Genomic DNA, 42,877 nt, shown 5'->3' on the forward strand with positions numbered 1-42,877 from the left:
CTGTCGTCGCCCGGCCCCGAGGCGGAGACGCTGGCGGCGGAGGGCCGCGCGGCCGCGCGCGGCGCCAGCGCGGCGGAGTCGCTCGCGCACGCGGATTTCCGCCATCTCAACCAGCCCGACGCGCTGTTCGCCATCGACGACGCGATCCGGCGCTTCGCGCAGCGGCTGCGCGGCGTGCAGACGCGGCGCGAGCGCAGCGCGGCGTCGGGCCGCATGATCGACATGGCCGCCACCATCCGGCGCAGCGTGTCGCGCGGCGGCCTGCCGCTGGAGCTGGCGTGGCGGCAGCGCCGGCGGCAACGCCCGCGCATCGTGCTGCTGCTGGACGTGAGCCGCTCGATGAGCCTGTACAGCTTTTTCTTCCTGCGCCTGGCGCGCGTGCTGAGCGCGCGGCTGGCCGACGTGCATTGCTTCATCTTCCACACCGCGCTGGCGAACGTGGGGCAGGCGCTGCGCGACCCCGACCCGTGGCGCTCGCAGGAGCGCCTGGCGCTGCTGTCGGCGGGCTGGGCCGGCGGCACGCGCATCGGCGAAAGCCTGGAGGCGTTCAACCGCCGCCACGGCGCGGCGCTGCTGCATTCGCGCACGGCGGTGGTGATCGTCAGCGACGGCTACGACGCGGGCGAGCCCGGCCTGCTGCAGGAAGCCCTGCGCAAGATGCGGCGGCGCTGCCGCCGGCTGGTCTGGCTCAACCCGCTGATGGGCCAGCCCGGCTTCACGCCGGCCAGCGCCGGCATGTCGGCGGCGCTGCCGTATCTCGACCTGCTGGCCGGCGCGCGCGACCTGGCGAGCCTGCGGCAGGTGCTGCCGCAAGTCCTGTCGGTATTGCAGTAAACGACGTTCCGGACCCTGCCATGAACCACGCCACCATAGACCCCGCCACAGACCCCGCCACGGACGCCATCGACGGCGAAGCGCTGCTGCTGCGCGAGCAGCGGCTGATCGACGCGCTGCGCCCGTTCGCGGTGATCACCGTGATCCGCGCGCAGCCGCCCACCTCGGCCTGGGTGGGCGCGCAGGCGCTGCTGGAAGAGGACGGCGCGCTGCACGGCTGGGTCGGCGGCGGCTGTTCGCGCGCCATCGTGATCCAGGCCGCGCTGGAGGCGATCCGCACCGGCGCCCCCAAGCTGCTGCGCATCAGCAACGCGCCCGCGGCGGCGGAGGCCGGCATCGAGATGCACGCCATGCCGTGCGCGAGCAACGGCACGCTGGAGCTGTTCATCCAGCCGACCCTGCCGCCGCCGGTGGCGCTGGTGCTGGGCGCCACGCCGACCGCGCTGGAAGCCTGCGTGCTGGCGCAGCGCATGGGCTTCGCCGTGGTGGCCGCGGCCGGCATGACGGTGCCGCTGGCGGCGCTGGGCCTGCGCCAGGTGGTGGCGGGCTACGACCCGGCCGCGCTCGCCGCGCTGGCGCCGCGGCTGGTGCTGGTGGCCACCCAGGGCGACGGCGACGAGGACGCGCTGGAAGCGGCGCTGCGCGGCCCGGCCGCGGCGGTGCTGCTGGTGGCGAGCCAGCGCAAGGCGCAGACGCTGCGCGAGGCCATGCAGCGGCGCGGCATCGCGCCGCAGCGGCTGGCCGCGCTGCATGCGCCGGCCGGCCCGCACATCCACGCGCGCACGCCGCAGGAGATCGCGCTCGGCGCGGTAGCCGGGCTGGTGGCGCTGCGCCGGCAGATGGAGGAAGAACAGGCCGCGCAGGCGCCCGCGCAGAGCGGCGAGGCGCTGCCGGCGATGCTGCCGTGCGAATCGATGGCGCCGGCTCCCGCCGCCACCGCCGCGCGCTACGTCAATCCGGTGTGCGGCATGGCGGTCGACATCGCGTCGGCCAGGCACGTGGTCGAGCATGGCGGGCAGCGCGTGTATTTCTGCTGCGACGGCTGCAAGGTGGAGTTCGAGCGCGACCCGGACAAATACCTGCCGGCCGCGCGCGGCGCGCGCAAGGCCACATGAGCGCGCCGGCGGACGCGGCGTTGCCGGCCTTCTCGGCGGTGGTGCTGGCCGCGGGCATGTCGTCGCGCATGGGCGGGCCGCACAAGCTGCTGCTGCCGCTGGACGGCGAGCCGGCGGTGCGGCGCACGGTGCGCGCGCTGCTGGCGGCGCGGCCGCGGGAGATCGTGGTGGTGACGGGGTACAAGGGCCGCGAGGTGATCGGCGCGCTCGACGGCCTGCCGGTCGCTTTCCAGCCGAACCCGCGCTACGAGGAGGGGCAGATGACTTCGGTGGCCGCCGGCGTGGCGGCGCTGCGCATGCCGTGCAGCGTGGTGCTGGTGTGCCTGGCCGATCAGGTCCTGCTGGAGGCGGCCGACTACCTGGAGCTGGTGCGCGCGTTCGCGGCGATGCCGCGCGGCGCGATCGTGGTGCCCATGTACGCGGGGCAGCGCGGCAACCCGGTGGCGTTCTCGGCGAGCTACGCCGCGGAGGTCGTGGCCGGGCACGTGAATCCGGGCTGCCGCAGGCTGATCGCCGAGCACCCGGACGAGGTCTTCGTCCACGAGGCCGGCCACGACCGCTTCACCACCGACATGGATACGCCGGAAGACTACGCGCGCATCGCCGCGCGCGTGGCGCGGCTCACTTCAGCATCTGCACCGAGCCGTTCACCGTCACCGTGACCTGGGCCTTGCCGCCCTCGACCGGCACTGGCGCCGCGTCCGACATCATGGCCTTGGCCGCGTACATGCGCGGCATCGGCTGCACCGCGCCGATCTCGCTGACCTGCACTTCGCGGATCGCGTAGCTGCTGTAGCCGAACAGCTTGGTGGTGGTGTCGGCCTTGGCGCGGAACGAGGCCACGGCCTGCTCGGCCAGCCTGGCCTCGGTGGCCTGGCGCGTTTCGCGCGAGAGCGAGAAGGCGATGTTCTGCACCTGCATCTGGCTGGCAAGCTGGCCGGCGAGCTTCGAGACCGCGGCGAAGTCGCGCGATTGCAGGATCACCTCGGCGCGTCCGCGCCAGGTGCTGATGCGGCCGTTGCGGTCGGTGGACGGGTTGATCGTGAAGCCGCCCGATTCCGCCTGCACGCCGGCCGTGCGCCGGGCCTGCGCGATGACCTGCTGCGCCTTGGCGGACAGCGCGGACGAGATCGCGCCGGGCTCGGCGCCTTCCTGCTCGGCGGCCAGGGTCAGGTGGACCACGTCGGTGGGCACGTCGGTGGCGGCCTGGGCCGACAGCGACAGCACGCCGGCGGGCGCGGGATCGCGGGCCGGGGCGCCGCCCTGGGCCGAGGCGATCATGGCGGTGGTGCCGAGCAGCGTGGCGGCAAGCAGTTTTTTCATGGTGTTCTCCCGTTTCTGGCAATGCGTATTCTGACGCACCCGCGGCGCGATCGTTCCACGATGCGGGATCGACCTTGTATCCACTTGTATCCGCCCGCTAGAGCGCCTGGAGCGCGAACGCGTGCCACGCCTTCCACAGCATGTAGGCCGACAGGCAGAACAGCAGGCAGGCGAAGACCTTCTTCAGTTGCGCCACGTCCAGGCGGTGCGCGGTGCGCGCGCCCAGCGGCGCGGTCAGCACGCTGGCCAGCGCGATCACCGCCAGCGCGGGCAGGTAGATGTAGCCGAGCGAGCCGGCCGGCAGTCCCGCCACGCCGAAGCCGCTCCACACGTAGCCGATCACGCTGGCCACCGCGATCGGGAAGCCGAGCGCGGCCGAGGTGGCCACGGCGTTGTGGATCGGCACGTTGCACCAGGTCATGAACGGCACCGAGACGAAGCCGCCGCCGGCGCCCACCAGGCTGGACAGGAAGCCGATCACGCCGCCCGCGCCGAGCATGCCCGGCGTGGCCGGCAGCTGGCGGTGCGGCGCGGGCTTGCGGTTGCGCAGCATCTGCCAGGCCGAGAAGCCGACGAACACCGAGAACAGCAGCGACAGCCAGCCGGTCTTGAGCGCGGCGAAGACCTTGCCGCCGCCGAGCAGGCCGCCGGCCAGGATGCCGGGCGCCAGCGCGAGCACCAGCTTCCAGCGCACCATGCCGTGCAGGTGGTGGGCGCGCACCGAGGACAGCGAGGTAAACAGGATGGTCGCCATCGAGGTGGCGATCGCCATGTGGACGATGGCCTCGTGCGGGAAATCCAGGTAGGTGAACAGCAGCGTGAGGAAGGGCACCATCAGCATGCCGCCGCCCACGCCGAGCAGGCCGGCGCAGAAGCCGGTAAAGGCGCCGAGCAGCAACAGCCCGGGAATCAGGGAGACATGCATGGAACGAGGCCGGCCTTGTGGATGTCGTTGGCGCCGATGCGCCGGGAAGGGCGGGCGCGCCGCGCGCCGCGCGGGGCAGCCGACCGGCCGATCAGCCGGTCAGCCGGTCAGCCGATCAAGCGGTCAGCCCATCAGCCGCGTGGTGATGAAGCGCCATTCGGCCGGCGTCACCGGCGTGATGGACAGGCGGTTGCCCCGCCGCAGCACCACCATGTCGGCCAGTTCCGCGTGCGCGCGCAGATCGGCCAGCGAGATCAGCGGGCCCTTGCCGACGTAGCGCACGTCGACCAGCACCCAGCGCGGCGCGTCGGGCCTGGAGGCGTCGTCGTAATACTCGCTCTCGGGATCGAACTGGGTGGGATCGGGGTAGGGCTGCGAGCCGACCTCGGCCAGGCCGGCGATGCCGGGCTGCGGGCACGACGAGTGATAGAACAGCACGCCGTCGCCGATGCGCATGGCGTCGCGCATGAAGTTGCGCGCCTGGTAGTTGCGCACGCCGGTCCAGGGCAGCGTGCCGCGCCTGGCGAGGTCGTCGATGCTGGCCTCGTTCGGCTCCGATTTCATCAGCCAGTACTGGCGGGCCCGGTCGGCGGCATTGGCTTGCGAGGAGCGGCTCATTGGCGGATTGGCTCACGGCGGAGTGGCGTTGGCGACAGCGCTATGGTGCAGCAAGCCCGGCCAAAAGAAAACCGTGTATGCCATCGTGCGGCAGTCGCGCAGCAGCCGTGCGCCAGCCGTGCGCGGCTCGCGCGGCCGGGTGCGCCGCGCGGGCGCGAAGCGTGAAAAATGCGAAAAACGCGAGGAAATGCGGGGAGGCGCGAGGAACCGGCAGGCATCGCCAGGGCCGCGCAAAAAGGGGCCGCGCAAAAAAACGAGCGCAAAAAAACGAGCGCAAAAAAAAGGCGGTGGTTTCAAACCACCGCCTTCTCTCGTTGGGGTCCCCGCCTCGGCCGCTGGATCGGCATCCTGAACCCAAGTGAGGTTCAGAGTGGCTGCGGAAGCCGCATTTTGGGTACATCACTGACTCAGGGAGTCCCGACTGCGAACTTTGAATCAAGCGACGCGCTCGCCCACACGGCATTGTCCCGCACCAACAAATGCTTATCGGTTCAAGGAATATGATCCTGACGAACCAGGCAGGGAAACTGTCAAACGTCTGACTTTGTTGCCGCAGGACCAATCGCTTCCGCAGGCTGTCAGACGTTTGCCGTTTCTAACTTGGATGGGATGAAAACGGCGGTCAGGCACGATAACCCGACCTTTGGTGTCGCGACTATGTGGCTTGGCGCGACTTGGCTCCACTATACACCGCCGGGCATTTCATACCAAGCCCGCCGTGCCGGGCCGTTACATTTTGCCGACGCGCGCGGCACCTCGGGCACATCGCGGTCATCGCGGCGTCACAACTGTGCCGTGCGGGGCACCGCGCCGCGGCCGGCCGCGCCCGGCCCCGTTCAGCCGCGGGAAATGGGCGCGCCGGTGCCGACGTGGGCGTACTGGCGCAGCGCCTCGTCGGCGCGCTCGTTGAGCTCGCGGATGCGCGCGCGCACGGCGTCCACCGGAATCGCGCCGTCTTCCTGCTGCTTGCGCTTGAGCGAGAGCAGGTCCGAGGCGATGCTGATGGCCGCCATCACCGCCACGCGCTCCACGCCCTTGGCGGAGACGCCGCTCTTGAGGCGGGTCATCTGGTCGTCTACCAGGGCCACCGCTTCCAGCAGCGCGGCTTCGTTGTCCGGCGCGATGGCGAAGCGGTAGGACTGGCCGGCGATGCTGACTTCGACTTGCTTGTTGCTCATGCGTTTTCTCCGGGTGCCTTGGTGAGGGCGCTGTCCGCGGCCTGCGCGGCGCCGTCGCCGAGCAGGTCGAGCTGGCGGGCGTCGCTGGCGGTGGGGAGCTTGTCGAGGATCGACTGGATGCGCAACTGCGCTTCCTCGATCTTGATATTGAGCAGCTCCCGGTCGGCGGCCATCGCCTCGCGGTCGCCGCGCAGCTGGCTGGCCTCGGCCTGCAGGCGTTCGATCTCCTCGCGCAGGCGCTGGTTCTCCGCTGCCAGGGTGTCGGCGTGATGCAGCACGCGCCCGATCTTGGCGGCGAGTTGTTCGAGTTCGGTGAGCATAGAGCCTGTCATATCCGGGTTTCGGGTTCTGGGATTCTAGCCCAAGCGCTCCGCGCGCAGCCGTGGAAAGCAGCCCGGTGTGACCGGGCCAGCGCGCCGAAGTTGCATGCAACGTCGCCCAACGGGCGCCGCGGCGGCATTTCCTGGCTGCTTCCATGCGTTTTCGCGCGGCCCGGGGCGGTGCGCGGGGCGTCATTGACGCTCGCGGTGAAACTGCCTACACTCGCGCACGTTCCAGGTGCTCGCAATCCTGTTCACTACAGGGTTGCAGTTCAACGGGAAACAGGGAGCCAGCCGCCGCCGCCAGGGCGCGTGCCGGGCCAACCTGTGCTGCCCCCGCAACGGTAAGCGACCGCGATCGGAAATATCGCAAGGCCGACCCATCAGCCACTGAACCGCAAGGTCCGGGAAGGCGGTCGGACTGGTGTCGCCAGCCCGGATACCGGCCTGAACGAGAGTGCGCCGCCTTCCGCAGGATGCGTGGCGCGCTTCGTCGCCAGACGGTCCGCGGGGGAACGGACCAGGCTGCTCTCTCCCTCTTCGCACCATGCGTTCATCGTCTTCCCGGCACCGCCGGCCGGCATCGCCGGCGCTTCGCCAGTCTGTTCCCGTTCTCGTTGCCGCGCGCGCGCGCCGGCCCCTGTCGGCCGGCCTGCTTGCCGTGCTCGCCGCCGGCGCGCACGGCCTGGCCCAGGCCCAGCCGGCGCCCGACAGCGAACCCGCGCCGCAGCCGGCCGCACAGCCTGTCGTCGCGCAACCGGTCGCACAACCCGCCGCGCAATCTGCCACGCAACCGGCCACGCAACCCGCCGCCACGCCGCTGGCCCCGGTGGTGGTGACGGCCACGCGCACCGCGCAGGCGCTGACCGAGGCGCTGCCGCACACCACCGTGGTCACGCAGCAGGACATCGTCAACTCGCAGGCGCCCGACCTGCGCACGCTGCTGCGCTCGCAGGCCGGCGTGGAATTCGCCGCCAACGGCGGCATGGGCGCCAACACCACGCTGTTCATGCGCGGCGCCAACGGCAACCAGACCCTGATCCTGATCGACGGCGTGCGCGTGTCGTCGGCCAGCAGCGGCACGGCGCAGCTGGCCAACATCCTGCCCGACCAGATCGACCACATCGAGGTGGTGCGCGGCAACGTGTCGGCGCTGTACGGCTCGGACGCCATCGGCGGCGTGGTGCAGATCTTCACCAAGACCGGCGCGGGCAAGCCGCCCGCGGCCAACGCGCAGATCGAGTACGGCAGCAACAACACGCGCCAGGCCACGGTGGGCTACGGCGGCCAGGTCGGCGACACCTCGTTCAACCTCACCGGCTCGATCTTCAAGACCGACGGCTTCTCCGCCGTCAACCCGCAGCAGCAGCCCAAGGCCAATCCCAACGACAACCCCTACGACAACAAGAGCGTGTCGGGCCAGGTCAAGCACCGCTTCACCAGCGACTGGGACGCGGGCGTCACGGCCTACTACTCCAAGAGCAAGCTGTCCTACGACAGCACCTCGGGCAAGCCCACCGACGTCTGGTGGATGGACAGCGAGCTCTACACCGTATCGGGTTTCGTCAACGGCAAGCTGGGCCGGGACTGGAGCACGCATTTCAAGGTGGCGCAGAGCGAGGACCGCAGCACCACGACCAGGAACGGCCTGTTCGACAGCCGCTTCAACACGCGCAACCGCCAGTACACCTGGCAGAACGAATACGCGCTGGCGCCCACGCACACGCTGCTGTTCGGCGCCGAGTACGCGCAGCAGGAGCTCGATTCGAGCTCCTACGCCACGCCGGTGCGCAATATCGCCTCGGTGTTCGCCGGCTACGACGGCCGCCTGGGCAAGCACCAGCTGCAGCTCAACGTGCGCAACGACCACTACTCGGACTTCGGCAGCCAGGCCAGCTACTTCGCCGGCTACGGCTACAACCTGACCGAGGCCTTCAAGCTGATCGCCAACGCCAGCAACGCCTTCCGCGCTCCCACCTTCAACGAGCTGTACTACCCCGGCTACGGCCAGCCCGGCATCCAGCCCGAGCGCGCCCGCTCGGTCGAGCTCGGCGCGCAGTACAGCACCGACGGCGCCGGCCTGCTGCGCGTGACCGCGTTCGAGACCCGCTACGACAACCTGATCGTCTCGGCGCTGCAGCCCAATGGCCTGTACCTGGCGCAGAATGTCGCCGAAGCCAAGGTGCAGGGCGTCGAGGCCTCGTGGCGCGCGCGCCTGCTGGGCACCGACGTGGGCGCCAGCGTGACCTTCCAGAACCCGCTCGACGAGCAGAACAACACCCAGCTGCTGCGCCGCGCGCGCCGCCACGCCGCCTTCGACGTGGGCCGCCAGTTCGGCGACTTCCGCCTCGGCGGCGAGTGGGTCATTTCGTCGGCGCGCCTGGACAGCGGCTCGCGCACGCTGGGCGGATACGGTATCGTCAACCTCAACGCCCGCTACAACATCGACAAGCAATGGTTCATCGCCGCCCGCGTGGAAAACCTGTTCGACAAGAACTACCAGCTCGCCTATCCCTACAACACGCAGGGGCGCGCCGGCTTTGTCACGCTGGGCTGGCGCCAGCGTTGACGGCGGCCTGAGATGCGCCGCGCGCTGGCCGTCTGGCTGATGCTCGCCGCCGCCGGCGCGGCGGTGTTCGTGCTGTCGCTGGCGGTGGGCAGCGTGCCGCTGAGCGCGGCGCAGGTGTGGCACGCGCTGGCCGGCGGCGGCGCCGACACCGCCGACACCGCCAGCGCCATCGTGCGCGAGCTGCGCCTGCCGCGCGCGGCCGCGGCCTTCGCCTGCGGCGGCCTGCTGGCGCTGACCGGCGCGCTGATGCAGGTGCTGCTGCGCAACCCGCTGGCCGAGCCCTACGTGCTGGGCGTCTCGGGCGGCGCGGCCACCGGCGCGCTCGGCGCCATGCTGATGATGTGGCCGCTGTGGACTGTGCAGGCCGGCGCCGCCGGCGGCGCGCTGTTCTCGATGCTGCTGGTGGCCACGCTGGCGCGGCGCGACCTGCTGCATCCGCAGGTGCAGGGCGGCCACCACGAGGCCGGCTCGCGCCTGCTGCTGACCGGCGTGATCCTGGCCGCGGGCTGGGGCGCGCTGATCACGCTGATTCTGAGCGTGGCGCCCGAGGCGCGCCTGCGCGGCATGCTGTTCTGGCTGACCGGCGACCTCGGCGGCACCGCCAGCTACGGTCTCGCGCTCGGCGCGCTGGCGCTGGCCGTGCTGCTGGCCATGCCGCTGGCGCGCGCGCTCAACGCCATGCTGATGGGCGAGACCGTGGCGCAGGCGCTCGGCGTGCGCGTGGGCGCGGTGCGCATGTCGGTGTTCGTGCTGGCCTCGGTGGCGATCGCGGTGGCCATCACCTCGGCCGGCTCGATCGGCTTCGTCGGGCTGGTGGTGCCGCACCTGGTGCGGCTGGCGTGGGGCAACGACCAGCGCCTGCTGCTGCCGGCCTCGGCGCTGCTGGGCGGCGCGCTGCTGATGGCGGCCGACCTGGTGGCGCGCACCGTGATCGCGCCGGCGCAGTTGCCGGTGGGCGTCATCACCGCGCTGCTGGGCGTGCCGACCTTCCTCTTCCTGTTGCTGCGCAGGCCGCGCTGATGCCGATGCCAAGCTGGAACGAACCCGTCTCGAACTGTCCCGTGCTGGCGTTGCGGGCCCTGCAGTTGCGCGCCGGCGCGCGCGTGCTGCTCGACGGTCTGAGTTTGTCGGTGCGGGCCGGCGAGCTGTGGTGCGTGGTTGGCCCCAACGGCGTGGGCAAGTCCACGCTGATGTCGGTGCTGGCCGGGCTGCGCAAGCCGGACGGCGGCGCGGTGCTGCTCGACGGCCGCGCGCCGCTGGAGATCGCGCCGGCCGCGCTCGCGTTGCAGCGCGCGTATCTGCCGCAGGCGGTGAGCGACACCTTCTCGATGCGCGTGCGCGACGCGGTGGCGGTCGGCCGCCATCCGCACCTGTCGGGCTGGGGCTGGGCGCGCCGCGAGGACGATGCCGTCGTCGCCGCGGTGATGCGCGAGCTCGATCTCGACGCGCTCGCCGCGCGCGACGTGCTGACCCTGTCCGGCGGCGAGCGCCAGCGCGTCTCGCTGGCCGCCACGCTGGCGCAGCAGGCGCCGCTGCTGCTGCTCGACGAACCCGCCGCGCATCTCGACCTGCGCCACCAGATCATGGTGCTGGACACGATGGCGGGCCTCGCGCGCGCCGGCCGCCATGCCGTGATCGTGATCCTGCACGACCTCAACCTCGCGCGCCGCTACGCCACCCACGCGCTGCTGCTGGCCGAGGACGGCCTGTGCCTGCACGGCGCGGCCGCCGACGTCCTCACGCCGGCGCACTGCTCGCACGCGCTGCGCACGCCGATCGTCAGCGTCAGCGACGGCCGGCATACCGCGCTGATCGCGCACGGCGCCTTCCACCCGCATCCGGGCGGGCCAGACGAACAAGACGGAATTTCATCATGACCGAACCCAACGCCAACGCCAACGCCAACGCCAATACCACCCCCACGCCGGAAGACGCCGCGCGCGACGAGCGCCACAACGCGCGCATGGCGCGCAAGAAGGACGTGGTCGACGCCAAGATCGCCGCCGCGCAGGACGAGCGCGGCGTGATCGTCATCACCACCGGCAACGGCAAGGGCAAGTCCAGCTCCGGCTTCGGCATGGTGGTGCGCGCGCTCGGCCACGGCATGCAGGCCGCCGTGGTGCAGTTCATCAAGGGCGCGATCCCGAGCGGCGAGGAAATGTTCCTGCGCCGCTTCCCGGACCAGTGCGCGTTCCACGTGATGGGCGAGGGCTACACCTGGGAGACCCAGGACCGCGCGCGCGACGTGGCCAAGGCCGAAGCCGCGTGGGAAGTCGCGCGCGGCCTGCTGCGCGACCCGGCCATCGGCCTGGTGCTGCTGGACGAGCTCAACATCGCGCTCAAGCTGCACTACCTCGACGTGGACACCGTGATCGCCGACCTGCGCGCGCGCCCGCCGATGCAGCACGTGGTGATCACCGGCCGCGGCGCGCCGCAGGCACTGATCGACGCGGCCGACACGGTGACGGAGATGACGCCGGTCAAGCACGCGTTCAAGCAAGGCATCAAGGCCCAGCGCGGCATCGAGATGTAAGCTCGCGCTACGCGATTCCAGAACGACTACGAGTATTCGAACATCATGCAGTTTCCCGCCATCGTCCCGCTCGATGCTTCTCTCCGCCCGGCGCTGCAGGCCGCCATCGACGCCAAGACCAAGCCGCTCGGCGCGCTGGGCCGGCTCGAATCGCTGGCCCTGCGGATCGGCCTGATCACCGGCAGCACCGCGCCCGAGCTCCGGCGCCCGGCGGTGATCGTGTTCGCCGCCGACCACGGCATCGCCGATGCCGGCGTGAGCGCCTATCCGGCCGAGGTGACGGCGCAGATGGTGCTCAACTTCCTCGGCGGCGGCGCCGCCATCAACGTGTTCGCGCGCCAGCACGGGCTGGCGCTGGAGGTGGTGGACGCCGGCGTGCGCGCGCCGCTGCCGGCCGCGCCGGGGCTGGTCAACTGCCGCATCGCCGCCGGCACGCGCAACTTCGCGCGGGAGCGCGCGATGAGCGCGGAGCAGGCCGAGGCGGCGCTCACCGCCGGCATGGCGCGCGTGCTGCGCCACGCGCAGCTGGGCACCAACGTGATCGCCTTCGGCGAGATGGGCATCGCCAATACCTCATCGGCCGCCTGCCTGATGAGCCGGCTCGCCGGCACGCCGCTCGACGCCTGCATCGGCCGTGGCACCGGGCTGGATGATGCCGGCCTCGCGCGCAAGCGCGCGGTGCTGGCGCAGGCGCTGGAGCTGCATGCCGATGCGGTCGAGCCGCTCGACGCGCTGGCCGCGTTCGGCGGCTTCGAGGTCGCCATGATGGCCGGCGCCTTCCTGGCCGCCGCGGCCAGCCGCATGGTGATCGTGGTGGACGGCTTCATCGCCTCGGCCGCGCTGCTGGTGGCGCAGCGCCTCGATCCCGCGGTGCTGGACTACTGCGTGTTCTCGCACTGCTCGCACGAGCACGGCCATCGCGAGCTGCTCGCGCGCTTCGGCGCCGAGCCGCTGCTGGCGCTGGACCTGCGCCTGGGCGAGGGCACCGGCGCGGCGCTGGCCTATCCGCTGCTGGTGTCGGCCACCGCGTTCCTGCGCGAGATGGCCACCTTCGGCGGCGCCGGCGTCAGCACGGCGTCGGCGTAGACTGCGCGGATCGCTCCCAGGCACCGGCCCATGCTCGACGAACTTCGCTACTTCCTCACCGCGGTCGGCTATTTCACGCGCGTGCCGGTGCCGCGCTGGGTCGGCTTCGCGCCGCACTACCTGAACGCGGCGGCGCGCTATTTCCCGCTGGTGGGGCTGCTGGTGGGCGCGCTCGGCGCGCTGGCGAGCTGGGGCGCGCTGCAATGGTGGCCGCCCGGCGTGGCGCTGCTGCTCGGCATGGCGGTGACGCTGCTGGCCACCGGCGCCTTCCACGAAGACGGGCTGGCCGATTGCGTGGATGCCTTCGGCGGCGGCTACCGGGCCGAGGACGTGCTGCGCATCATGCACGACTCGCGCATCGGCGCGTTCGGCGCCATCGCGCTGGTGGTGGCGCTGCTGCTCAAGTGGCAGCTGCTGCTGGCCATCGCCATGCGCGGCGGCACCGCGGACCTGCTGCTGGTGCTGGTGGCCGCGCACGGCGCCAGCCGCGCGCTCGCGGCGAGCTATCTCGCCACGCTCGACTACGTGCGCCCCGAAGGCAAGGCCAAGCCGGTGGCGCAGCGCCTGTCCGGCTTCGGCCTGGCCTTCGCGCTGCTGTGCGGCGCGCTGCCGCTGCTGCTGGTGTCGCCCGCGTTCGCCGGCGCCGCGCTGGCCGCGCTGGCGCTGCTGCGCTGGCTGCTGGGCCGCTACTTCGTGCGGCGCATCGGCGGTTGTACCGGCGACTGCCTCGGCATGGCGCAGCAACTGGCCGAACTGCTGATCTACCTCGTGGCGGCGGCATGGACCTGGTCCTGATCCGCCACGCGCAGCCGCAGGTGGCGCCGGGCCTGTGCTACGGCGCGCTCGACCTCGCGCTGGCCGAGCCGGTCGCGCCCGCGCCGGCGCGCATGCTGGCCGCGCTCGATGGGCTGGCCCCGCGGCGCATCCTGTGCAGCACGCAGCAGCGCGCGCGGGCGACCGCGGCGCTGCTGGCCGCGGGCCATGCGCTCGTGCCCGAGCCCGACGCGCGCCTGCGCGAGCTGGATTTCGGCAACTGGGAAGGGCTGGCCTGGGACGCGGTGCCGCGCGCGGAGCTGGACGCCTGGGCCGCCGACCTGCTGCACGCGGCGCCGCACGGCGGCGAGAGCGCGGCCGCGGCGCTGGCGCGCGTGGCGGCCTGGGCCGATGCGCTGCCGGCGGATCCGGGCGATTGCCTGTGGGTGGTCACGCACGCCGGGCCGATGCGCATGCTGGCCGCGCACTGGCTCGGCGTGCCGCTGGCCACCACGCTGGGCTGGGATCTGGCGTTCGGCGCCAGTTGCCGCTTCGCGCTGGGCGGCGGCGCGGCGCGGCTGCGCTGGTGGAACCGGATCTGACGATCCGTCTCGGCGCTACTGCGCGGGCCGCCTGGCGCGCGCTTCGTCGAGGTCCTTGCAGATGATCTCCGCCCCGCGCGCCAGGCGCGGCCCGGCGCGGTTGACGAGGTCGCCGTCGATCGCGTACAGGTTGCCGCGCGCCACCGCCGTGACCTGCTTCCAGCGCTCCCACATGGCGAAGTCCGGCAGCGGGCGGTCGGCGCGCGTGGCGCCCATGCTGGCGGTCATCATGACTTCGGGATTGCCGGCCACCACCGACTCCACCGAGACCGTCGGCACCAGCAGCGATTCGCTGGCGAACAGGTTGCGCCCGCCGCACAGCGCCAGCACGTCGCTGATCAGGTGCTGGCCGTTGAGCGTCATCAGCGGCTGCTGCCAGACCTGGTAGAACACCGTCACCGGCGCGCGCGCGGCGTAGGTCTGGCGCAGCTTGTCGATCTGCTGGCGGAAGCTGGCCGCGGCGGCGCCGGCGGCGGGTTCGGTGCCCATCAGCGTGCCGAGCCGCTCGATATTGCCGGGGATGCCGTCGAGCTTGCGCGGCTCGCTGAAGAACAGCGGCAGGCCGAGCGCGCGCAGGCGGTCGGTCTGCTTCTGCGCATTGCCGTGGCGCCACACCACGATCAGGTCCGGCTTGAGCGCGGCGATGCGTTCGAGGTCGAGCGCCTTGTTGTCGCCCACGCGCGGGATCTCGCGCGCCTGCGGCGGATAGTCGCTGTAGCTCACCGTGCCGACGATGCGCGCGCCGCCGCCGGCGGCGAACAGCAGCTCGGTGACGTGCGGCGCCAGCGAGATCACGCGCTGCGCGGGCTGCGCCAGCGTGACGGTCTGGCCGGCGTCGTCGACCACCGAGACGGTGGCGCGGGCGCCGGCGCACAGCGCACAGCCGAGCAGGACGGAGAGGGAAAGCAGGGCGCGGGTCATCGGCGGGCGGCTCATGTGCGGCTCATGCATGGGTGGGGTTGGAGGCGTGGCCGCAAGCACTGGCCAGGGCGGCGTCGAGCCGCTGCCAGGCGTCGTCGCGCGCCGGCGGCAAACCCAGGCGCAGGCTCGGCGGCGCGCCGTTGCCGGGCGCGTCGAACAAGCGCGTCCACACGCCTTGCCGCGCCAGCGCGTCGTGCAGCTGCGCGGCATCGGCGTGCTGCACCCAGCTGAACAGCGCATGGCTCGCGGGCGCCAGCCCGTGCGCGCGCAGCAGCGTCGCCAGGCGCTCGCCGGACTGGCGCAGCCGCGCGCGCGTGGCGTCCTGCCAGGCCGTGTCGGCCAGCGCCAGGCGCGCCACCGCGCGCGCCGGGCCGGCCACGGTCCAGTGGCCGAGATGCGCCGACAGCGCGGCCAGCAGCGCGGGTTCGGCCAGCACGAAGCCGCAGCGCACGCCGGCCAGTCCGTAGAACTTGCCGAGCGAGCGCAGCACCGCCAGCCCGGGCCGGTGCGCGTGCGCCGCCAGCGACAGCGCGGGCGTGCAGTCCATGAACGCTTCGTCGAGCAGCAGCGTGCCGCCGCGCGCGGCCAGCTGCGCGTGCCAGCGCAGCAGCGTGTCCGGCGCCAACGTGCGCGCGGTCGGGTTGTTGGGGTTGACCACCACGAGGTGGTCGAGCCGCGCGGGCAGGTCCGGCCGCGCGAAGTCCGCCTCGGCCAGCGCCACCACCTCGTGGCCGGCGCGCGCGAAGGCGGGCGCGTATTCGCTGTAGCCCTGCGCGGCCACGCCCGTGCGGCCCGGCCGCAGCAGCAGCGGCAGCGCGCGGATGGCGGCCTGCGAGCCGGCTACCGGCAGCGCGTGCGCGGCGCCGCAGGCCCGCGCGGCCAGCGCGGCGAGGCCGTCGTCGTCCTGCGGCAGGCGCTGCCAGGCGTCGGCGGGCAGCGCCGGCACCGGATAGCCGTCGGGGTTGATGCCGGTGGAGAGGTCGAGCCAGCCGGCGGCGGGCCGGCCGTAGCGGCGCTCGGCGGCGAGCAGGTCGCCGCCGTGGCGGATGGGCATGGTCATGCGGGCAAGAAATGAAGGAGGATGGCGCTGGCGGCGGCAAGGGCCAGCCACAGCCACAAGGTGCGCCGGACCAGCCGCAGGCAGGCCCGCACTTCGGCGCTGCCGGGGGCCGCGCCCGCGCCCAGCGGCGGGCGGTCTTCCCATTCGCCGTGGTAGCGCGCGGGGCCGCCGAGGGCCACGCCGACCGCGCCGGCACCGGCCGCCATGACCGGCCCGGCGTTGGGGCTGGACCAGGCCGGCGCCTGCGCGCGCCAGCAGCGCAGCGCCTGCGCGGTGTGGCCGAGCAGCGCGTAGGACAGCGCGGTCAGGCGCGCGGGAATCAGGTTGAGCAGGTCGTCGAGCCGCGCCGCGGCCCAGCCGAAATACACGAGGCGCGGGGTGCGGTAGCCCCACATCGCGTCGAGCGTGTTGGCCAGGCGGAAGGCGACCACGGCCGGCGCGCCGCCGAGCAGGAACCAGAACAGCGCGCCGAACACGGCGTCGTTGCCGTTTTCCAGCGCGGACTCGCAGGCGGCGCGCGCCACCGCCTCGGCATCCGCGTCGGCGGTGTCGCGCGAGACGATGCGCGCGGTCAGGCGGCGCGCCTCGGCAAGGTCGCCGCGCGCGAGCGCGGTGGCGATCGGCGCGATGTGCTGGTGCAGGCTGCGCGCGCCGAGCGCGGCGTACAGCGCCAGCGCCTGCAGCAGCCAGGCCAGCGCCACGCTCAGTTGCGCGGCGGCCTGCACCAGCAGGGCGGTGAGCGCGGCGGGCACCAGCACCATCAGCAGCCACGCGCCGATGCCGGCGATGCGCTGGCGCAGCGGCGCGCCGCCGCGGTTGACGCGCCGCTCGAGCGCGGCGGCGAGGTTGCCGAAACCGACCAGCGGATGCCAGCGGCGCGGCTCGCCCAGCCACTGGTCCAGCAGCACGCCGGCCACGGCCGCCGCCACGCAGGCGGGCCAGGTGAAAAGCGCGGACAGTATCAGCACGCCGGATCGGCGCCCTTGACGCTCACGGGAATGCCGGCCACCACCAGCCGCACGCGGTCCGCGGCGGCGGCCAGCTTCTGGTTGAGGCGGCCCAGTTCGTCGACGTAGAAGCGCGTGATGGCGCCCATCGGCACCACGCCGAAGCCGATCTCGTTGGAGACCAGGATCACGTGGCCGGGCAGCGTGGGCAGCGCGGCCAGCAGCGCGTCGATTTCCTCGGTGAACGCGGGCGGCGGCGTCACCAGGCCGTGCTCGGGATAGCTGCGCGCGTCGAGGAACAGCAGGTTGTTGAGCCACAGCGTGACGCAGTCGACCAGGATGCAGCCGTCGCGGGTGGCGTTGGCGTAGAGCGCGTCGGCCAGGTGCAGCGGCGCTTCCACCAGGCCCCAGTCGACCGGGCGGCGCGCGCGGTGCAGCGCGATGCGCAGCTGCATTTCCTCGTCGGCGCTGTCGTCGTCGTGGCGCGCGGTGGCGATGTAGGTGACGGGGCCGCCGCAGGCGGCGGCGTGGTCGGTGGCCAGCTGCTCGGCGAAATGGCTCTTGCCGGAGCGCGCGCCGCCGAGCACCAGCGTGAGCTGGCGCGCCGGTCCGGCGGCAGCGGTGGCAGCGGCGGCATGCGGCGCCGCAGCGGCGCGGGGCGCACGCTCGCCTTGCGGCACGGCGGTGGCCGTGGCGGCGGGCTCGGTGGCGGTAGCGGAAGCGTTGGCCGGCGTCATCCGGGTATTGTAGCGGGCGCATCCGGGCTCCGCACGCTCGGCGAGGCCGCCGCCGGCGCGCAGGCGGGTGCGATAATCCCGCGATGCAAAATCCTCTCTCCGAAGCCGGTCCCGGCGCGCTGCCGGGTGGCTTGCGCGGTACCTTGATGGTGCAGGGCACGACCTCCGACGCGGGCAAGAGCACGCTGGTGGCGGGCCTGTGCCGCCTGCTGGCGCGCGCCGGCGTGCGCGTGGCGCCGTTCAAGCCGCAGAACATGGCGCTCAACAGCGCCGTCACCGCCGACGGCGGCGAGATCGGCCGCGCCCAGGCGCTGCAGGCGCAGGCCGCCGGGCTGGCGCCGCACACCGATATGAATCCGGTGCTGCTCAAGCCCAGCAGCGATACCGGCGCGCAGGTCATCATCCACGGCCAGGCGCGCATGGACCTGAGCGCGCGCGACTACCACGCCTACAAGCCGGTGGCGATGCAGGCGGTGCTGGCGTCGCACCGGCGCCTGTCGGATGCCTACGAGGTGGTGCTGGTGGAAGGCGCCGGCAGCCCGGCCGAGATCAACCTGCGCGAGCGCGACATCGCCAACATGGGTTTTGCCGAGGCGGTCGACTGCCCGGTGGTGCTGGTGGCCGACATCGACCGCGGCGGCGTGTTCGCGCACCTGGTGGGCACGCTCGACTGCCTGTCGGACTCGGAGCGCGCGCGCGTGAAGGGTTTCGTCATCAACCGCTTCCGCGGCGACATCGCGCTGCTCGAGCCGGGCCTGGGCTGGCTGGAGGCGCGCACCGGCAAGCCGGTGCTGGGCGTGCTGCCCTACCTGCACGGCCTGCACCTGGATGCCGAGGACGCCATCATCGGCGCGCAGGCGGCCAAGCACGGCGAGCTGCTGCGCGTGATCGTGCCGGTGCTGCCGCGCATTTCCAACCACACCGATTTCGACGCGCTGCGCGCCCATCCGCAGGTGGACCTGCGCTTCGTCGGCCCCGGCATGCCGGTTCCGCCGGCGGACCTGATCGTGCTGCCCGGCAGCAAGAGCGTGCGCGCCGACCTCGCCTTCCTGCGCGCCAACGGCTGGGAAGCGGCGCTGCGGCGGCACCTGCGCTACGGCGGCAAGGTGATCGGCATCTGCGGCGGCATGCAGATGCTGGGCCGGCGCGTGGAAGACCCGGCCGGCCACGAAGGCCCGGCCGGCGGCAGCGACGGCTTCGGCCTGCTCGACTACGCCACCGAGCTGGCGCCGCACAAGCAATTGCGCGTGGTGGCCGGGCGCCTGGCGCTGGAGGGCGGGGACGCGGCGGTGCAGGGCTACGAGATCCACATGGGCGTGACCACCGGCCCGGCGCTGGCGCGGCCGGCGCTGTGGCTCGACGGCGCGCGCCCGGACGGCGCGCTGTCGGAGGACGGGCAGGTGCTGGCGTCCTACGTGCACGGCCTGTTCGACCAGCCCGCCGCGTGCGCCGCGCTGCTGCGCTGGGCCGGGCTGGCGCGGGCCGAGGGCGTGGACCTGGCGGCGCTGCGCGAGGCCTCGCTGGAGCGGCTGGCCGACACGCTGGCCGCCCATCTGGACCTGGCCGCGCTGTTTGCCCCGCTGCAAACGCCCGCCGGCGGCTGTCACGAAGCCGCCGCCAACTGCTAAACTCGCACGCGGGCCCGCGCCGCCAGGGCCGGCGGCATCGGCGTCGCGGGCGGCAGGAGCCGATGCGGCGCCCGATGGCGGCCGCCCTGGAAATCGCTTGCGGAGAGCCCGGAAATGCCCGTAGTCGTGATCGCCAATCCCAAGGGCGGCGTAGGCAAGACCACGCTGGCCACCAACCTGGCCGGCTATTTTGCCCGCGCCGGCCACGCGGTGATGCTGGGCGACACCGACCGCCAGCAGTCCTCGCGCGCGTGGCTGGGCCTGCGCCCGCCCACGGCGCCCGCGATCCGCACCTGGGACATCAGCTCCGACCACATCGCCCGGCCGCCCAAGGGCACCACGCACGTGGTGCTGGACACGCCGGCCGGCCTGCACGGCTGGCGCTTCAACGAGGTGATGAAGCTGGCCCACCGCGTGGTGGTGCCGCTGCAGCCTTCCATGTTCGACATCCTCGCCACCCAGGACTTCCTCGCGCGCCTGGCCGACGACAAGCGCGTGCGCCACGGCGACGTGGCGGTGGGCGTGATCGGCATGCGGGTGGACCTGCGCACGCGCGCGGCCGAGCAGCTGCAGCGCTTCGTGGCGGGGCTCGGGCTGCCGGTGCTCGGTTTCCTGCGCGACACGCAGAACTACGTGCAACTGGCCGCGCACGGCCTGACGCTGTGGGACGTGGCGCCGTCGCGCGTGGCGCGCGACTGGGAGCAGTGGCAGCCGATCATCGGCTGGCTCGATCCCGCCGCCGCCAGGGCCAACGGGGCCACCGGGGCCGGCGCGCCGCGGGCGCCGGGCGCGTCGGCGCTGCCTGAGGCCGCGCCCGATGCGGCCAACGATGCCTCGGCGGCCTAGCCGCCCAGCCGCGCGAGCAGGGCGCCCACGTCGCCCCAGCTGACACGGCGCACGGTCACGATGAGGCCGGCGCCCGGGAACGGGTCCTCGAACGGCTCGCTCTCGGCGCCGCCCAGCCGGCGGTAGAACTCGCGCGCCTGCGCGTTGGCGTCCAGCACATAGAGGAACAGCGGCTGCCCGGGCCAGCCGGTGGCGACGCGGCGCGCGCAGGCGGCCAGCAGGCGCTTGCCCACGCCGGTGCCGTGCCATTGCGGCATCACATGCAGGTTGTCCAGGTAGATGCCGAAGGCCGGCTCGGCCTGCGGCTGCAGGCAGGAAAAGCCCGCCGGCTCGCCGTCCACGCGCGCCAGCGTGACCTCCAGCGGCGCCTCGGCGCCTTCCACCAGCCGCGCGTGCCAGGTGCGCAGGCGCTGCGCCGGGGCTTCGTGCTCCAGGTAGCCGTCCGGCAGGATGCCGCGGTAGGCGTGCTGCCAGCTGCGCGCGTGGAGCGAGGCGACCAGCGCCGCGTCGTGCGGGCCGGCCGGGGTCAGTTCGATGGTCCTGTTCATGTCGGTCATGGTTTGGCCGGTCCGGTCCAGGGGACCGGCGGTTCCTGGGGCCGCGCCGGCCCCGGACCGACATTCTGCGCCAACTCGCGCGTCCGCCGGCACCGCCGGCATTGCTGACACCGCTGACATATGGCCGCTACACAGCCAATGCACAGCCGCGCGGCCGTCCTGATAGAATCGCGAATCCTTCGCATTCTCATTGTTGCCGGCGGCCTGCCAGGCACTCTTGCCTGCTGTCGCCGCATGCTGTGCGCCTTACCCACCCCACACACGGATTCCCGTCCTCATGGTCACCGGCCGCCTGCGCGTCGTCATCGTCAAGACCCACCTGTACATCGGCCTGTCGCTGGGGCTGCTGTTCATCATGCTGGGGCTGACCGGCACCACCATCGCCTGGCGCGACGAGCTCGACGCGCTGATCAATCCCGAACTGCTGACCGCCACGGCGGAGGTGCCGATGCCGCTGGCGCCGGCCACCATCAAGGCCGTCGCCGGGCGCCTCGAAGCCGACCCGCGCTATGGCCGGCCGCGCATGCTGATGCTGCCGTCCTCGCCGCGCGAGGTCTTCGTCGCCTGGTATCCGCTCAAGGGGCCGGGCGGCGAGGGCCGCTCGCGCCAGGTCATGGTCGACCCGGTCACGCTGGCGGTGAAGGGCGAGCGCATCTGGGGCCAGCCGGGCCTGTCGCGCCCGCTGCTGATGCCCACGCTGTTCCAGTTGCACCACTACCTGCTGTCCGGCGAGACCGGGCGCACCATCCTCGGCGTGACCGGCATGCTGGTGCTGGTGCTGGTCGTGGCCGGCGTGCTGCTGTGGCTGCCCAAGCCCCGGCCGCGCGCGCTGCTGCGCGCGTTCCGCATCAGCCACGGCGGCTCTTGGTCGCGCTTCAACTACTCGCTGCACCGCACCGCCGGCATCTTCGCCGCGCCGGTGCTGGCCACGATGGCGTTCTCCGGCTGGTACCTGAACCTGCCCAAGTGGGTGACGCCGATCGTGGCCAGCGTGATGACGGTGACGCCGCCGGGCAAGCCGGTCTCGGCGCCCGCGCCGGCCGGCACGCCGCTGCTGGACATCACGCAGGCGGTCGCCGCCGCGCGCGGCCTGTACCCGGCGGCCGAAGTCACCCGCGTGAGCTTCCCGCGCAAGCCCGGCGATCCGTTCGAAGTGCGCCTGCGCCAGCCCGGCGAGGTGCGCCGCGACACCGGCGCCACGCGGCTCTGGCTCGACGCTCATACCGGCCAGCGCGTGGCGGTGCGCGATCCGCTCAAGGCGCCCGCCGGCGACACCTTCCTCAACTGGATGTACCCGCTGCACACCGGCGAGGCCTTCGGGCTGCCCGGGCGGATCTTCATCTCGGTGTTCGGCCTGGCGCCGCTGGCGTTCGGCCTGACCGGCTTCCTGATCTGGTGGAAGCGGCGGCGCGGCCACCGCAGGCATGTCGCGCGCACGATGGCGCGGGCGCAGGTCGGCGGGGTCAGGGGCGCCTGAGGCGGCCGGCATCCGCCAAGATCCGCCAAAGCAAAAGGGCGTCCGCGGACGCCCTTTTTTCGTGCCGGTGGATCAGCTCAGATCTCGAGGTTGTCGATCAGGCGGGTGGCGCCGAGCTTGGCGGCGGTCAGTACCACCAGCGGCTCGCCGGCGACGAACTCCTCGCGGCTGGGCGGCTGCAGGTCGGCGCGCTTGCGCACCGCGACGTAGTCCGGCTTCCAGCCGCGCGCGGCCAGCGCGGACACGGCGCCGGCCTCGATCGCGGCCAGGTCCGCGCTGGCGCTGTTGGCGGCCAGCACGGTGTCGCGCACCTGGTGCAGGGTCTGGTAGAGCACGGGCGCCTCGGCGCGCTCGCCGGGGGTCAGGTAGCGGTTGCGCGAGGACAGCGCGAGGCCGTCCTCGGCGCGCACGGTCTCGGCCGGCACGATGTCGATCGGCAGCGCGAACTGGTTGGCCATGCGGCGCACGATCATGAGCTGCTGGTAGTCCTTCTTGCCGAACACGGCCACGCGCGGCTGCGCGCACGAGAACAGCTTCATCACCACGGTGCACACGCCCTTGAAGAAGCCGGGGCGGAACTCGCCTTCGAGGATGTCGCCGAGGTCGTGCGGCGGCTCGACGCGGTATTCCTGCGGCTCGGGGTACATGTCGCGCTCGGTCGGCGCGAACAGGACGTAGACGCCTTCCTTCTGCAGCTTCTCGATGTCATCCTGCAGCGTGCGCGGGTACTTGTCGAAGTCTTCGTTGGGCCCGAACTGGAGCCGGTTGACGAAGATCGAGGCGACCACCGGGTCGCCGTGCTGGCGCGCCAGGCGCATCAGCGACAGGTGCCCTTCGTGCAGGTTGCCCATCGTCGGCACGAAGGCCACCCGGTTCTGCCCGCGCAACTGGTCCCGCAACTCGTGAATGGAGGAAATGACTTTCATGAAGTTGGTGTGCTGGTCGTGGTAGGAGTATGCCCGGCGTGGTCCCGCGCGGATGGCGGCGGGTGGGGAACCGGGCTGGCGCTCTTGTCGGCGCCGGCTGTCGGCGGATTGTAGAGCAAGTCGCGCCGTTCGGACGGCGCCGGGGAATGCGGACTAGTTGGGAATGTACGCCAATCGCACATAAATCGGCGCGAAGGGCTCGGCCTGGGTGATCTCGACCAGCGACTCGCGCGACAGCTCGAGCATGGCGATGAAGTTGACCACCACCACCGGCACGCCCTTGCCGGAGCGCACCGCTTCGTCGAAGAGCTGGGTGAACTCCATGAAGCGCGCATGCTGCAGGCGGCGCAGGATGTTGCTCATGTGCTCGCGCACCGACAATTCCTCGCGCGAGATCTTGTGGTGCTGGTTGAGCCGGGCGCGCTTGAGCACGTCGGCCCAGGCGGCCTGCAGGTCCGTCAGCTCCACGTCGGGGAAGCGCGGCGCCAGGCTCTGCTCGATGTACACCTGCGAGTGCAGGAAGTCGCGGCCGAGCTGCGGCACCTGGTCGATGCGCATCGCGGCGAGCTTCATCTGCTCGTATTCCAGCAGGCGGCGCACCAGTTCGGCGCGCGGGTCCTCGGCTTCCTCGTCGCTGTCGGTCTTCCTGACCGGCAGCAGCATGCGCGACTTGATCTCGATGAGCATGGCCGCCATCAGCAGGTACTCGGCGGCCAGTTCCAGGTTGCTCTTGCGGATCTGCTCGATATACGCGAGGTACTGGCGCGTCACTTGCGCCATCGGGATGTCGAGGACGTTGAAGTTCTGCTTGCGGATCAGGTACAGCAGCAGGTCGAGCGGGCCTTCGAACGCTTCCAGGAAGACCTCGAGCGCGTCCGGCGGGATGTAGAGATCCTGCGGCAGCTTGAACAGCGGCTCGCCGTACAGGCGCGCGAAGGCCATGCCGTCCACCGCCGCGGGCGTGGAGTCCTGGCCGGGCGCGACGCTCGGCAGCTCGATCGCCAGCGACAGCTTGTCCTGCTCGCTCTGGTTCATCGGGGGCGGGGGCGGCGCGGCGGCTGCCTCAGTCCAGCGCGTAGACGTAGGACTTCTGCGCCACGCGCGAGGCGATGGCGCGATCGCGTTCCTCGAGGTTGATCGGCGCCTTGTCCCACAGCAGGGCGCGGCCCTGGCGCTGTTCCGTCTCGAGCGACGGGCGCTCTTCCTTGAGCGACTTCAGGAACTGGGTGATATCCGATTCGTAGGCAGCCATGACGGGGAAATTGGTGAAATTGAAGGGGCAGCCGGGATTTTACCGTATCGGCAGGCGCCGGCAGGGGTTTGCGCGCGAGTCTGCCCGCGGACCCGCCCGGGGCGGTCCGGCCGGGTCCTCCGGCGGGCGCTCTTTTTCGCCCGCATCGGCAGGCTGGGCGCGCGGTGTGGTCAAATGTCGACTTCGCATGAAGTGCACCGATCGATGAGGATGGATCCAGGGAACGAGCGCCTGCCGCCTGCCGCGCCCTCCGGCCCGCCGCCGGGGAATGCGTCCGTCCGGCGCCGCTCGCGGCGGCTGCCGCCGGCGGCCACGCCGGCCGGCTGGGTTGTCTGGGCCGTCCTGGCGCTGTGCGCGCCGCCGGCCGCGGCCACCTACAAGGTCGAGGTGGACGCGCCCAAGGCGATCAAGGACATGCTCGAGGAGCACCTCGACCTGTCGCGCTACCGCACGCGCGACGACATCTCGCCGGACCAGTTCAACTACATGGTCGAGACCGTGGGCGAGCAGGTGCGCCAGTTCACCTCCACCGAAGGCTATTTCGACCCGGCCACCACCACGCGGGTGGAAGGCAGCGGCGACCAGCGCACCGTGTACCTCACCGTGGAGCCCGGCGCGCGCACGCTGATCCGCAACGTGGACGTCGACGTGACCGGCCCGGCCGCCACCCAGTCGCCGGCGCAGGTGGCCGAGCTGCGCGCCAAATGGGGCTTGCCGGCGGGCGAGCCGTTCCGCCAGGCGGACTGGGACAAGGCCAAGGACGACGCGCTGGCCGAATTGCAGAGCCATACCTATTACGGCGCGCGGCTGGCCGGCTCGCAGGCGCGCGTCGACCCCGACGAGCGCGCCGCCGACCTGAACGCGCGTTACGCCAGCGGGCCGGCCTACAGCCTCGGGCCGCTGCGGATCAGCGGGCTGCGCCGCTATCCCGAGCAGATCATCCGCAACGTCAACCCGTTGTCGCAGGGCGAGCCCTACCGCGTGGAGCGGCTGCTCGAGTTCCAGCGCGCGATCCAGAACCAGCCGTATTTCTCCAACGTGGAGATCGACCTGGGCCCGCAGGGCGACGCCCGAAGCACCGACGACCAGGGCGCCGACGACCAGCCGTCCGGCGCGCCGGCCGACCCGCCGCTGGACCAGAACGCCGAGCGCGTGACCGCGCCGGTCCACGTGCGCGTGCGCGAATACCCGGCCAACCGGCTCACCTCGGGCGTGGGCTACACCACCGACACCGGAGCCCAGGTGGAGGGGCGCTATTCGTACTACAACCTGTTCAACCGCGCCTGGGTGTTCGACTCGCAGGCCCGCATCGAGCAGAAGCGCCAGTACGCCTTCGCCGAGGTGGCCATGCCGCCCGACACCCGGACCTACCGCAACAGCGTCTATGGCAGCTACGAGCGCACCATCGACCTGGAAAGCACCGACCTGACCAGCCTGCGCACGGGCCTCAAGCGCTCGCGCTCGCGCGAGAAGTACGACACCACGCTATCGCTGGACTACTACTACGACAGCCTGCAGCCCTACGGCGAGGAGGCGCAGCTCAGCCGCGCGCTGGTGCCGGCCTTCGCCTGGACCCGGCGCGACGTCGACAACCCGGTCTTCCCCCGGCGCGGCAACGTCATCAACACGCAGCTCGGGGTGGCGGCCAAGCACGTGCTCAGCGACGAGACCTTCTTCCGCCTCTATGGCCGCATCCGCCAGTACATCCCGGTGGGCAAGCGCGATCTCGTGGTGGCCCGGCTGGAGCTGGGCGCCGACATCACCCGCGGCGACGTGACCGGCGTGCCGGCCTCGCTGCGCTTTCGCGCCGGCGGCACCGACTCGATCCGCGGCTACGGCTACCAGTCCATCGGCACGCGCAGCGGCGCCAGCGTGCTGCCCGCCAAGTACCTGGGCACGGCCAGCCTGGAATACCAATACTGGTTCCTGTACGACTGGGGCGTGGCGGTCTTCTGGGATACCGGTACCGCCACCGACAACCTGACCGGCGTGCGGCTCTACAACGGCGTGGGCATCGGCGCGCGCTGGCGCAGCCCGGTCGGGCCGGTGCAGCTCGACGTGGGCTACGGCATCCAGGAGAAGCAGTTCCGCCCGCATATCTCGCTGGGAGTCGCATTCTGATGACGCTGCGCGCGCCCGCCCGCGGAGGACCCGCCGCATGAGCATTCCCGACATGCCCCCGGTGCCGGCCGGCGACGGCGCGCCGCTGCCGCGGCCGGGCCGCCGTCGCCTGGGGCGCTGGCTGGCCTGGCTGGCCGCGCTCGTGCTGCTGGCGCTGGTGGCCACGGTGCTGGCGGTGGTGCTGGCGCTGCGCACGGAAGCCGGCACGCGCCACTTGTGGTCGCTGGCGACGCGGCTTTCCGCCGGCGCCCTGTCGGGCACGCTGGAAGGCGGCACGGTGGCGCACGGGCTGCGCCTGCGCGACGTGGTCTTCGCCAGCGGCCAGACCCGCGTCACGGTGGACCGCGCCGAGGGCGACTGGGCGCTGGGCTGGTCGCCGGCGCGGCTGCACGTGAACTGGCTGCGCATCGGCAAGGTCACGCTGCGCCTGCCGCCCGCCGCGCCGGCCGCGCCCGGCAGCGCGCCGGCCACGCTGCCGGCGTCGCTCGAGCTGCCGCTCGCGGTGGACGTGGACTCGCTCACGCTGGAGCGCCTGGCGCTGCTGCAGGGGCCGCCGGCCACGCCCGATGAACTGGTGTTCTCCGGGCTGGCGGGTTCGCTCCATTCGGACGGGCTGCGCCACCGCGTCAGCATCGACCAGCTGCTCACGCCCTACGGCAAGCTGGCCGCCAACGCGCAGCTCGCCGGCCAGGCGCCGTTCGCGCTCAACGGCGGGGCGCTGCTCGAAGGCAACTGGCAGAAGGAATCGTTCAGCATCAGCGCCGGCGTGAACGGCACGCTGGCCGCGCTGCACGCGCAGGCCGAGGCCAGCGGCGACCGCCTGCGCGGCCGCGCCGCGGCGGACCTGACGCCGTTCGGCAAGGTGCCGTTCACCCACGTGGGCATCGACGCCGAGCAGATCAACCCGCAACTGTTCAGCCCGTCGGCGCCGCGCGCCAACCTGTCCGTGCATGCCGAGCTGCGGCCGGTCGACGGGGCCGCGGCATCGGCCCCGGCCGCCGCGGGGGCGTCGGCCGCCGGGGCTTCCGCGCCGGCGGCGCAAGCGGCCGGCGCGGCGCCGCTGCGCGTGGCCGGCGAGGTGCGCGTGGTCAACCACGAGGCCGGCCCGATCGACGCGCAGCGCCTGCCGGTGGCGTCCGCGCAGGCGCGCATCGAGGTGAGCGAGGCCTCGCAGGTGGTGCGCGACCTGCGCGTGGCGCTGTCGGGCGGCGGCGAGATCCGCGGCAGCGGCGCGCTGCGCGACGGCCGCGGCGGCTTCGACCTCGACGTGCGCGAGCTCGACCCCAAGGCGCTGCACGGCAGCCTGAACCGCGTGCGCCTGTCCGGGCCGGTGATCGTGCGGCTGGAGCCGGGCCGCCAGAGCCTGGCGGTGGACCTGTCCGGCGGCGAGCTCAAGCTGTTCGCCGACGCGCGCCTCGACGCCGACGCGGTGACGCTGACCGCGCTGCGCGCCGGCATCGGCCGCGGCACGCTCAGCGCCGAGGGCACGCTCTCGCTCAAGGACGCGCAGCCCTTCAGCTTCAAGGGCAAGCTGGCCAACTTCGACCCCGCGCGGCTGGCTGCGGTGGCGCCCGGCAACATCAACGCGGCGTTCGCCGCCAGCGGCACGCTCGCGCCCGAGCGGCGCGTGGCGCTCGATTTCACGGTGGGCGACAGCGTCTACGCGGGCCTGCCGATGCGCGGCGAGGGCAAGCTGCGGCTGGCCGGCGAGCGCCTGCTGCCGAGCCAGGCCACGCTCGACATGGCCGGCAACCAGGCCCGCCTCGACGGCAGCTTCGGCGCGCGCGGCGACCGCCTCAGGCTGCACGTGGACGCGCCCCAGCTCGAGCGGCTCAAGTTCGGCGTGGCCGGCCTGCTCAAGCTCGACGCCGACATCACCGGCACGCTGGCCCGGCCCGAGGTGGCGGGCAGCTACAGCGCGCAGGCGCTGGCGGTGGGCCCGCACAAGGTGGCCAGCGCCAGCGGCAAGGCCGATCTGCGCGGCGGCCTGGACGGCACGCTGGCGCTGCAGCTCAACGTGCGCGACTACCGCGGCCCGTTCGCCGCGCTGCGCACGCTCGACGCCTCCATCAGCGGCACCCAGGCCAGCCACGTGTTCGACCTCAAGGCGGCCGGCGCGATGCACGGCAAGCCGCTCGACCTGGCCCTGGCCGGGCAGGGCGCGTGGCAGGGCGCGGCGGGCTGGAGCGGCACCATCCGCATGCTCGAGGAGCGCGGCACCGCCAACGTGCGCCTGCTGGCGCCGGCGTCGCTGCAGGTGGCGGACCAGCGCGTGAAGCTGGGCGCGGCCGGCCTGCAGTTCGAGCACGCCCGCGTCGACGTGGACGGCTTCGAGTTCGACCACGGGCGCATCCGCACGCAGGGCAAGCTCGACGGCCTGGAGGTGGCGAACCTGCTGCGCCTCGCCGAGGCGTTCACCGGCGAGGCGCCGCCGCTGCGCTCCGACCTGGTGCTGGACGGGCGCTGGAACGTCACGCTGGCCGAGAGCGCGGCCGGCTTCGCCGAGCTGCGCCGGCGCAGCGGCGACCTCTCGGTCAACGCGGGGCGCGGCTTCACCACGCTGGGTTTGGGCGAGAGCGCGCTGCGCGCCGACCTGGCCGGCAACCGCGTCAACCTGCGCGGCGGCATCGAGGCTTCGCGGCTGGGCCGGGTGACGGTGGACGCCTCGGCCGGGCTGCTGCAGGAACAGGGCCTGATGACGGTGACGCCGGCCTCGGCGCTGGCGGGCAAGGTGACGGCGGACATCCCGCGGCTCAAGACGCTCGAGGCGCTGAGCGGCCCGCAATATGCGTTCGAGGGCCGGCTGGCGGCCGTGCTGCAACTGGCGGGCACGGTGGGCAAGCCGCTGCTGACCGGCAACATCGACGGCGAGGACATCGCGCTGACGCTGTACGACGAAGGCATCCGCCTGACCGGCGGCGTGGTGCGCGTGGCGCTGGACCAGGACACGATCGAGCTCAGGCAGGTGGAGTTCCACGGCGGCGACGGCAAGATCGTCGCCACCGGCAACATCAAGCTGGGCGACACCGACCCCAACCTGACCGGCCGGATCGTGGCCGACAAGCTGCAGATCTTCGCCAGCCCCGAGCGCACCCTGATCGTTTCCGGCGACGCCAGCATCCTCAACGAGAACCGCCAGATCGTGATCCGCGGCAGGTTCCGCGTGGACCGCGGGCTGTTCGACCTGCCCAAGGCCGGCGCCCCGGTGCTCGGCGACGACGTGGTGGTGGTGCGCCGGCGCGACCAGCGCGAGCTGAAGACCGCCGCCACGCCGGTGCCGGAAACCAAGCCGGCCGGCCGCTTCAGCCCGCTGATCGACCTCACGCTGGACCTCGGCGACAACTTCCGCTTCCGCGGCGCCGGCGCCGACCTGCGGCTCGGCGGTCAGCTCGGCGTACGCAGCGCGCCGCTCACGCCGCTGCGCGCCACCGGCACCATCCGCGTGACCGACGGCACCTACGAGGCGTTCGGGCGCAAGCTGGACATCGAGCGCGGCATCGTCAATTTCAACGGGCCGGTGGACAATCCCAACCTGAACATCCGCGCCATGCGCCGCAACCAGGAAGTGGCGGCCGGCGTGGAAGTGACCGGCACGGTGCGCCTGCCGCGCGTGCGGCTGGTGTCCGAGCCCAACGTGCCGGACGAGGACAAGCTGTCGTGGCTGATGTTCGGCTACGGCGCCGAGAGCAATACCAGCGGCCAGCAGCGGCAGCTCAGCGCCGGCGCGCTGGGCGGCGCGGCGCTGGGCATGCTGGGCGGGCGCGCGGGCAAGGGCGTGGTGCAGCAGCTCGGCATCGACGAATTCTCGATCGGCCCCAGCACCGCGGGCCTGAACGACCAGCAGGTGGTGAGCGTGGGCAAGGCCGTGACCGAGAAGATCTCGGTCGGCTACGAGCAGAGCCTGACCAGCGCCTCCAACGTGGTCAAGCTGACCTGGGCCTTCTCGCGGCGCTGGTCGCTGATTGCCAAGGGCGGCTCGATCAACGGGCTGTCCGTGCTGTTCAACCGCCGCTTCGACAGCTGGGGCAACCTGTTCAGCGGCACTTCCCGCCGCGCCGCGGGCGCAAGGAGCCAGACCGATGCCAGCCAGGACACCACTACCGACAACGCCACAGCGCCGGCCGGCGCCGCCTCGGATGCCCGCGCGCGCTGAGCCCGGCGGGCGCGTTTTCGCCATGTTCTCCACTCACGCGCCGTACCGGCGCCTTGCCGCCATGGGACTGATTTCCTCCGTGCTTGCGCTGTTCGGCTGCGACCAGCAGAAGGTCGACGAAGCCATGAAGAAGGCGGGCGAGGGCGCGCGCTCGGTATGGAACGCCGTCAAGCCCGACAGCGAGCTGTTCAAGGGCATCGTGGTCGGCCAGTCGGGCGAGGACGACGTGCGGCGCCAGGCCGGGCGCCCGGAAATCGTGTGGGAGGAGGACAACGGCGCGCGCCGGCTCGAATACCCGCGCGGGCCCGAGGGCGCCACCACGTGGATGGTGACCATCGGCGCGGACGGCAAGGTCGGCGCCATCGAGCAGGTGCTGACCGCGGAGAATTTCGCGCGCGTGCATGCCGGCATGAGCCGCGACGACATCCGCCGCCTGCTCGGCAAGCCGACCAAGGTGGAAGCGTTCGCGCTCAAGAAGGAAGAGGTGTGGGGCTACCGCTGGTGGGAGAGCTCGCAGGACAAGGCCTTCTTCAACGTGCACTTCGACGCCGCCGGCAAGGTGACGCACACCTCGCGCAGCGACGATCCGTCGAAGATGCAGGGCGGCTAGCTAGGCCGGCGGCGCGGCGGGGGCGGCCTGCGTTGCCTGGGCGGCATCGCGGGCAGCGCGCCCGGCCAGCAGCACGCCCGCGCGGGCGCAGGCCGCGGCCAGCGTGTCGCAGCAGTTCTCGGGGCCCATGCGCTCCAGGAAGCCGGCGCGCCGCATCAGCGAGAACACCTGCGCGGCGGCGTTGCACACCACCAGCGTGCCGCCGCGGCGCGCCAGCGTGCGGCGCAGCGCGTCGAGCGTGTCCAGCCCGGTGGTGTCCAGCGCCACCAGCTTGCCCACTTCCAGGATCAGCACCGCCGGCGCCGGCTGGCTGCGGTCGCGCGGGTCGATCAGCGCTTCCACCTTGTTGACCGCGCCGAAGAACAGCGCGCCGGTCATGCGGTAGGCCTGCACCTCGCCCGCCGGCAGCGCGCCGCCGGGCGCCGGCGGCAGCTCGGCCGGCGCGATCGGCTCGATCTGCGTCAGCGAGGCCATGCGGTAGATGAAGAACAGGCAGGCCAGCACCAGCCCCACCTGCACCGCCACGGTGAGGTCGAACACCACCGTCAGCACGAAGGTGCCGAGCATGATGATGCGGTAGTTGTTGCTGAAGCGCTTGAGGTGCGCCAGCCCGAACACGTGCCATTCGCCCATGTTCCACGCCACGTAGAGCAGGATGGCGGCCAGCGTGGCCAGCGGGATGGCGCTGGCCAGCGGCGCCGCCGCCAGCATGATCACCAGCAGCGTGGCGGCGTGGATGATGCCGGCCACCGGCGTGCGTCCGCCGCTGCGCACGTTGGTGACGGTGCGGGCGATGGTGCCGGTGGCCGGCAGTCCGCCGAAGAACGGCGTGACGATGTTGGCGATGCCCTGCGCCATCAGTTCCTGGTTGGGGTCGTGGCGGTCGTCGATGAGGCTGTCGGCCACGCGCGCGCACAGCAGCGACTCGATCGCGCCGAGCAGCGCGATGGTCAGCGTGGGCGCCAGCAGCTGCTGCGCCAGCTGCCAGCTCAGGTGCGGCAGCGCGAACGGCGGCAGGCCCTGCGGGATGCCGCCGAAGCGCGTGCCGATGGTCTCCACCGGCAACTCCAGCAGCGCGTTGGCCGCGGTGGCCAGCACCAGCGCCACCACCGTGCCGGGCACCATCGACAGGACCCGGCTCCAGCGCCCGGGCGCGGCCGGCGGCTGCGCCGGCGCGGCATGCCGGCGCCGGTCCGCCAGCCGCGCGAGGCGCGACCAGCCCGCCACCACCGCCAGCGAGCCCAGCGCGAGCGCCACCGTGGGCCACGATATGGTCGGCAGCGCCTGGCCCAGCACGCGCATCTGCGAGAGGAAGTCGCCCGGCAGCTTGCCGGTGCGCAGGCCGAGGAAGTCGCCGATCTGCGACACCATGATCAGCACCGCGATGCCGTTGGTGAAGCCGATCACGATGGCCACCGGAATGAAGCGCACCAGCGTGCCGAGCCGGAACAGCCCCATCGCGAACAGCAGCATCCCCGCCAGGATGGTGGCGATCAGCAGGTTGGCCACGCCGTAGCGCGCAACGATGCCGTAGACGATGACGATGAAGGCGCCGGCGGGGCCGCCGATCTGCACCGGCGAGCCGCCCAGCGCGGCGATCAGGAAGCCGGCGATGATGGCGGTAAACAGGCCGGCCTGGGGCGGCAGGCCCGAGGCGATGGCGAAGGCCATCGCCAGCGGCAGCGCCACCACGCCCACGGTCAGGCCGGCGGCGAGGTCCTTGGCGAAGGTGGCGCGGTCGTAGTCCCGCAGGCTGTCGCGCAGGCGCGGGTGGAAGGCGGCGAGGGGAAAGGGCTGGCGCAGGCGTGGGCCGCTGCGCGGGGTACCGGCGACGGGAGCGTGGCCGGGAACGCTGTCGGGCATGCCAGGGACTCCATCAACGCCCTTGTGGGGCAGGAATGCAGTATGGGCTTGCCGGCGCGGTGTCGTCAATCGCCGGTGCCGGCCGCCGCGCGGCGGCCGGCCCGCGTGGCGCGCGGGCGCGCTCGCCTGCGCACCGGCGCGCGCTCAGCGGATGCGCATGCCGGGCACGGCGCCGTCGTGCGGCTCCAGGATCCACAGGCCCGGCGTGGCCTTCTCGTCGGCGGCCGAGGCGGCCAGCACCATGCCTTCGGACAGGCCGAACTTCATCTTGCGCGGTGCCAGGTTGGCCACCATCACGGTCAGCTTGCCGACCAGTTGCTCGGGCGCGTAGGCCGACTGGATGCCGGAGAAGACGTTGCGGGTCTTGCCTTCGCCCGCATCCAGCGTGAGCTGCAGCAGCTTGTTCGAGCCTTCCACCTTCTGGCAGGCCACGATCTTCGCCACGCGCAGGTCCACCTTGGCGAAGTCGTCGATGGTGATGGTCTCGGCGACCGGCTCGATCGCGGCGGCGCCGGCATCGGCGCCGGCCGGCGCGGCGGCCTGCAGCGAGTCGCGGTTGGCGGCCAGCAGCGCGTCGACCTGCTTGGCGTCCACGCGCGTCATCAGGTGCGAGTACGGCTGCACCGGGCGCGCGGCGCTCAGCTGCTTGTCGATCGCGCGCCAGTCGAGCGGCTCGACGTTGAGGAAGCGCTCCACGCCGGCGGCCATCTGCGGCACCACCGGCTTGAGGTAGACGGTGAGCAGGCGGAACGCCTCGAGCGAGACCGAGCAGGCCGCGTGCAGGGCGGCGCGCCTGGCGTCGTCGCGCGCCAGTTCCCACGGCTTCTCGGTGTCGACGAAGGCGTTGACCGCGTCGGTCAGCTCCATCACCAGGCGCAGCGCCTTGCTGTACTCGCGGCTTTCATAAAGCTGCGCGACCTGCGGCGCGGCCTCGCGCAGCTGCTTGAGCAGCGGGTGCGCGAGCGCGGCCTCGTCCACCGCGCCGTCGAAGCGCTTGACCAGGAAGCCGGCGGCGCGGCTGGCGATGTTGACGTACTTGCCGATCAGATCGCTGTTGACGCGCGCGATGAAGTCCTCGAGGTTCAGGTCGAGGTCTTCCATGCTGGCGTTGAGCTTGGCGGCGAAGTAGTAGCGCAGCCATTCCGGGTTCATGCCGGTGTCGATGTAGCTCTGCGCGGTGATGAAGGTGCCGCGCGACTTGCTCATCTTGGCGCCGTCCACGGTCAGGAAGCCGTGGGCGAACACGTTGGTCGGCGTGCGGTGGCCCGAGAAGCGCAGCATGGCCGGCCAGAACAGCGTGTGGAAGTAGAGGATGTCCTTGCCGATGAAGTGGTACTGCTCGGCGGTGGAGTGCGGGCCGACCCAGGCGTCGAAGTCGATGCCCTTCTTTTCGGCCAGGTTCTTGAAGCTGGCGTAGTAGCCGATCGGCGCGTCCAGCCACACGTAGAAGTACTTGCCGGGCGCGCCCGGGATCTCGAAGCCGAAGTAGGGCGCGTCGCGCGAGATGTCCCAGTCCGACAGCGTGGAGGCCTCGCCCTCGGCGCCGAGCCATTCCTGCATCTTGTTGGCGGCTTCCGGCTGGGCCAGGTCGGCCACCCACTCGCGCAGGAAGGTCTCGCAGCGCGGGTCGGACAGCTTGAAGAAATAGTGGGCCGACGACTTGCGTACCGGCGTGGCGCCCGACACCACCGAGTACGGGTTCTTCAGGTCGGTGGGCGCGTAGGTGGTGCCGCACACCTCGCAGGAATCGCCGTACTGGTCCTTGGCGCCGCATTTCGGGCACTCGCCCTTGATGAAGCGGTCCGGCAGGAACATGTTCTTGACCGGGTCGTAGAACTGCTCGACCTCGCGCTCGGCGATCAGGTCTTCGGCCTTCAGCGCCAGGTAGATCTTCTCGGAAAGCTGCTTGTTCTCGTCCGAGTCGGTGCTGTAGTAGTTGTCGAACGACACCAGGAAGCTGTCGAAATCGCGCTTGTGCTCGCTCCAGACGCGGTCGATCAGCTGCTTGGGGGTGATGCCTTCCTTCTCGGCGCGCAGCATCACGGGCGTGCCGTGCGTGTCGTCGGCGCCCACGTAGTAGACCTCGTTGCCCATCATGCGCTGGAAGCGCACCCAGATGTCGGTCTGGATGTACTCCACCAGGTGGCCGATGTGGATCTGGCCGTTGGCGTATGGCAGGGCAGAGGTGACGAGGATGCGACGTGCGGTCATGGATGGTGCCGGTCAGGGGTAAACGGGGAAAGCGGGCACGCGCGGCGGGAGGCCGGCGCGCACCGTGAGACGGCTATTCTAGCAAGCGGGGCCGCAGGCGCGGGTGGCGCGCGGCGGACCGGTGGCGGACAGGACGGTGGCGGGGAGGGCCGGCGCGGCTTTGTAGTGACTTATATGCCACTTGTAGAGCTGCGGGCAAAAAAAGCGCCGGTCAGAACCGGCGCAGCTTTCCACAACGGAAAAGGAGGAGAAATCAGGTACCGCCCGGGAGGTCAGTCACCCATCGCGAGCCAGCAACGGTGACAAGCGGTACCTGTTTCTATGACTGCATCACCCTTGAATTGGTTTCAAAAAAATTTCCACGCGGCGATTCTGCGCGCGTCCCGCCTCGGTCGCGTTGTCCGCGATCGGCTGCGTCTGCCCGCGGCCCTCGGCCGCCAGGCGGTTGCGCGCGACGCCGCGGTCACCCAGGTAGCCGGCCACGCTCTGCGCGCGGCGCTGCGACAACTGCATGTTGTAGCTCGGGTTGCCGGTGCTGTCGGTATGGCCGACCACGGTGGCGGCCACGTCCGGATGCTGGTTGAGGGTCTGGGAGACCTGGTCGAGCACCGCGCGGAACGACGGCTTGATGGTCGAGCTGTCCGTGTCGAACGTCACCTGGCTCGGGATGTTCACCTTCAGCGAGCCGTCCGGCTGCTCGGTGATCTGCGTGCCGGTGCCGGCGGTGTCCTTGTTCAGCTTGCCGCGGATCGCGTTCCAGTTGTAGCCGGTGGCGCCGCCCAGGGCGCCGCCCACCGCCGCGCCGACCAGCGTGCCGGTGGTGTTGCCGCCGATCAGGTTGCCCAGCCCGGCGCCGACCGCGGCACCCACGCCGGTGCCGACCGCGGTCTGGGTGCCTTGTTCGGTGGCGCAGCCGGCAGCGAGCACGGCGACGGTGGCGAGGCTGACGAGCTTGAGTTTCATGCTTTCTCCTTCAGGACGAATCGTTGTTGGCTGGTTTTTTGACACGGTGCGCACCACAACGCTAGAAATAACGCGGAAGGCACGTGAATACAAGTATCCGGTGGTCCGCGCCGGGCGGCGTTTCTGGCGCACTACAATAAGGACATGAAGCCGGGCGCACAAGCGCAAGCCTGTGACAGTTGTAAGTGCGTGTAATTCCATGCGCGGCGCATGGGCTTGTCGGCCGCGCGCCACCCTCGGCGGGCGCGTGGTCCATACTTTGATACAGTACGCGCCTTCCCCCACATCCAGCAGCGGAGATTGTCTTGAGCCTCACCATCGACCAGGTTACCGAAGTCCTGCGCACCGTGATCGACCCGAACACGGGCCGGGATCTGGTGTCCACCCGCTCGGCGCGCAACGTGCGCGTCGATGGCGGCGACGTGTCGCTGGAAGTGGAACTGGGTTATCCCGGCAAGAGCCAGCTCGAGCCGATCCGCCAGGCGGTGCTTGCTGCGTTGCAGCAAATCCCGGGCCTGGCCAATGCCAGCGTGACCGTGACCAGCAAGATCGTGTCGCACGCGGTGCAGCGCGGCGTCAAGCTGCTGCCCGGCGTCAAGAACGTGATCGCCGTGGCTTCCGGCAAGGGCGGCGTGGGCAAGTCCACCACCGCCGTCAACCTGGCGCTGGCGCTGTCCGCCGAGGGCGCGCGCGTGGGCATGCTCGACGCCGACATCTACGGCCCCAGCCTGCCGATGATGCTCGGCATCACCGGCCGGCCCGAGTCGTCGGACGGCCAGACGATGGAGCCGCTCGAAGGCCACGGCCTGCAGGCCAACTCGATCGGCTTCCTGATCGAGCAGGACAACCCGATGGTGTGGCGCGGCCCGATGGTGACCTCGGCGCTGGAGCAACTGCTGCGCCAGACCAACTGGCACGACCTCGACTACCTGATCGTCGACATGCCGCCGGGCACCGGCGACATCCAGCTCACGCTGTCGCAGAAGGTGCCCGTCACCGGCGCGGTGATCGTCACCACGCCGCAGGACATTGCGCTGCTGGACGCCAAGAAGGGCCTCAAGATGTTCGAGAAGGTGGGCATTCCCATCCTCGGCATCGTCGAGAACATGGCGGTCTACTGCTGCCCGAACTGCGGCCACGTCGAACATATCTTCGGCGAGGGCGGCGGCGAGAAGATGTGCGAGGACTACCACGTGGACCTGCTCGGCAGCATGCCGCTGAACCGCTCGATCCGCGAGCAGGCCGACACCGGCCGCCCGACCGTGGTGGCCGATCCCGACAGCCCGGTGGCGGAGCTGTACCGGGCGATGGCGCGCAAGGTGGCGGTCAAGGTGGCCGACCGCGCGCGCGACATGAGCAGCAAGTTCCCCAGCATCGTGGTGCAGAACACCTGAGCGGCGTCCGGCGGGCCGGCCCGGGCGGGCGTCCGCCGCCTGTCCGCCACCTGCCCGCCGGCGCGCGCCATCGGGCGGCAAACTCTCGCCGGCACGTCACATTGCGGCGGTACAATCGGCCGCACAACACCGTGAGAGGAGGTTCTGCATGAAGCATGTACGCGTACTTTTCTGCCTGGCGGCAGTGGGCGCCCTGGCCGGCTGCGGCAGCATGGACATCGGCGGCGACAGCGCCGTGGCCAAGCTCGACGCCAAGAGCGGCACCGCCACGCAAGGCACCGTGACCTTCACCCAGCGCGGCGACCGCGTGCTGGTCAAGGCCGACGTGAGCGGCCTGCCGCCCAACACCGAACACGGCTTCCACGTGCACGAGAAGGGCGATTGCTCGAGCCCCGATGCCATGAGCGCCGGCGGCCATTTCAACCCGACCGGCAAGCCGCACGGCTCGATGTCGATGCCCGACCACCATGCCGGCGACATCAACAACCTGCGGGCGGACGCCAGCGGGCGCGCCCAGGCCAGCTTCCAGCTGACCGGCGTGACCGTGGCCCCCGGCCCCACCAGCGTGGTCGGCCGCGCCGTGGTGGTGCACAAGGACCCGGACGACTACCGCACCCAGCCGACCGGCAACTCCGGCGGGCGCGTCGCCTGCGGCGTCATCGCCAAGTCCTGACGGGCGGGCGCGGGAAGCGGGGCACGCCGTCCCGGCTTCCCGCGCCGCTCCCCGCGCCGTCCACAGTCGCTCACGGCCGCTCCCGGCCGGTCTTCCGGTCCGGTCCTGGCCTGGTTCCGGCCTGGTTCCGGCCTGATGCGAGCCCGATCCGAGCCCGATCCGCGCCTGATTCCACTCCGGCTCACTTCCCCGATGCCCGCGCGCCGGAAGCGCTTCCGATTGGTTGTACAATGCGGGCCATCGCGAGGCCCCGGCAGGTCCGGCGTGCCGTGAGCAAATGCGAGCAGCGTTCCCGGCTGCCCGGCGCGGCAACGCCGCCGGCCGCGCCCGAGCCTGCCCGCATTTGTTCATCCCGGTACCCATATGAGCATCAAATCCGACAAGTGGATCCGCCGCATGGCGGAGCAGCACGCCATGATCGAGCCGTTCGAGCCCGGCCAGGTACGGGAGTCCGACGGCCGCAAGATCGTTTCCTACGGCACCTCGAGCTACGGCTACGACATCCGCTGCGCCGACGAATTCAAGATCTTCACCAACATCAACAGCACCATCGTCGATCCCAAGAACTTCGACGAGAAGTCCTTCGTCGACTTCAAGGGCGACGTCTGCATCATCCCGCCCAACTCGTTCGCGCTGGCGCGCACGATGGAGTATTTCCGCATCCCGCGCAGCGTGCTGACCATCTGCCTGGGCAAGAGCACCTACGCGCGCTGCGGCATCATCGTCAACGTGACCCCGTTCGAGCCGGAATGGGAAGGCTATGTCACGCTGGAGTTCTCCAACACCACGCCGCTGCCCGCCAAGATCTACGCCGGCGAGGGCTGCGCCCAGGTGCTGTTCTTCGAAAGCGACGAGATCTGCGAGACTTCCTATGCCGACCGCGGCGGGAAGTACCAGGGCCAGCACGGTGTCACACTGCCGAAGACCTGATCGCTTTACAATGCGCGCGTCGCGGCATGCGCCGGCTCCCGAGTGAGCGCCGGCGGGCCGCGCGCCAAGCCCGAACGTCGAGCCACATGCCGCCCAGGGGAGAGCGTCCCCGGGCCATGTGGCTCAAGTCCTTCCTGCCGTCCAAGGATGCCCTATGAAATTCCGCTTTCCCGTCATCATCATCGATGAAGACTTCCGCTCCGAGAACATTTCCGGCTCGGGCATCCGTGCGCTAGCGCAGGCCATCGAGCAGGAAGGCATGGAGGTCATGGGCCTGACCAGCTACGGTGACCTGACCTCGTTCGCGCAGCAGTCCAGCCGGGCTTCGTCGTTCATCGTGTCGATCGACGACGACGAATTCGTCAGCGAGGACGACCGCCCCGAAGCCGCCGCCATCGAGAAGCTGCGCGCCTTCGTCAACGAAGTGCGCCGCCGCAACACCGACCTGCCGATCTTCCTGTACGGCGAGACCCGCACCTCGCGCCATATCCCCAACGACATCCTGCGCGAGCTGCACGGCTTCATCCATATGTTCGAGGACACGCCGGAGTTCGTGGCGCGCCACATCATCCGCGAGGCGCGGGTCTACCTGGATTCGCTGGCGCCGCCGTTCTTCAAGGCGCTGATCGCCTACGCGCAGGACAGCTCGTACTCGTGGCACTGCCCGGGCCACTCGGGCGGCGTGGCGTTCCTCAAGAGCCCGGTCGGCCAGGTGTTCCACCAGTTCTTCGGCGAGAACATGCTGCGCGCCGACGTCTGCAACGCGGTGGACGAGCTCGGCCAGCTGCTCGACCACACCGGCCCGGTGGCGGCCTCGGAGCGCAATGCCGCGCGCATCTTCAACTCCGACCACATGTACTTCGTCACCAACGGCACCTCCACCTCGAACAAGATGGTGTGGCATGCCAACGTGGCGCCGGGCGACATCGTGGTGGTGGACCGCAACTGCCACAAGTCGATCCTGCACGCGATCATGATGACCGGCGCGATCCCCGTGTTCCTGATGCCCACGCGCAACCACTACGGCATCATCGGCCCGATCCCGAAGAGCGAGTTCGACCCCGAGACCATCCGCCGCAAGATCGCCGCGCACCCGTTCGCCAGCCTGGCGAAGAACCAGAAGCCGCGCATCCTGACCATCACCCAGGGCACCTACGACGGCGTGCTGTACAACGCCGAGCAGATCAAGGAAATGCTGGCGACCGAGATCGACACGCTGCATTTCGACGAAGCCTGGCTGCCGCACGCGGCGTTCCACGAGTTCTACCGCGACATGCACGCGATCGGCCGCGACCGCCCGCGCAGCAAGGACGCGCTGGTGTTCGCCACGCAGTCCACGCACAAGCTGCTGGCCGGCCTGTCGCAGGCCTCGCAGATCCTCGTGCAGGACTCCGAGACGCGCAAGCTGGACCGCTACCGCTTCAACGAGGCGTACCTGATGCACACCTCGACCAGTCCGCAGTACTCGATCATCGCCTCGTGCGACGTGGCCGCGGCGATGATGGAAGCGCCGGGCGGCACCGCGCTGGTGGAGGAAAGCATCCAGGAAGCGATCGACTTCCGCCGCGCCATGCGCAAGGTCGAGGGCGACTACGAAGCCGGCAACAACGGCGACTGGTGGTTCAAGGTGTGGGGCCCCGACGCGCTGGTCGAGGACGGCATCGGCGACCGCGAGGAATGGATGCTCAAGTCCAACGAGCGCTGGCACGGCTTCGGCGACCTCGCCGACGGCTTCAACCTGCTCGACCCGATCAAGGCCACCATCATCACCCCGGGCCTGGACGTGGACGGCGAGTTCAGCGAGCGCGGCATCCCGGCGGCCATCGTCACCAAGTACCTGGCCGAGCACGGCATCATCATCGAGAAGACCGGGCTGTACTCGTTCTTCATCATGTTCACCATCGGCATCACCAAGGGCCGCTGGAACTCGCTGGTGACCGAGCTGCAGCAGTTCAAGGACGACTACGACCAGAACCAGCCGCTGTGGCGCGTGCTGCCCGAGTTCGTGGCCAAGCATCCGCAGTACGAGCGCATGGGCCTGCGCGACCTGTGCGACGCCATCCACAGCGTCTACAAGGCCAACGACGTGGCGCGCGTGACCACCGAGATGTATCTGTCGGACATGGAGCCGGCGATGAAGCCGTCCGACGCCTGGGCCATGATGGCCCACCGCGAGATCGAGCGCGTGGCCGTGGACGAGCTCGAAGGCCGCGTCACCGCCATCCTGCTCACGCCGTACCCGCCGGGCATCCCGCTGCTGATCCCGGGCGAGCGCTTCAACCACATCATCGTGCAGTACCTGAAGTTCGCGCGCGACTTCAACAAGCTGTTCCCCGGCTTCGAGACCGACATCCACGGCCTGGTGGAGGAAGAGACCGACGGCGGCGGCAGGGCGTATTTCGTCGACTGCGTGAAGCAGGTTCGCTGAGGCTGGCCGGCAGCAGGAGCCTCCCCGGCATCCCAAGGGCCTCGCGCGAGCGAGGCCCTTTCCATTGGCAATCCGCCCGCCGGCAAGCCGCGCGGGAATGCGCTAGAGTGGCGCCTGAATCGCCGCGGCCCGGCGGCATGTGGAAATCCCATCGGACGGAGTGAGCATGGCTTCAGCGCGTAGAGTGGAATTGACTGAGTTCGGCGGCGTCGAGGTGATGCGGCTGGTGACGGCCGACCTGCCGGCGCCGGCGGCGGGCGAGGTGCAGTTGCGCCAGACCGCCGTCGGCTTCAACTACATCGACGTGTACCAGCGCGCGGGCAAGTATCCGCTGCCCAACCCGACCGGCCTCGGCCACGAGGCCGCCGGCGTGATCGAGGCGGTGGGCGAGGGCGTGGCGGACCTGCGCGCGGGCGACCGCGTGGTCTACATGAACGCCGGCATCGGCGCCTACGCCGGGCGCCGCAACGTCGCCGCCGACAAGGTAGTGAAGCTGCCCGACGGCATCGACGACGTGGCCGCGGCGGCGGTCTTCTTCAAGGCCATGACCGCGCAGTACCTGGTGAAGAAGACCCATCGCGTGCAGCCCGGCGACATCGTGGTCGTGCATGCCGCCGCCGGCGGCGTGGGCCAGATCCTCGCCAGCTGGGCCAAGGCGCTCGGCGCCACGGTGATCGGCACGGCCGGTTCGCCAGCCAAGTGCGAGGTCGCGCGGGCGGCCGGCTGCGACGCCGCCATCGACTATTCGCAGGCGGACTGGGTGCGGCAGGTGATCGACGCCACCGGCGGGCGCAAGGCGCGCGTGGTCTACGATTCGGTCGGCCAGCACACCTTCATGGGCTCGCTCGACTGCACCGCGCCGTTCGGGCTGGTGGCGCTGTACGGCGCGGCATCGGGCCCGGTCGCGGCGTTCGAGCCGGAACTGCTCAACAAGAAGGGCTGCCTGTTCCTGACGCGGCCCTCGGTGTTCCCGCACAACGCCGACACCCAGACCTTCCGCGCCAACGCGGCGGACGTGTTCCAGGCCATCGAACAGGGCGCGATCCGCGCCACCATCGGCGCGCGCTATCCGCTGGAGCAGGTCGCCGAGGCGCACCGTGCGGCCGAGGCGCGCGCCACCACCGGCGCGATCGTGCTGCTGCCCTGAGCGGCCGGGCGCGGCGGGCAAAGAAAAAGGTCCCGCGTGCGGGACCTTCGGACTGCCGGCAAAACCAGCATGCCGCCTGTGTTCTCCCCTCTCCCATTTCATGGGAGAGGGGAGCAACCCTCCGCCAGCCTGAAAGCCGCGCCGCGCGGCCCTTGTCCGCGCAGGACACCCATCCCG

At 71.4% G+C, this 42,877-nt stretch carries 37 protein-coding genes, 1 other RNA gene and 1 riboswitch; of the genes, 21 read left to right on the plus strand and 17 right to left on the minus strand.

Features of this window, described 5'->3' with window-relative positions; translation table 11 throughout:
* The 3 genes from K206_RS0120740 to K206_RS0120750 all read left to right on the plus strand — a co-directional run.
* Nucleotides 1-834: VWA domain-containing protein (locus tag K206_RS0120740; protein WP_020204310.1), on the plus strand; the 834-nt coding region annotated here is incomplete at its 5' end.
* 20 nt (nucleotides 835-854) lie between these two features.
* Nucleotides 855-1,949 carry an XdhC family protein gene (locus tag K206_RS0120745; protein ID WP_020204311.1) on the plus strand — a complete coding sequence of 365 codons (1,095 nt, stop codon included), beginning with the start codon at nucleotides 855-857 and terminating at the stop codon, nucleotides 1,947-1,949.
* Complete coding sequence (locus K206_RS0120750; protein WP_020204312.1) at nucleotides 1,946-2,611, plus strand: NTP transferase domain-containing protein; 666 nt, start codon at nucleotides 1,946-1,948, stop codon at nucleotides 2,609-2,611. The genes K206_RS0120745 and K206_RS0120750 overlap by 4 nt, the downstream gene beginning before the upstream one ends.
* Here the strand turns inward: K206_RS0120750 and K206_RS0120755 are convergent.
* The 6 genes from K206_RS0120755 to K206_RS0120775 form a co-directional block, all read right to left on the minus strand.
* Nucleotides 2,571-3,272 (minus strand): SIMPL domain-containing protein, encoded by a 702-nt coding sequence (locus tag K206_RS0120755; protein ID WP_020204313.1) that lies wholly within the window; start codon nucleotides 3,270-3,272, stop codon nucleotides 2,571-2,573. The genes K206_RS0120750 and K206_RS0120755 overlap by 41 nt on opposite strands.
* Before the next feature lie 97 nt (nucleotides 3,273-3,369).
* The gene (locus K206_RS0120760) at nucleotides 3,370-4,197 is read right to left on the minus strand and encodes a sulfite exporter TauE/SafE family protein (RefSeq protein WP_020423855.1); all 828 of its coding nucleotides are present in this window, start codon (nucleotides 4,195-4,197) and stop codon (nucleotides 3,370-3,372) included.
* A gap of 123 nt (nucleotides 4,198-4,320) precedes the next feature.
* On the minus strand, nucleotides 4,321-4,815 hold the full coding sequence (locus tag K206_RS0120765; RefSeq protein ID WP_020204315.1) for an EVE domain-containing protein: 495 nt from the start codon (nucleotides 4,813-4,815) through the stop codon (nucleotides 4,321-4,323).
* A gap of 316 nt (nucleotides 4,816-5,131) precedes the next feature.
* Nucleotides 5,132-5,343: non-coding RNA, 6S RNA (ssrS, locus tag K206_RS41165), on the minus strand.
* Nucleotides 5,344-5,651: 308 nt separating this feature from the next.
* On the minus strand, nucleotides 5,652-5,993 hold the full coding sequence (locus tag K206_RS0120770) for a cell division protein ZapA (protein WP_020204316.1): 342 nt from the start codon (nucleotides 5,991-5,993) through the stop codon (nucleotides 5,652-5,654).
* Nucleotides 5,990-6,313 (minus strand): hypothetical protein, encoded by a 324-nt coding sequence (locus K206_RS0120775; RefSeq protein WP_020204317.1) that lies wholly within the window; start codon nucleotides 6,311-6,313, stop codon nucleotides 5,990-5,992. The genes K206_RS0120770 and K206_RS0120775 overlap by 4 nt, the downstream gene beginning before the upstream one ends.
* A gap of 219 nt (nucleotides 6,314-6,532) precedes the next feature.
* Nucleotides 6,533-6,779: riboswitch (cobalamin riboswitch) on the plus strand.
* Between the two features lie 195 nt (nucleotides 6,780-6,974).
* Here K206_RS0120775 and K206_RS0120780 point away from each other — a divergent pair.
* From K206_RS0120780 to K206_RS0120810, 7 genes are read left to right on the plus strand one after another with little or no spacing between them, the layout of a single operon-like run.
* Nucleotides 6,975-8,882, plus strand: coding sequence for a TonB-dependent receptor domain-containing protein (locus K206_RS0120780; protein WP_020204318.1), 1,908 nt, complete (start codon nucleotides 6,975-6,977; stop codon nucleotides 8,880-8,882).
* A 12-nt stretch (nucleotides 8,883-8,894) separates the two neighbouring features.
* Nucleotides 8,895-9,902, plus strand: a complete 1,008-nt coding sequence (locus K206_RS0120785) for an iron ABC transporter permease (RefSeq protein WP_020204319.1) — start codon at nucleotides 8,895-8,897, stop codon at nucleotides 9,900-9,902.
* Nucleotides 9,903-9,907: 5 nt separating this feature from the next.
* Entirely contained in the window at nucleotides 9,908-10,759 is an 852-nt protein-coding gene (locus K206_RS0120790) for an ABC transporter ATP-binding protein (RefSeq protein ID WP_029043879.1), read from the plus strand.
* Complete coding sequence (cobO, locus tag K206_RS0120795; protein ID WP_020204321.1) at nucleotides 10,756-11,415, plus strand: cob(I)yrinic acid a,c-diamide adenosyltransferase; 660 nt, start codon at nucleotides 10,756-10,758, stop codon at nucleotides 11,413-11,415. Before K206_RS0120790 ends, cobO begins: the two co-directional genes overlap by 4 nt.
* Before the next feature lie 45 nt (nucleotides 11,416-11,460).
* On the plus strand, nucleotides 11,461-12,501 hold the full coding sequence (cobT, locus tag K206_RS0120800; RefSeq protein WP_020204322.1) for a nicotinate-nucleotide--dimethylbenzimidazole phosphoribosyltransferase: 1,041 nt from the start codon (nucleotides 11,461-11,463) through the stop codon (nucleotides 12,499-12,501).
* Nucleotides 12,502-12,531: 30 nt separating this feature from the next.
* Nucleotides 12,532-13,296, plus strand: coding sequence for an adenosylcobinamide-GDP ribazoletransferase (locus K206_RS0120805; protein ID WP_020204323.1), 765 nt, complete (start codon nucleotides 12,532-12,534; stop codon nucleotides 13,294-13,296).
* Complete coding sequence (locus K206_RS0120810; protein ID WP_020204324.1) at nucleotides 13,281-13,856, plus strand: histidine phosphatase family protein; 576 nt, start codon at nucleotides 13,281-13,283, stop codon at nucleotides 13,854-13,856. The genes K206_RS0120805 and K206_RS0120810 overlap by 16 nt, the downstream gene beginning before the upstream one ends.
* 15 nt (nucleotides 13,857-13,871) lie before the next feature.
* Here K206_RS0120810 and K206_RS0120815 read toward each other — a convergent pair whose 3' ends face one another.
* Genes K206_RS0120815 through cobU form a run of 4 tightly spaced genes read right to left on the minus strand, consistent with a single transcriptional unit; the run spans nucleotide 13,872 to nucleotide 17,521 of the window.
* Nucleotides 13,872-14,777 (minus strand): cobalamin-binding protein, encoded by a 906-nt coding sequence (locus K206_RS0120815; RefSeq protein WP_029043880.1) that lies wholly within the window; start codon nucleotides 14,775-14,777, stop codon nucleotides 13,872-13,874.
* Nucleotides 14,778-14,799: 22 nt separating this feature from the next.
* A complete protein-coding gene (gene cobD / locus K206_RS0120820; protein ID WP_020204326.1) occupies nucleotides 14,800-15,837 on the minus strand; it encodes a threonine-phosphate decarboxylase CobD in 1,038 nt (345 codons plus the stop codon).
* A complete protein-coding gene (gene cbiB / locus K206_RS0120825) occupies nucleotides 15,834-16,805 on the minus strand; it encodes an adenosylcobinamide-phosphate synthase CbiB (RefSeq protein ID WP_020204327.1) in 972 nt (323 codons plus the stop codon). Before cbiB ends, cobD begins: the two co-directional genes overlap by 4 nt.
* Nucleotides 16,799-17,521: a bifunctional adenosylcobinamide kinase/adenosylcobinamide-phosphate guanylyltransferase gene (gene cobU, locus K206_RS38860; RefSeq protein WP_020204328.1), complete on the minus strand. Its 723-nt coding sequence runs from the start codon at nucleotides 17,519-17,521 to the stop codon at nucleotides 16,799-16,801. The genes cbiB and cobU overlap by 7 nt, the downstream gene beginning before the upstream one ends.
* Nucleotides 17,522-17,604: 83 nt before the next feature.
* Here cobU and K206_RS38865 point away from each other — a divergent pair, with 83 nt between their 5' ends.
* On the plus strand, nucleotides 17,605-19,149 hold the full coding sequence (locus K206_RS38865; protein WP_081651468.1) for a cobyric acid synthase: 1,545 nt from the start codon (nucleotides 17,605-17,607) through the stop codon (nucleotides 19,147-19,149).
* 114 nt (nucleotides 19,150-19,263) lie between these two features.
* Entirely contained in the window at nucleotides 19,264-19,995 is a 732-nt protein-coding gene (locus tag K206_RS0120840) for a ParA family protein (RefSeq protein ID WP_020204330.1), read from the plus strand.
* Here the strand turns inward: K206_RS0120840 and K206_RS0120845 are convergent.
* Nucleotides 19,992-20,552 (minus strand): GNAT family N-acetyltransferase, encoded by a 561-nt coding sequence (locus K206_RS0120845; protein WP_020204331.1) that lies wholly within the window; start codon nucleotides 20,550-20,552, stop codon nucleotides 19,992-19,994. The genes K206_RS0120840 and K206_RS0120845 overlap by 4 nt on opposite strands.
* Nucleotides 20,553-20,829: 277 nt before the next feature.
* Between K206_RS0120845 and K206_RS0120850 the strand changes: the two genes are divergently transcribed.
* Entirely contained in the window at nucleotides 20,830-22,029 is a 1,200-nt protein-coding gene (locus K206_RS0120850; protein ID WP_020204332.1) for a PepSY domain-containing protein, read from the plus strand.
* Between the two features lie 77 nt (nucleotides 22,030-22,106).
* Here K206_RS0120850 and panC read toward each other — a convergent pair whose 3' ends face one another.
* The 3 genes from panC to K206_RS0120865 form a co-directional block, all read right to left on the minus strand.
* Nucleotides 22,107-22,955, minus strand: a complete 849-nt coding sequence (gene panC / locus K206_RS0120855) for a pantoate--beta-alanine ligase (RefSeq protein WP_029043881.1) — start codon at nucleotides 22,953-22,955, stop codon at nucleotides 22,107-22,109.
* 153 nt (nucleotides 22,956-23,108) lie between these two features.
* Nucleotides 23,109-23,990: a ScpA family protein gene (locus tag K206_RS0120860; protein WP_020204334.1), complete on the minus strand. Its 882-nt coding sequence runs from the start codon at nucleotides 23,988-23,990 to the stop codon at nucleotides 23,109-23,111.
* Between the two features lie 28 nt (nucleotides 23,991-24,018).
* On the minus strand, nucleotides 24,019-24,207 hold the full coding sequence (locus K206_RS0120865) for a DUF3460 family protein (RefSeq protein WP_020204335.1): 189 nt from the start codon (nucleotides 24,205-24,207) through the stop codon (nucleotides 24,019-24,021).
* Nucleotides 24,208-24,417: 210 nt separating this feature from the next.
* Here K206_RS0120865 and K206_RS0120870 point away from each other — a divergent pair, with 210 nt between their 5' ends.
* The 3 genes from K206_RS0120870 (at nucleotide 24,418) to bamE (ending at nucleotide 31,091) form a co-directional block, all read left to right on the plus strand.
* Nucleotides 24,418-26,328 (plus strand): autotransporter assembly complex family protein, encoded by a 1,911-nt coding sequence (locus K206_RS0120870; RefSeq protein WP_020204336.1) that lies wholly within the window; start codon nucleotides 24,418-24,420, stop codon nucleotides 26,326-26,328.
* A 37-nt stretch (nucleotides 26,329-26,365) separates the two neighbouring features.
* Nucleotides 26,366-30,481: a translocation/assembly module TamB domain-containing protein gene (locus K206_RS0120875; RefSeq protein ID WP_020204337.1), complete on the plus strand. Its 4,116-nt coding sequence runs from the start codon at nucleotides 26,366-26,368 to the stop codon at nucleotides 30,479-30,481.
* Nucleotides 30,482-30,542: 61 nt separating this feature from the next.
* Nucleotides 30,543-31,091: an outer membrane protein assembly factor BamE gene (gene bamE, locus K206_RS0120880; RefSeq protein ID WP_029043882.1), complete on the plus strand. Its 549-nt coding sequence runs from the start codon at nucleotides 30,543-30,545 to the stop codon at nucleotides 31,089-31,091.
* Here bamE and K206_RS0120885 read toward each other — a convergent pair whose 3' ends face one another.
* From K206_RS0120885 to K206_RS0120895, 3 genes are all read right to left on the minus strand, one after another.
* The gene (locus tag K206_RS0120885; protein WP_020204339.1) at nucleotides 31,092-32,954 is read right to left on the minus strand and encodes a SulP family inorganic anion transporter; all 1,863 of its coding nucleotides are present in this window, start codon (nucleotides 32,952-32,954) and stop codon (nucleotides 31,092-31,094) included.
* A 144-nt stretch (nucleotides 32,955-33,098) separates the two neighbouring features.
* Complete coding sequence (metG, locus tag K206_RS0120890; RefSeq protein WP_020204340.1) at nucleotides 33,099-35,165, minus strand: methionine--tRNA ligase; 2,067 nt, start codon at nucleotides 35,163-35,165, stop codon at nucleotides 33,099-33,101.
* 330 nt (nucleotides 35,166-35,495) lie between these two features.
* Nucleotides 35,496-36,128 (minus strand): OmpA family protein, encoded by a 633-nt coding sequence (locus K206_RS0120895; protein WP_020204341.1) that lies wholly within the window; start codon nucleotides 36,126-36,128, stop codon nucleotides 35,496-35,498.
* A 305-nt stretch (nucleotides 36,129-36,433) separates the two neighbouring features.
* On the opposite strand from K206_RS0120895, the gene apbC reads away from it, so the two are divergent.
* From apbC to K206_RS0120920, 5 genes are all read left to right on the plus strand, one after another.
* Nucleotides 36,434-37,522, plus strand: coding sequence for an iron-sulfur cluster carrier protein ApbC (gene apbC / locus K206_RS0120900; protein ID WP_020204342.1), 1,089 nt, complete (start codon nucleotides 36,434-36,436; stop codon nucleotides 37,520-37,522).
* Between the two features lie 148 nt (nucleotides 37,523-37,670).
* A complete protein-coding gene (locus K206_RS0120905; protein WP_029043883.1) occupies nucleotides 37,671-38,195 on the plus strand; it encodes a superoxide dismutase family protein in 525 nt (174 codons plus the stop codon).
* A gap of 363 nt (nucleotides 38,196-38,558) precedes the next feature.
* Nucleotides 38,559-39,125 carry a dCTP deaminase gene (gene dcd, locus K206_RS0120910; protein ID WP_020204344.1) on the plus strand — a complete coding sequence of 189 codons (567 nt, stop codon included), beginning with the start codon at nucleotides 38,559-38,561 and terminating at the stop codon, nucleotides 39,123-39,125.
* Nucleotides 39,126-39,279: 154 nt separating this feature from the next.
* Nucleotides 39,280-41,553: an arginine/lysine/ornithine decarboxylase gene (locus tag K206_RS0120915; RefSeq protein WP_020204345.1), complete on the plus strand. Its 2,274-nt coding sequence runs from the start codon at nucleotides 39,280-39,282 to the stop codon at nucleotides 41,551-41,553.
* A 166-nt stretch (nucleotides 41,554-41,719) separates the two neighbouring features.
* Nucleotides 41,720-42,700 (plus strand): quinone oxidoreductase, encoded by a 981-nt coding sequence (locus K206_RS0120920; RefSeq protein WP_029043884.1) that lies wholly within the window; start codon nucleotides 41,720-41,722, stop codon nucleotides 42,698-42,700.
* The last annotated feature ends 177 nt before the right edge of the window (nucleotides 42,701-42,877 follow it).

It is taken from the genome of Cupriavidus sp. WS, from assembly GCF_000395345.1.
Lineage (GTDB): Bacteria > Pseudomonadota > Gammaproteobacteria > Burkholderiales > Burkholderiaceae > Cupriavidus > Cupriavidus basilensis_B.

Bases quoted from the DNA above. Each gene is read 5' to 3' on its own strand.
- K206_RS0120745 (WP_020204311.1), top strand. From the start codon at position 855: ATGAACCACGCCACCATAGACCCCGCCACAGACCCCGCCACGGACGCC.
- K206_RS0120750 (WP_020204312.1), top strand. From the start codon at position 1,946: ATGAGCGCGCCGGCGGACGCGGCGTTGCCGGCCTTCTCGGCGGTGGTG.
- K206_RS0120755 (WP_020204313.1), bottom strand. From the start codon at position 3,272: ATGAAAAAACTGCTTGCCGCCACGCTGCTCGGCACCACCGCCATGATC.
- K206_RS0120760 (WP_020423855.1), bottom strand. From the start codon at position 4,197: ATGCATGTCTCCCTGATTCCCGGGCTGTTGCTGCTCGGCGCCTTTACC.
- K206_RS0120765 (WP_020204315.1), bottom strand. From the start codon at position 4,815: ATGAGCCGCTCCTCGCAAGCCAATGCCGCCGACCGGGCCCGCCAGTAC.
- K206_RS0120770 (WP_020204316.1), bottom strand. From the start codon at position 5,993: ATGAGCAACAAGCAAGTCGAAGTCAGCATCGCCGGCCAGTCCTACCGC.
- K206_RS0120775 (WP_020204317.1), bottom strand. From the start codon at position 6,313: ATGCTCACCGAACTCGAACAACTCGCCGCCAAGATCGGGCGCGTGCTG.
- K206_RS0120785 (WP_020204319.1), top strand. From the start codon at position 8,895: ATGCGCCGCGCGCTGGCCGTCTGGCTGATGCTCGCCGCCGCCGGCGCG.
- K206_RS0120790 (WP_029043879.1), top strand. From the start codon at position 9,908: ATGCCAAGCTGGAACGAACCCGTCTCGAACTGTCCCGTGCTGGCGTTG.
- cobO (WP_020204321.1), top strand. From the start codon at position 10,756: ATGACCGAACCCAACGCCAACGCCAACGCCAACGCCAATACCACCCCC.
- cobT (WP_020204322.1), top strand. From the start codon at position 11,461: ATGCAGTTTCCCGCCATCGTCCCGCTCGATGCTTCTCTCCGCCCGGCG.
- K206_RS0120805 (WP_020204323.1), top strand. From the start codon at position 12,532: ATGCTCGACGAACTTCGCTACTTCCTCACCGCGGTCGGCTATTTCACG.
- K206_RS0120810 (WP_020204324.1), top strand. From the start codon at position 13,281: ATGGACCTGGTCCTGATCCGCCACGCGCAGCCGCAGGTGGCGCCGGGC.
- K206_RS0120815 (WP_029043880.1), bottom strand. From the start codon at position 14,777: ATGACCCGCGCCCTGCTTTCCCTCTCCGTCCTGCTCGGCTGTGCGCTG.
- cobD (WP_020204326.1), bottom strand. From the start codon at position 15,837: ATGACCATGCCCATCCGCCACGGCGGCGACCTGCTCGCCGCCGAGCGC.
- cobU (WP_020204328.1), bottom strand. From the start codon at position 17,521: ATGACGCCGGCCAACGCTTCCGCTACCGCCACCGAGCCCGCCGCCACG.
- K206_RS38865 (WP_081651468.1), top strand. From the start codon at position 17,605: ATGCAAAATCCTCTCTCCGAAGCCGGTCCCGGCGCGCTGCCGGGTGGC.
- K206_RS0120840 (WP_020204330.1), top strand. From the start codon at position 19,264: ATGCCCGTAGTCGTGATCGCCAATCCCAAGGGCGGCGTAGGCAAGACC.
- K206_RS0120845 (WP_020204331.1), bottom strand. From the start codon at position 20,552: ATGACCGACATGAACAGGACCATCGAACTGACCCCGGCCGGCCCGCAC.
- K206_RS0120850 (WP_020204332.1), top strand. From the start codon at position 20,830: ATGGTCACCGGCCGCCTGCGCGTCGTCATCGTCAAGACCCACCTGTAC.
- panC (WP_029043881.1), bottom strand. From the start codon at position 22,955: ATGAAAGTCATTTCCTCCATTCACGAGTTGCGGGACCAGTTGCGCGGG.
- K206_RS0120860 (WP_020204334.1), bottom strand. From the start codon at position 23,990: ATGAACCAGAGCGAGCAGGACAAGCTGTCGCTGGCGATCGAGCTGCCG.
- K206_RS0120865 (WP_020204335.1), bottom strand. From the start codon at position 24,207: ATGGCTGCCTACGAATCGGATATCACCCAGTTCCTGAAGTCGCTCAAG.
- K206_RS0120870 (WP_020204336.1), top strand. From the start codon at position 24,418: ATGGATCCAGGGAACGAGCGCCTGCCGCCTGCCGCGCCCTCCGGCCCG.
- K206_RS0120875 (WP_020204337.1), top strand. From the start codon at position 26,366: ATGAGCATTCCCGACATGCCCCCGGTGCCGGCCGGCGACGGCGCGCCG.
- bamE (WP_029043882.1), top strand. From the start codon at position 30,543: ATGGGACTGATTTCCTCCGTGCTTGCGCTGTTCGGCTGCGACCAGCAG.
- K206_RS0120885 (WP_020204339.1), bottom strand. From the start codon at position 32,954: ATGCCCGACAGCGTTCCCGGCCACGCTCCCGTCGCCGGTACCCCGCGC.
- metG (WP_020204340.1), bottom strand. From the start codon at position 35,165: ATGACCGCACGTCGCATCCTCGTCACCTCTGCCCTGCCATACGCCAAC.
- K206_RS0120895 (WP_020204341.1), bottom strand. From the start codon at position 36,128: ATGAAACTCAAGCTCGTCAGCCTCGCCACCGTCGCCGTGCTCGCTGCC.
- K206_RS0120905 (WP_029043883.1), top strand. From the start codon at position 37,671: ATGAAGCATGTACGCGTACTTTTCTGCCTGGCGGCAGTGGGCGCCCTG.
- dcd (WP_020204344.1), top strand. From the start codon at position 38,559: ATGAGCATCAAATCCGACAAGTGGATCCGCCGCATGGCGGAGCAGCAC.
- K206_RS0120915 (WP_020204345.1), top strand. From the start codon at position 39,280: ATGAAATTCCGCTTTCCCGTCATCATCATCGATGAAGACTTCCGCTCC.
- K206_RS0120920 (WP_029043884.1), top strand. From the start codon at position 41,720: ATGGCTTCAGCGCGTAGAGTGGAATTGACTGAGTTCGGCGGCGTCGAG.